This window comes from Mesonia aquimarina (assembly GCF_003667275.1).
Lineage (GTDB): Bacteria > Bacteroidota > Bacteroidia > Flavobacteriales > Flavobacteriaceae > Mesonia > Mesonia aquimarina.
On the sequence record NZ_RCNV01000010.1, the window covers coordinates 57,672 to 115,342 of the forward strand.

The 57,671-nt window shown below is 34.7% G+C and carries 55 protein-coding genes and 1 pseudogene (2 of these 56 cut by a window edge); 16 read left to right on the forward strand and 40 right to left on the reverse strand.

Going from position 1 to position 57,671, the window contains the following annotated elements; genetic code table 11:
* Window positions 1-1,469 carry the 5' portion of a tetratricopeptide repeat-containing sensor histidine kinase gene (locus tag D9R05_RS12420; protein ID WP_162984983.1) on the reverse strand. 469 nt of this gene lie to the left of the window's left edge, so 1,469 of the gene's 1,938 nt are visible here — the first part of the coding sequence; its start codon is at window positions 1,467-1,469; its stop codon lies off the left edge, out of view.
* Window positions 1,470-1,692: 223 nt separating this feature from the next.
* Entirely contained in the window at window positions 1,693-1,893 is a 201-nt protein-coding gene (locus D9R05_RS12425; protein WP_121667552.1) for a hypothetical protein, read from the reverse strand.
* 706 nt (window positions 1,894-2,599) lie between these two features.
* On the opposite strand from D9R05_RS12425, the gene D9R05_RS12430 reads away from it, so the two are divergent.
* Window positions 2,600-2,833, forward strand: coding sequence for a hypothetical protein (locus tag D9R05_RS12430; protein WP_121667553.1), 234 nt, complete (start codon window positions 2,600-2,602; stop codon window positions 2,831-2,833).
* Window positions 2,834-3,464: 631 nt separating this feature from the next.
* Here the strand turns inward: D9R05_RS12430 and D9R05_RS12440 are convergent.
* Entirely contained in the window at window positions 3,465-4,166 is a 702-nt protein-coding gene (locus D9R05_RS12440; protein WP_121667554.1) for a LytR/AlgR family response regulator transcription factor, read from the reverse strand.
* Between the two features lie 141 nt (window positions 4,167-4,307).
* Between D9R05_RS12440 and D9R05_RS12445 the strand changes: the two genes are divergently transcribed.
* The 13 genes from D9R05_RS12445 to D9R05_RS12500 all read left to right on the forward strand — a co-directional run bounded on the left by D9R05_RS12445 (window position 4,308) and on the right by D9R05_RS12500 (window position 13,165).
* Window positions 4,308-5,150, forward strand: a complete 843-nt coding sequence (locus tag D9R05_RS12445; protein ID WP_240463054.1) for an RteC domain-containing protein — start codon at window positions 4,308-4,310, stop codon at window positions 5,148-5,150.
* 1,773 nt (window positions 5,151-6,923) lie between these two features.
* On the forward strand, window positions 6,924-7,679 hold the full coding sequence (locus D9R05_RS12450) for a hypothetical protein (protein ID WP_121667555.1): 756 nt from the start codon (window positions 6,924-6,926) through the stop codon (window positions 7,677-7,679).
* Window position 7,680: 1 nt separating this feature from the next.
* Window positions 7,681-8,076: a DUF5675 family protein gene (locus D9R05_RS15645; RefSeq protein WP_121667629.1), complete on the forward strand. Its 396-nt coding sequence runs from the start codon at window positions 7,681-7,683 to the stop codon at window positions 8,074-8,076.
* A gap of 10 nt (window positions 8,077-8,086) precedes the next feature.
* Window positions 8,087-8,320 carry a hypothetical protein gene (locus D9R05_RS12460; RefSeq protein ID WP_121667556.1) on the forward strand — a complete coding sequence of 78 codons (234 nt, stop codon included), beginning with the start codon at window positions 8,087-8,089 and terminating at the stop codon, window positions 8,318-8,320.
* Complete coding sequence (locus D9R05_RS15525; protein WP_162984984.1) at window positions 8,310-8,480, forward strand: hypothetical protein; 171 nt, start codon at window positions 8,310-8,312, stop codon at window positions 8,478-8,480. Before D9R05_RS12460 ends, D9R05_RS15525 begins: the two co-directional genes overlap by 11 nt.
* A gap of 345 nt (window positions 8,481-8,825) precedes the next feature.
* Complete coding sequence (locus tag D9R05_RS12465) at window positions 8,826-10,142, forward strand: AAA family ATPase (RefSeq protein ID WP_121667557.1); 1,317 nt, start codon at window positions 8,826-8,828, stop codon at window positions 10,140-10,142.
* A complete protein-coding gene (locus D9R05_RS12470) occupies window positions 10,142-10,828 on the forward strand; it encodes an RloB family protein (RefSeq protein WP_121667558.1) in 687 nt (228 codons plus the stop codon). Before D9R05_RS12465 ends, D9R05_RS12470 begins: the two co-directional genes overlap by 1 nt.
* 89 nt (window positions 10,829-10,917) lie before the next feature.
* A complete protein-coding gene (locus tag D9R05_RS12475) occupies window positions 10,918-11,136 on the forward strand; it encodes a hypothetical protein (RefSeq protein WP_121667559.1) in 219 nt (72 codons plus the stop codon).
* Window positions 11,136-11,441, forward strand: a complete 306-nt coding sequence (locus D9R05_RS12480; protein WP_121667560.1) for a type II toxin-antitoxin system RelE/ParE family toxin — start codon at window positions 11,136-11,138, stop codon at window positions 11,439-11,441. The genes D9R05_RS12475 and D9R05_RS12480 overlap by 1 nt, the downstream gene beginning before the upstream one ends.
* Window positions 11,442-11,552: 111 nt before the next feature.
* Window positions 11,553-11,774, forward strand: coding sequence for a hypothetical protein (locus D9R05_RS12485; RefSeq protein ID WP_121667561.1), 222 nt, complete (start codon window positions 11,553-11,555; stop codon window positions 11,772-11,774).
* Between the two features lie 13 nt (window positions 11,775-11,787).
* Window positions 11,788-12,078: a type II toxin-antitoxin system RelE/ParE family toxin gene (locus tag D9R05_RS12490; protein ID WP_240463056.1), complete on the forward strand. Its 291-nt coding sequence runs from the start codon at window positions 11,788-11,790 to the stop codon at window positions 12,076-12,078.
* 431 nt (window positions 12,079-12,509) lie between these two features.
* Window positions 12,510-12,755 carry a DUF6364 family protein gene (locus D9R05_RS12495; protein WP_121667563.1) on the forward strand — a complete coding sequence of 82 codons (246 nt, stop codon included), beginning with the start codon at window positions 12,510-12,512 and terminating at the stop codon, window positions 12,753-12,755.
* Window positions 12,752-13,165 carry a type II toxin-antitoxin system VapC family toxin gene (locus D9R05_RS12500; RefSeq protein WP_121667564.1) on the forward strand — a complete coding sequence of 138 codons (414 nt, stop codon included), beginning with the start codon at window positions 12,752-12,754 and terminating at the stop codon, window positions 13,163-13,165. The genes D9R05_RS12495 and D9R05_RS12500 overlap by 4 nt, the downstream gene beginning before the upstream one ends.
* Before the next feature lie 46 nt (window positions 13,166-13,211).
* Here D9R05_RS12500 and D9R05_RS15795 read toward each other — a convergent pair.
* Window positions 13,212-13,325: pseudogene (locus tag D9R05_RS15795) on the reverse strand (IS110 family transposase); the annotation flags it as partial.
* 1,530 nt (window positions 13,326-14,855) lie between these two features.
* Between D9R05_RS15795 and D9R05_RS12515 the strand changes: the two are divergent.
* Complete coding sequence (locus D9R05_RS12515) at window positions 14,856-15,161, forward strand: GIY-YIG nuclease family protein (RefSeq protein WP_121667566.1); 306 nt, start codon at window positions 14,856-14,858, stop codon at window positions 15,159-15,161.
* A gap of 309 nt (window positions 15,162-15,470) precedes the next feature.
* Here D9R05_RS12515 and D9R05_RS12520 read toward each other — a convergent pair whose 3' ends face one another.
* The 34 genes from D9R05_RS12520 to D9R05_RS12690 all read right to left on the reverse strand — a co-directional run bounded on the left by D9R05_RS12520 (window position 15,471) and on the right by D9R05_RS12690 (window position 55,069).
* Complete coding sequence (locus D9R05_RS12520; RefSeq protein WP_121667567.1) at window positions 15,471-16,082, reverse strand: acetyltransferase; 612 nt, start codon at window positions 16,080-16,082, stop codon at window positions 15,471-15,473.
* Between the two features lie 389 nt (window positions 16,083-16,471).
* Window positions 16,472-17,077 (reverse strand): sugar transferase, encoded by a 606-nt coding sequence (locus D9R05_RS12525; protein ID WP_121667568.1) that lies wholly within the window; start codon window positions 17,075-17,077, stop codon window positions 16,472-16,474.
* Between the two features lie 43 nt (window positions 17,078-17,120).
* Window positions 17,121-17,483 carry a four helix bundle protein gene (locus tag D9R05_RS12530; protein ID WP_317124601.1) on the reverse strand — a complete coding sequence of 121 codons (363 nt, stop codon included), beginning with the start codon at window positions 17,481-17,483 and terminating at the stop codon, window positions 17,121-17,123.
* A 79-nt stretch (window positions 17,484-17,562) separates the two neighbouring features.
* Window positions 17,563-18,810 carry a glycosyltransferase family 4 protein gene (locus D9R05_RS12535; protein ID WP_121667569.1) on the reverse strand — a complete coding sequence of 416 codons (1,248 nt, stop codon included), beginning with the start codon at window positions 18,808-18,810 and terminating at the stop codon, window positions 17,563-17,565.
* Between the two features lie 217 nt (window positions 18,811-19,027).
* Complete coding sequence (locus D9R05_RS12540; RefSeq protein WP_121667570.1) at window positions 19,028-20,902, reverse strand: alginate lyase family protein; 1,875 nt, start codon at window positions 20,900-20,902, stop codon at window positions 19,028-19,030.
* Window positions 20,903-20,905: 3 nt separating this feature from the next.
* A complete protein-coding gene (locus D9R05_RS12545; protein WP_121667571.1) occupies window positions 20,906-22,624 on the reverse strand; it encodes a hypothetical protein in 1,719 nt (572 codons plus the stop codon).
* Complete coding sequence (locus D9R05_RS12550; RefSeq protein ID WP_121667572.1) at window positions 22,612-23,748, reverse strand: hypothetical protein; 1,137 nt, start codon at window positions 23,746-23,748, stop codon at window positions 22,612-22,614. Before D9R05_RS12550 ends, D9R05_RS12545 begins: the two co-directional genes overlap by 13 nt.
* Window positions 23,741-24,985: a polysaccharide biosynthesis protein gene (locus tag D9R05_RS12555; protein ID WP_121667573.1), complete on the reverse strand. Its 1,245-nt coding sequence runs from the start codon at window positions 24,983-24,985 to the stop codon at window positions 23,741-23,743. Before D9R05_RS12555 ends, D9R05_RS12550 begins: the two co-directional genes overlap by 8 nt.
* 12 nt (window positions 24,986-24,997) lie before the next feature.
* Window positions 24,998-26,014, reverse strand: coding sequence for a pseudaminic acid synthase (pseI, locus tag D9R05_RS12560; RefSeq protein ID WP_121667574.1), 1,017 nt, complete (start codon window positions 26,012-26,014; stop codon window positions 24,998-25,000).
* The gene (locus D9R05_RS12565) at window positions 26,011-26,868 is read right to left on the reverse strand and encodes a methionyl-tRNA formyltransferase (protein WP_121667575.1); all 858 of its coding nucleotides are present in this window, start codon (window positions 26,866-26,868) and stop codon (window positions 26,011-26,013) included. The genes pseI and D9R05_RS12565 overlap by 4 nt, the downstream gene beginning before the upstream one ends.
* Window positions 26,865-27,425 (reverse strand): GNAT family N-acetyltransferase, encoded by a 561-nt coding sequence (locus D9R05_RS12570; protein ID WP_121667576.1) that lies wholly within the window; start codon window positions 27,423-27,425, stop codon window positions 26,865-26,867. The genes D9R05_RS12565 and D9R05_RS12570 overlap by 4 nt, the downstream gene beginning before the upstream one ends.
* Window positions 27,426-28,262 carry a cytidylyltransferase domain-containing protein gene (locus tag D9R05_RS12575; protein WP_121667577.1) on the reverse strand — a complete coding sequence of 279 codons (837 nt, stop codon included), beginning with the start codon at window positions 28,260-28,262 and terminating at the stop codon, window positions 27,426-27,428.
* The gene (locus D9R05_RS12580) at window positions 28,247-29,041 is read right to left on the reverse strand and encodes an SDR family oxidoreductase (protein ID WP_240463059.1); all 795 of its coding nucleotides are present in this window, start codon (window positions 29,039-29,041) and stop codon (window positions 28,247-28,249) included. Before D9R05_RS12580 ends, D9R05_RS12575 begins: the two co-directional genes overlap by 16 nt.
* Window positions 29,023-29,868 (reverse strand): aldo/keto reductase, encoded by an 846-nt coding sequence (locus D9R05_RS12585; RefSeq protein WP_121667578.1) that lies wholly within the window; start codon window positions 29,866-29,868, stop codon window positions 29,023-29,025. Before D9R05_RS12585 ends, D9R05_RS12580 begins: the two co-directional genes overlap by 19 nt.
* The gene (pseC, locus tag D9R05_RS12590) at window positions 29,849-31,036 is read right to left on the reverse strand and encodes a UDP-4-amino-4,6-dideoxy-N-acetyl-beta-L-altrosamine transaminase (protein WP_121667579.1); all 1,188 of its coding nucleotides are present in this window, start codon (window positions 31,034-31,036) and stop codon (window positions 29,849-29,851) included. Before pseC ends, D9R05_RS12585 begins: the two co-directional genes overlap by 20 nt.
* 7 nt (window positions 31,037-31,043) lie before the next feature.
* The gene (gene pseB, locus D9R05_RS12595; protein WP_121667580.1) at window positions 31,044-32,054 is read right to left on the reverse strand and encodes a UDP-N-acetylglucosamine 4,6-dehydratase (inverting); all 1,011 of its coding nucleotides are present in this window, start codon (window positions 32,052-32,054) and stop codon (window positions 31,044-31,046) included.
* 1 nt (window position 32,055) lies between these two features.
* Window positions 32,056-33,267 (reverse strand): UDP-N-acetyl-D-mannosamine dehydrogenase, encoded by a 1,212-nt coding sequence (wecC, locus tag D9R05_RS12600; RefSeq protein WP_121667581.1) that lies wholly within the window; start codon window positions 33,265-33,267, stop codon window positions 32,056-32,058.
* Between the two features lie 371 nt (window positions 33,268-33,638).
* Window positions 33,639-34,763 carry a non-hydrolyzing UDP-N-acetylglucosamine 2-epimerase gene (gene wecB, locus D9R05_RS12605; RefSeq protein ID WP_121667582.1) on the reverse strand — a complete coding sequence of 375 codons (1,125 nt, stop codon included), beginning with the start codon at window positions 34,761-34,763 and terminating at the stop codon, window positions 33,639-33,641.
* 158 nt (window positions 34,764-34,921) lie between these two features.
* On the reverse strand, window positions 34,922-36,253 hold the full coding sequence (locus tag D9R05_RS12610; protein WP_121667583.1) for a nucleotide sugar dehydrogenase: 1,332 nt from the start codon (window positions 36,251-36,253) through the stop codon (window positions 34,922-34,924).
* A gap of 593 nt (window positions 36,254-36,846) precedes the next feature.
* The gene (locus D9R05_RS12615; RefSeq protein ID WP_121667584.1) at window positions 36,847-37,833 is read right to left on the reverse strand and encodes an SDR family oxidoreductase; all 987 of its coding nucleotides are present in this window, start codon (window positions 37,831-37,833) and stop codon (window positions 36,847-36,849) included.
* 675 nt (window positions 37,834-38,508) lie between these two features.
* Entirely contained in the window at window positions 38,509-39,381 is an 873-nt protein-coding gene (gene rfbA / locus D9R05_RS12620) for a glucose-1-phosphate thymidylyltransferase RfbA (protein ID WP_121667585.1), read from the reverse strand.
* A 1,156-nt stretch (window positions 39,382-40,537) separates the two neighbouring features.
* Window positions 40,538-41,413: a dTDP-4-dehydrorhamnose reductase gene (gene rfbD / locus D9R05_RS12625; protein WP_121667586.1), complete on the reverse strand. Its 876-nt coding sequence runs from the start codon at window positions 41,411-41,413 to the stop codon at window positions 40,538-40,540.
* The gene (rfbC, locus tag D9R05_RS12630) at window positions 41,401-41,937 is read right to left on the reverse strand and encodes a dTDP-4-dehydrorhamnose 3,5-epimerase (RefSeq protein WP_121667587.1); all 537 of its coding nucleotides are present in this window, start codon (window positions 41,935-41,937) and stop codon (window positions 41,401-41,403) included. The genes rfbD and rfbC overlap by 13 nt, the downstream gene beginning before the upstream one ends.
* A 205-nt stretch (window positions 41,938-42,142) precedes the next feature.
* On the reverse strand, window positions 42,143-42,499 hold the full coding sequence (locus D9R05_RS12635; protein ID WP_205589293.1) for a four helix bundle protein: 357 nt from the start codon (window positions 42,497-42,499) through the stop codon (window positions 42,143-42,145).
* Window positions 42,500-42,943: 444 nt separating this feature from the next.
* Entirely contained in the window at window positions 42,944-44,044 is a 1,101-nt protein-coding gene (gene rfbB, locus D9R05_RS12640) for a dTDP-glucose 4,6-dehydratase (protein WP_121667588.1), read from the reverse strand.
* 1,291 nt (window positions 44,045-45,335) lie between these two features.
* On the reverse strand, window positions 45,336-45,872 hold the full coding sequence (locus D9R05_RS12645) for an ArsR family transcriptional regulator (RefSeq protein WP_121667589.1): 537 nt from the start codon (window positions 45,870-45,872) through the stop codon (window positions 45,336-45,338).
* 588 nt (window positions 45,873-46,460) lie between these two features.
* Window positions 46,461-46,769: a GIY-YIG nuclease family protein gene (locus tag D9R05_RS12650; RefSeq protein WP_121667590.1), complete on the reverse strand. Its 309-nt coding sequence runs from the start codon at window positions 46,767-46,769 to the stop codon at window positions 46,461-46,463.
* A 257-nt stretch (window positions 46,770-47,026) separates the two neighbouring features.
* On the reverse strand, window positions 47,027-47,512 hold the full coding sequence (locus D9R05_RS12655; RefSeq protein WP_121667591.1) for a UpxY family transcription antiterminator: 486 nt from the start codon (window positions 47,510-47,512) through the stop codon (window positions 47,027-47,029).
* Between the two features lie 1,206 nt (window positions 47,513-48,718).
* Window positions 48,719-49,975, reverse strand: coding sequence for a sulfate adenylyltransferase subunit 1 (locus D9R05_RS12660; RefSeq protein ID WP_121667592.1), 1,257 nt, complete (start codon window positions 49,973-49,975; stop codon window positions 48,719-48,721).
* 75 nt (window positions 49,976-50,050) lie between these two features.
* Window positions 50,051-50,404: a four helix bundle protein gene (locus tag D9R05_RS12665; protein WP_121667593.1), complete on the reverse strand. Its 354-nt coding sequence runs from the start codon at window positions 50,402-50,404 to the stop codon at window positions 50,051-50,053.
* A gap of 65 nt (window positions 50,405-50,469) precedes the next feature.
* The gene (gene cysD / locus D9R05_RS12670; RefSeq protein WP_317124603.1) at window positions 50,470-51,378 is read right to left on the reverse strand and encodes a sulfate adenylyltransferase subunit CysD; all 909 of its coding nucleotides are present in this window, start codon (window positions 51,376-51,378) and stop codon (window positions 50,470-50,472) included.
* Window positions 51,379-52,204: 826 nt separating this feature from the next.
* Window positions 52,205-52,786, reverse strand: coding sequence for an adenylyl-sulfate kinase (cysC, locus tag D9R05_RS12680; protein ID WP_121667633.1), 582 nt, complete (start codon window positions 52,784-52,786; stop codon window positions 52,205-52,207).
* Window positions 52,779-53,225, reverse strand: a complete 447-nt coding sequence (locus D9R05_RS12685) for a DUF2061 domain-containing protein (RefSeq protein WP_262696580.1) — start codon at window positions 53,223-53,225, stop codon at window positions 52,779-52,781. The genes cysC and D9R05_RS12685 overlap by 8 nt, the downstream gene beginning before the upstream one ends.
* A 1,340-nt stretch (window positions 53,226-54,565) precedes the next feature.
* Entirely contained in the window at window positions 54,566-55,069 is a 504-nt protein-coding gene (locus tag D9R05_RS12690) for an RrF2 family transcriptional regulator (protein WP_394340565.1), read from the reverse strand.
* Window positions 55,070-55,218: 149 nt separating this feature from the next.
* Between D9R05_RS12690 and D9R05_RS12695 the strand changes: the two genes are divergently transcribed.
* Window positions 55,219-56,364, forward strand: a complete 1,146-nt coding sequence (locus tag D9R05_RS12695) for a geranylgeranyl reductase family protein (RefSeq protein WP_121667597.1) — start codon at window positions 55,219-55,221, stop codon at window positions 56,362-56,364.
* 179 nt (window positions 56,365-56,543) lie between these two features.
* On the opposite strand, the gene D9R05_RS12700 is transcribed toward D9R05_RS12695, so the two are convergent.
* A complete protein-coding gene (locus D9R05_RS12700; RefSeq protein WP_121667598.1) occupies window positions 56,544-56,987 on the reverse strand; it encodes a ferritin-like domain-containing protein in 444 nt (147 codons plus the stop codon).
* 105 nt (window positions 56,988-57,092) lie between these two features.
* Window positions 57,093-57,671, reverse strand: partial view of a mechanosensitive ion channel family protein gene (locus tag D9R05_RS12705; RefSeq protein ID WP_121667635.1) — the 3' portion only. The gene runs 261 nt beyond the window's last position; only the last 579 of its 840 coding nucleotides appear in the window; the start codon falls outside the window, past its right edge; it ends in the stop codon at window positions 57,093-57,095.

Genomic DNA, 57,671 nt, shown 5'->3' on the forward strand with positions numbered 1-57,671 from the left:
ATTAAATATTTCTTATGCTGCTGTATTTCTGAAGTCGCCCCCTTTAAGGGTAACATCGCCCAGTTCATCCGTAAACCAAAGAGTTTACTTAATACCCCATCATGTAAATCTTCTGCAATACGATAGCGTTCCTCCTCCCGTTCTTCTTCAAGTTGTTTTTGTTGTGCTCTTTGTATTGCTAAGCGTTTTAATTTAGTGCGCTGTTTAAAAAAGAAGAAAAGCATTCCGATAAGTAGTAAGAGCACTCCTAAACTTATGAATAAGTAGGTTTGTTGATTTTTTAAGCGAATACTTTGTTTTTTAAATTTCTGTGTTTCATACTGTATTTTAGCTACTTTATTTCGTTGTTCTCTAAGCTGTTGTTCGTGTTGATGCTGTACTTTATACCATTTGTTAATATATAGAGCTGCATTGGCAGGATCTATAGTAGCCAACAATTCTAAGGCCTTTAACTCATCTCGCTTAAGCTGAATACTATGCGCAAGCTGATAGGCCTGTTGGGCTTGTTTAATAGCTTTTAGCGTATCTTGTGCAGCCCAATAAAATTCTGCCAAATGAATACGGTTGATTACAATACCTTCTTTATTTTGTAGGCTATCGCGAATACTCAGTGCTTGTTTAAACTCTTTTTGTAACCCAGGTGTACCAAAACAACGAAATTTTGCATAAGCACGATTATCTAGTAAACGAGCATAAAGTGCAGGGCTGTCATGCTCTATAGCAGTATTCTCTAAAGCTTTATTATAGTAAGCAATCGCGCTGGGATAACCTCCTCTTTTAAGCGCCAATAATCCCAAATTATTATAAGTCGCTTGTTGTAAGAACTGCTGTTCTTCCGGCAGGTAATTCAGCGCTTTCCTATGATATTTCTCGGCCACTGCAAAGCCTTCGAGTTCCTCATAAATTAACCCAAGTTGGGTATAACATAAGTAGATTTGTTTGTTTCTTTTTTTCTTTAAAAAAACGGGAAGTGCTTTATATAATAATGCTTCACTAGCCTCATATTCTTTTAGTCGCGCTTTTATAAAAGCCAAATTATAATTCATCTTTGCTTCATAATACCTGTGTTTAACCTTAGCAAATCCTTGGCGAGCTTTTGCATAATGAAAGTAAGCTTTATCAAAATCTCCCTTTTGTAAGGCAAAGGCTCCAAAATTCCAATGAGCATCGGCTATCGCAAAAACATCTTCTTGTACTTGCGCTTCTTTTAATGCCAAACGGTTATTGTTATAAAAATTAGTAGAGTCACGCAAACGGTAAGCGAGATACGCAAGCTCACTTAACTTTTTTTGTCTTTCTGAGGAAGAGGGAAGTCCTTGAATATAGCTTGTGGCTTGCGAGAGTGCTTTCTTTCGTTGCGAGAGTGGCAGGCCTACTCGTTGTGCCGTTTTTATATACCGATCTATGGGTGAAAATTGTGAAGAATCAGGTTGATAAAAAATAAAATATCCACCTAGTATAACCCCCATACTTATTACTATAAAGTAGTAATAATATTTCTTTTTTAAAGACATATCATAGAAAACTGGTGCTACTAAAATAAAAAAAAGCTTTTGAGTTTCCTCAAAAACTTTCTCTTTTGTATATAATCATTTTCTGAGAAATAAATAATTATACGCTCTAATACGCTTATTTGCTCACCTATTTAAGACCGTGTTTTATTTACTTCACCCAAAAATGATTTTCTTTTTCTCACCCATCTTTATCATTGTCGGGTTCTATACTTTGATCATCCCCGGTGTCTGGTGTAGTATTTTGAATAGGGTTTGTTTCTTCTAATGGCTCTCCAATAGAATCTTCGGCTTGCCTGTTTTCGCTTATATGCTCGGGGGTGCAAGCTCCTATAAGTCCAATGAATACTACTCCGATAAATAATTTTTGACTGTTTATCATGTCCGTTGTGTTTAAGAATTAATAATTACTATGGCACAGCCCTAGAAGGCTGCTCATTCTTAATTGTGCGCACAATCTGTTTATAAAAAGCCTAGGTTTCGGTTAACTAAATTAGTGTAGCAATGGCTTAGCACCATTAAAAAATAAAAGGACTTAGTGAGTGTTCTTGTACTGGAAGTGAATGGACTCTTTTTAAGGGTGAAGTGATTTTTGAAAAAGCAAAATCATATGCTCTAGGACTTGCATATGCTATGCTCGTTAACTTGTTGATCAATTTCTGCAAGTTAGTGCAATTGATATTTGTGTAACCAGATCGACGAAGAAGATTCATAAACACTTAAACAATCATAAAACAGATGAAAAGTCATCATTGAAGAAATAAACATTCAAAAGCTGTAATTTCTAAGCATGTTTCTAAAAAATATTCCACAGTACGAATGTCATGCTGAGCCTGTCGAAGCATTTGTTAAGCTGTAGGCTGTTATGTTGCTATGCTGTTATGGTGTTATGCTATTTGCTGTAAGCGAGTTTTTATAGAAACACGAAACAAGACTTTTTTTCTGTAGCAAGTAAAAGAGTTAAACAGTTAGAAAAGCGCCCCAGTGTCAGTTCGAGTTTTTTAAGCGGAATACAATGAAATTAGGCAACAGTTAAAATCCACGTTAAAAAAATAGAATGTTTAGATTATATTTGTAGCTTTGATATTATGGGTTTAAGTTTAGAAAATAAAAAAATTGAATTAATTCAATGGTTATCAACATTGAACGATACTTCACTGATTGATAAACTGATGAAATTAAGAGAAAAAGAAAAAAACGATTGGTGGAGTGAAATTTCTGCAAGTGAAAAAGAGTCCATTGAAAAAGGAATTCAAGATGCTGATAACGGAAAATTGACTTCTCACTCAAGCGTGAAAGGAATTTATGAAAAGTGGTTATAAAGTACTGTGGACTGACCACGCCAAATCTGAACTTAGACAAACTATTGAATATCTTGAAAATAAATGGACTTAAAGAGAATTAAGAACTTTCTCTACTAAATTAGATCATAAAATAGAACTGATTTCAAAATCCCCCGAAATTTTCCCGGTATCATACGATAAAAAAAACATTCGAAAGGCTGTAGTCGAAAAACATAATAATCTTTATTACCGAATTAATAAAAGTTCAATTGAGATTGTTTCTTTGTTTTCAAATAGAAAGAACCCGAAGAATAAAAAATTATAAACGCCATTGTATAAAAGCGCATCACAGTTTATGTCGGAATTGATGCCGAATCAAAGGTTTTTGTATTTTTAAAAAAATAAAACCTTAACTTAAATTTTGCGCATCTTTGCTTGCCACAAAATAAAGCCCCTTCGTTTTCAAATTGACCCATTACTGCATCAATCCCTTGCAATATCCAGCTTCCAACTTTATATTACTAAGTACTTATGAACATGATCTGTATGATATTTCAATTCAACATTCAACATTATTCATTTAACAATTCAAAACACTTCGACAGGCTCAGTGTGACAGTTCAATTCAAAACTCAAAACTATCACATCAACAAATTAATCTCTAAACATCCTAATAAGCCTTTTTCATCAAAGTTTCATTAAGTTGGTTGAGCTCTTCTGTAAAACTTTTTGAAAACGGAATGGGTTGTTGGCAGCCAGTAAGTTCACAATTCCTTTTTCCGAAATCTATTCGTCTTATTTTATTCGTATTAATCAAATAGCTTTTATGAATACGTAAAAACCCCGAAGGTAGGCGAGACTGATAGGATTTTAGGGTTTTAAACCCATGAACTCTTTTCATATTATTTATATAAAAATCCGTTGTATTGTTATCAGCTTTTAGAAATAAAATATCATTAATTTTTATGTATTGGTAATCACGATAGGAACGAATACATAACGTATTCTTCTTTACAATACAATGCCGTTTAACTTTTTGAACACACTTCACTACCTCCGGCTCAACAAAAGGAAAAATTAAAAAATGGAGGAGATTATATTTAAAAACCGAGTAGGCTAATGATTTACAAGAAGAAATTACAATGATATGTGCTTTCGGATAGACTATTTTACATTGGAGTAAGTCTTGATTATCTTCTTGATTTCCTTGTACATACATATAAATGACGTCAGGTATAATTTGTTCATGCAACCATGCTTCTTCACTAATTGATTGATAAAAGAACCTGCTGAACGGATCAAAAGCTTCCAATTGATTTCTCAACAATTGAAGTTTATCACTGTGCTTAGCAATTACCAGACAAGTTAACATATATCAAAATCAAAACCCCAAACATATATTAGGGTAACGGATAAAGGATATGGTTTTTAAACATTAAATTGAGGGTTTTCACATACTCTGCTCTCTCCTATTCTATTTACATTGCATCTCTTCATCTCTAAATTTTATGCTATGTTGATCTATAAAAATCTTCTTTTAGAATTAGAAGAAGCCTTGGAAGTAATTGAATCTGATATTGATGATAGTTTAACCCGCGCCGAAAAAGGCATGGAGATTAGCAAGCACTATATTAACAGTATGCGTCGCCTAGTAGTAGAACACGACTTCTCTTCTGAAGAAAATGAATGTTTATTCTTTAAAAAAATAAAACCCCAAGCACTTAGCAAACTGATTTATTACATTAAACTGTTTACCATTGAAAGTAAACGTCCAAGGAGCAGTCCTAAAGCACAAAAAAGGTATTTTCAAACTGAGATAGATAAGTTACAGGCTTACTTTAATGAAAACTTGGAGTTTTATCACTATTATCGGCGCGGTTCTGTCCGTTTAGATTATCAATTTTTTCTTCGAAAAAAAGCAAGCCTCCGACTCCATCCCGATAGCATTCACTTTGTGATCGACGCGCAATTTTCTACCAGTCATGATAGCTCGGTGGCTACTATTATTGCTTACGATATGCTAATTGTATATTTACAACAGGAAATAGAAAATATCATTTACAAAAAGAATGCTATTTATAAACAGCCCAAAAAATCACTTCCCTCTGTTAAATGGTCGCACAACAAAGTAGATCTAATTGAGCTTATCTACGCGCTACATACTACCGGTGCTATTAATAGTGGTACTGCCAGCATCAATGAAATCGCGCTACTCTTTGAGCGAGTTTTTGACATTGAATTAGGTGATTATTACCGTACGTATTTAGAATTACGTTCTCGTAAAATAAACCAACTTAAATTTTTAGATTTACTGAAAACTTCCCTTCATCAACGCATGCAAGATGCGGATGCTTAGTTATACGCTTTAGGCTGTAGGCTGTAGGCTGTAGGCTGTAGGCTTAGGTTGTTATGGTGTTATGCTATTCGCTGTAAGCTCTAAGCGCTAAGCGCTAAGCAAGTTTCTAAAAAAACTTCAACTGTACGAATGTCATGCTGAGCCTGTCGAAGCATTAGTTAAGCTTACAGTATTGTTCGGAATAACAATTTTATTATCAATTTTTAAATTCTTATCGTTTACATTGTAAAATATGGACTATTACTTTCATTCCTTTACTTTTTTACTCACCCACTTTATTATTGTTTAAGTGTTCGTGAATCGTTGATTTCCATTGCTGTAAAAATGCATTCCTCTTCCGTTGGTCGTCGGATGCACTAAAAGTCTAGGCTTAAGAAACTAGCTCTAAATTTTTTGTTTGGCTCCTAAATTTTAGGAACTCGCCCGATAGCTATCGGGACCATCGCGGCTCAAACAGCCTAAAATTGCCAACGCGACAGGCTGGCTCTCTCACTAAAATAGTCCACAGGACTATTTTTTAACGTTCAGCCCTTCTTCAAATTTTACGAGCTATTTTCTGTAGGCCGGGGTTATTTGAAATAGAAATTCATAACTTTCAAATTAACACATCAACTCATTAACACATCTATCTCTTCCACCTTCAAACATCCAGCTTCCGTCTTCACTCATTCACTCATTCATAACTCAAAACTCAAAACTCATAACTTGATAACTAAATTATATAAGCTGTAAGCTATAGGCTGTAGGCTGTAAGCGAGTTTATAAAAAATCTTCACCTTCAAAACACTTCGACAGGCTCAGTGTGACATTTTAAAAGCTATATGCTTTAGGCTGTAAGCTTGTTTTTTTTGAAAAATGAATCACGAAACACGAAACAGGACTTTTTTCGTTTTTAAATTGAGACTTCCAACTTCAAACCTTTAACCTTTAACAACACGAATGTCATGCTGAGCCTGTTGAAGCATTCGTTAAGCTGTATGCTGTTATGTTGCTATGTTGTTATGTTGTTATGCAATTTGTTGTTATGCTGTTATGCTGTTATGCTATTTGCTGTAAGCGAGTTTTTATAGAAACACGAAGCAAGAAACAGGAGGCAGGACTTTACTTCATATTTAATTTGAGCCATTATTCTATTAACCTCTTCAAGCGTCCAACAACAAGCTTCCAACTTTAAACATTAAACATTATTCATTTAACAATTAAAAAACTTCGACAAGCTCAGTGTGACAGATCATTTTCAAATTTTCAAATTGACTCATTACTTCATCAATCGCTTCCAACTTCCAACTTTATACTACTAAGTACTCATGGACATAATCCATATGACATTTCAATTAAACATTATTCATTTAACGATTAAAAACACTTCGACAAGCTCAGTATGACAAAGCGTATTCTCAATAATATTATGTTCTTCATATCCAAATTAACCCATCAACACATCATCACATTAACTTCTTCCAGCTTCAAATTCACAACCCTCTTTTATCTTAAGCCTATACTTCTCTTTTTATAAAAGCATCACAAAGTATTTACCACTGCTAATAGGCTAATCATAATCATACTTCCGGCAATATTGATACAGAACACAAAACGTTAAACTTATCTTAAATCAACACCCCACTTGGGTATAGCTTGTGGAAGAGAAGCTTTGATATTTCACAGTTTTGTGGTGTAAACATTTTTAACGATGCATCAAAAAAAGTTTGCCGTGCCAAAAGAATGAGCCGCTAATAATCATTCTTCAACAGTAAATTTCTAAAACAATTAGTTATGGCTAAACAAACAGGAATTATCAAATTAAATGGAACAATTGGAGGAATCTCTTTCTACAAAACCGGCGACGGGTATTTAGCGCGCGAAAAAGGAGGTGTAAGCGCACAACGTATTGCTACCGATCCTGCTTTTCAGAGAACTAGGGAAAACAATGCAGAATTTGCTACCGCCGGAAGAGCCGGGAAGTTAGTCCGTAATGCCATACAGGTATTATTGCAAAACGCCAAAGATAAGCGCTGTGTAGGACGTTTAACACGAGCATTATTAGGTGTTGTTAAAACCGATGCACTTAATGTTCGTGGTGAGCGAAGCATTCAAGACGGGAACATGCAACTGATCAATGGGTTTGAGTTTAACCAAAACGGAAAGTTAGGCTCTACATTTTTTACGCCCTTTGTAGCTGCATTAGACCGCACCACGGGAGAACTTAGTGTAGCTATAGACGCTTATCAGCCGGCTGTAAGAATTGCGGCACCCGGAGGAACCACCCACTATCGTTTGAGTTTGGCGGGAGTAGAATTGGATTTTGAACAAGGCAGCTTCAATTTTGGAATGGAGCAGACCGCTATTTTTACGCATTCAACAACTGAACAAGCGACGAGTACTTTAACGGCAGCGTTAACAGCTGACAGTGTTTTACCGGTAATGGGTGTCTTGGGTGTTGAGTTTTTTCAGGAAGTCAACGGCGAAATGTACCCTCTTAAAAATGGGGCATTCAATACCTTGGCTGTCATCTTAGTTGATCAGGTTTAAGATGGAACTGGTTCTAAAACGAAGCTACTTTAAAGAAGGCTGCAACAGCAGCCTTTTTATACAAGGAAAGCTGATTTGCCATTGCATTGAACTGCCATGGAAGAAGAATATACGATCACAATCGTGTATACCCGAAGGAAAGTATCGCTTGAAGATGCGCTATAGTCCGAAGTTTAAGTGGCACTTGCACGTGCTCGATGTACCGGGAAGAGAATTCATCTTGTTTCATCCGGCGAATCATGCCTTACGGGAGTTACGCGGATGCATAGCACCGGTTCAGCGCTTAAGTGGCCCCGGAAGGGGTCTCCAGTCACGCATTGCGTTTCACCAGGTAAAGCAGCTGCTGTACCCGGTACTTAAACGGAGAGAGTCCGTATTTCTAATTATTAATTCTTAACATTTAATTTATGAAACTAGCAGAAAGAACAAAGAAGCCAACTCCGAAGTTTTTTAAAACCTTACGGACCATTGGCTTAAGCTTAGCCGGAATCGGTGGTACAATTGTAGCAGCCCCCGTCGCTTTGCCGAGTATCATAACCACCATAGCCGGTTATTTTACGGTTGCCGGAGGGGTACTCAGCGGGGTGAGTCAACTAACGGTTGATGATAAAGCTAAAAAACCGAAGAAGCATGAAGAATAATCTTTTTATATCAGGAACTGCGGGAGGAACGCTTTGCAGCATTTTGCCGGTCTTGAGTTCTGAGGATATTCTGAAAACCATCATTCTTGCTGCAATTGGCGCAGTAGTGAGTTGTATGGTCAGCTTTCTTATCAAAACCTATTGGAAGAAAGACGAGTAAGTCGATTATAGACTGAAGTTAGTAAAAGGATCGTTTCTTAGAGGCGATCCTTTTTTTTCTAAATGCTATTAAATCTATTAAAACACAAATTGAAGCGAAAAGGGAGTTGTTGAAAAATGCTTAGGTGTTTCATCACTATAATTTATCTACGGCATATAGTGCAAAACGCCTGTTAAACACTGGCTGGCTTCTAAGAGGATAAAATTTTTATTAGGTTTAGCTTGCACGTGCGAAGGTATTTTTATGTAAGTTGACATTAGATATTGAAGGTTTTACTTAAAATAAGATCTAATTCAGTTCTTATTCTTAAATTTGAATTATATTTACAAATAATTATTTAAGAAAATGAAACTGCAAGAATTTAGCTTTGGTAATTTTAGGTCATTTAAAGATATTAACACCTTAAATTTATCAGCAGCAAAAATAAAATCAAAGTTCGAAAACATTGATAATGATAATGTTATTCAAGGGAAGAATATCGAAAAGATTTCTTTTTTAAAATCGAAAGCTATTTATGGGGCTAATGCAAGTGGAAAAAGTAATGTAATCAAAGCTTTTGTTAGTTTTTTTAGGATTATTAGAAATTCGGTAAAAGATGACAAAGTTCTAAGTATGATTGATTCATTTAGACTTTCTACTGAAACCGAAAATGAACCTAGTTTTTTTCAGATTATTTTTTGGGATAATAATGTGAAATATAGATATGGGTTTGAATTAGACAATGAGAGCATTTACTCAGAGTGGTTGTATGGAAAACCAGGCGAAAGAGAACTCTGTTATTTTATTAGAGATGGTAAAGAAATAATAGAGCTTGATAAAACTAATTTTTCTGAAGGAGATAAATTAAAAACGCTATTATTTGATGAGAGTACTGAAGAAAATGAAATTTTTAGACACAATTCTTTATTCTTATCTACGCTTGCTACGTTTGGCTTTGCTAAACTTTCTAAACAATTAATAGAGAGCATGACTTCAACCTATATCATTAGTGGTTTAGGGCATCAAGGGATGTATCAATATGCCGGAGAGTCTTTAAAGGATGATAATAAGAAAAAATATATTTTAGATTTCCTCAAATATGGAGATATTGGTATAGAAGATTTAAATGCTATTGAAATTTCATCTGATGATTTACCAGACGATTTAGAGCATGACATAAAAAAAGACTTCGATAAATCAAAAAAAAGAAAACTTCTAATTTCATCAAGAAAAAAATTTGATAAAAACAAAAAGTTTGTAGAGGATGAACAGTTCTCTTTTGGTTTACATGAATCTGAAGGTACTCAGAAACTTTTTGAGTTAAGTCCATTTATTTATCAAGCTTTAAAAGAACAAAAAACTATTATTATTGATGAGTTTGATGCTAGATTTCATCCGTTATTGACGAAAAAGATACTTGAACTTTTTAATTCAAAAGATAATATAGGAGCACAATTAATTTTTACAACGCACGACACTAACCTTTTATCATCTGATTTATTGAGAAGAGATCAAATTGAGTTTACTGAAAAAGATAAATATGGAGCAAGTCATCTATATTCTCTTGTTCAGTTTAAAGGGATTAGAAATAACGCAACATTTGAAAAAGATTATATTCAAGGGAAATATGGGGCTATTCCTTTTTTGGGTAATTTCAAAAAAATCTTAAATTTCGCTGAATAATGCCAAAAAAAACCAAAGCAATAAAGAAAACCGATAGAAAAAAGGCCTGGTTAAAAAAGGTTAAGCCCTCAATTTATGAAATTGAAACCAAAGATGTAAATAAAACAATTCTTATTGTTGCTGAAGGTCAAACAGAAACGCTTTATTTTGAATCATTTCCCGTATTATCCTTAACAGTAAAAACTGTAAATGTAGGAGGTCAAAGCAAATTAAAATTAATAGAAGCTACCGAAAACATTGTAAACAACGCTACTGTTAAATTTGATAGTATTTGGTGTGTATTCGATATGGACGTCAGGCAAGAAGAAAAAGAGTTTGCCGACTTTGATAATGCAATAGAAAGTGGTAATTCAAAAAGTTATAAGTTAGCTTATTCGAATGACTGTTTTGAACTTTGGTTCTATTTGCACTATAACTTTACAGACCAAAAAAATCATAGAATATTTTACTATAGGCAATTAGGGAATATGTGGGATTGTAATTATGAAAAAGAAGGAAAAAAGTATGACTTCTGCCTAAAATCCTACTCTCGTTTAGAGTCTGATGAAAATGCTTCTCAAGAAAAGGCAATTGAAAGAGCAAAAAAACTATATGAGAATCAAAAAGGGCTAAGCTTTCATGAACAAAATCCAATAACACTGGTTTATGAATTAGTAGAGTTTTTAAATAAAAACTGTAGACCATAAAAGTACCTTGGTTAAAGGTTACCTTTATGCTTGAAGAAAATTAAACTGAACAAAATTTTTCGTAAATTTGAATTTAAAGAAAATTAACGATGGATATTCAAACAACAAAACTTGAACTCTTAAAAACTATTATGGATAATGAAAATGCGGATTTTATCCAAAGAGTTGCGGATTTTGTAAAAAAGGAAAAAATTGACTTTTGGAACGAATTAAGTCTATCTGAACAAAAAGAAATTAAACAAGGAATTAATGAATTGGATAATGGAAAAAGAGTATCGTATGAGTCCTTTTTAAAGAAAATTTCTTAATGAAAGTATTTTTATCTGAACTTGCCGAATCAAAACTCATTAAATTATCCGAATATTTGTTAGAAAATTGGAACCTAAAAACCCGTGATAGGTTTATTTCCAAACTGACTGAAAAAATAAAACAAATATCTTACCAGCCAAATAGTTGTCCACAATCAACTGAATTTAATGGACTTTATAAATGTGTAGTGACAAAACAAACTACTTTTTACTACAGAATAGTAAGCCAAGAGGGTGAAGTAGAAATTGTTACAATATTTGATACAAGGCAAAATCTCGATAAATTAAAAAAGGACATTGAATAAAAGTCCCTTGGTTAAATGTTATATCATACTGTTGGTCTTCATTTAAAAGATTCGTTTTCAGAACAAAATTTCGGGCTTTAATTCTTATTTTTAAAATAAATATGAATTGTGATGAATATTCAAGCCGAGAAAATACATTTAGCCAAACTTCTTTTGGAAACTGAAAATCCTAAAATAATTGAATCTATAAAAAAGATTTTCAAAAAGGATAAAACAGCGGATTTTTGGGATGATTTACCTGTTGAACAAAAAGAGGAAATCGATAAGGCCTTGTTGGAAATTAAAAATGGAGAAGTAACAGACTATGAATCATTTATGGAAAAACACCGATAAGTGAATAGAAAAGTTGCTATTTCAAAAAACAGTCCAAAAGAAACTGGATAAACTTTTCGATTATCTTATCGAAAAATGGTCTGTGGATGTAAAGAATGAATTTATCTCAAAATTAGACGATTGTATTGATATTATAAAACATCAACCTGAAGCTTTTCCCGAATCCAATAAAAGAAAAGGATTAAGAAGATGCGTTGTAACTAAACAAACCACTTTATATTATCGGTTTAACTCAAAACGAATTAACGTGGTTACCATAGTTGACACACGACAAAAACCAAAAATGTTAAACAAGGAAATATAACCGAAAAAAACGTAACACAATAACTAGCGTTCGTGTGGTCGGTACGACCTAACATGAACACCTTGTTAACTGAACCGGTTGTCGGTCGGTTAGCCTACTATGGGGATTAGTCTGTTTTAGGAAAGAATGTTTATGTGCAGAGCTAAGCGCTAGGCAAAAACTAGCACTCGACTCAAGGAGCTTCTACAAGGAATCTTAAAAGAAACCATAAGTGAACTTTTAGCGCATATAGATCTAAAAAAACAGGTTTGGGGATGTTGGTATTAAAAAACCGGGTAACATCGGTTTTTGGTTTGAAACTAAATTGTAAGTATTTTCAACCACTAATTAGGTAGTTTTGAGACAGACTGCCGTTAGCCACAAGCAAAAAATTCATCAAAACGCAAAATTTACGTAACAAATTAATATATTTGCACGTAAAACATTTTGTTATGGATAAAAAACTCACATTAAGTTTGAATGAGAAAATCATTGAAACTGCTAAACATTATGCTAAGTCTAATAATATCAGTTTATCTAAATTGATAGAGTCTTATTTAGGTACTTTGACTAAAAAAGAAAAAAAGGAAAGTGAGATTACACCTTTAGTGAAAAGTCTGAGCGGTGTCATCTCAATCGAGAATGATATAGATATTAAGGATGAATATACTGAATACTTAATGGAGAAATATAAATGAGAAAAATATTAATTGATACAAATATCGTAATTGATTTACTTTCTAAAAGAAAGGATTTTTATGATGACGCAGCTAATTTATTTTCCCAAGCAGATAAAAAGCAGTTGAAGCTTACGATTTCATCACTCACTTTTGCTAATACAAATTATATTTTGACAAAATTAAAATCTGCAAAAGAAGCTAGAGAAATTTTGAGAAAATTTAAAGTACTTGTCGAGTTATTAAGTTTAGATGATAAAATAACTGAGCTTGCTTTGAGTGATGAAACCTTTCCGGATTTCGAGGATGGGCTTCAATATTATTCCGCTATTGAAAATGATGTTGATATTATCATTACAAGAAATAAAAAGGGTTTTAAAAATTCTAAATTACCCGTTTTAACAGCAAGAGAATTTTTAGCAAGAAAATAATGCCAGTGGCTAACAAAGTACTGTGGAAAAAACAAGTAAAAACTCATTAATTTTTTATTAAAACACTTTTATGAGAATCGTCATAAGTTAGTCTTGATTTCGCTATGGCAAAAGCTTGCTTTAATAGTTTGTTGGATACGGTAATTAAAGTCATTAGCTTATAATTAAAAAGAATTTTTTTTGATGCTAAGTCGACTAGTTGTGTGTATGCGAAACGTATATAAAGAGTAATCCCCAATTCAAAAAATACGTTTTCAATTGCTATTCATAGATAAATGATTATACCTTTGATAGTATCAAATGATACCACCTTATAGTATTACTCCTACTATATTAAAAGGAACAACCTATATATGTAAATAAAATTAGAGGGGCTATATGATGGGAGAGTGTCTCATACGGTGCTGTTAGCGACTCGTGATGAAACCCTCTTATCTACTCGACCCGTATTCGTAAAACCTAAGAAAATGAATGTCAAACTATTCTCTTACGCCAGACTAATAGAACAAATTAAGACCTACATAAGCCGAATTGAATCAATTTCGATCTACATTTCGGAAGAGGATGATAAAGCAAAGCGAAGAATTTTACTATATCAGTTCCAAAAAAACAGCATCATTTTACAAATGTTAATTACCGAGAAAAAAAACAGGAAGCTTAACGCCAAAAATAACCTTAATTAGTCTATTTTTTAAAAACTTCTTCTACTTAGATTAATTTGAGCATAATCAAAATGCTATAACACCTCTAAAATTAAGTTCTGTTAATTCAGTTATAAAAGTACATATAGGTGTAAAAATCAAAACCCGATAGTTTGATAAATCAGGGACTATCGGGAATAAGGTATCACAAAGATAAGATTTAATTTTTTTATGTTTAAAGTGTTGATTGTTCAGATAAGACGCTTTAGGCTATACGCCGTAAGTCTGCTTCTAAAAATATTTTTCAACTTCAAAACACTTCGACAAGCTCAGTGTGACAGCTTCATTTTCAAATTAACACATTAAACTCTTCCAGCTTCTAGCTTCCAACAATCAACATTCATAACTCATAACTATCACATCACCCCACTACCGTTTTCCAAAGAATCCCCCTAGCCCCCTCCTCGATAGCTATCGGGAGGGGGAATACTTGATTACTGTCATATTGAGCGACGGAACGGAGTCGAAATATCTTTTTGTTATGAAGCTACAGACTCTTCGGCTTTATTACATTTCGCTCAGAGTGACACTTGCTTACTGTCATTCAGAACGAAGTAAAACGGAGTGAAGAATCTTTTGTAACGGAATAAGCAGATTCCTCGCAAACTCGGAAACCTAACGAAGTAGTTCGGCCTAGCCAATGACACTTGAATACTGTCATATTGAGCGACGGAACGGAGTCGAAATATCTCTTTGTTGTGAAGCTACAGACTCTTCGGCTTTATTACATTTCGCTCAGAGTGACACTTGAATACTGTCATTCAGAACGAAGTAAAACGGAGTGAAGAATCTTTTGTAACGGAATAAGCAGATTCCTCGCAAACTCGGAAACCTAACGAAGTAGTTCGGCCTAGCCAATGACACTTGATTACTGTCATATTGAGCGACGGAACGGAGTCGAAATATCTTTTTGTAAAGAAAGAAGAAGATTTCTCGGCTTCACTGCGCTTCGCTCGAAATGACATACAAGAATTTAGTATATTTAAACTATGAAAACTTTAGGTACACATAATTACTATGTCTATATCCTAACAAATAAGAATAAAACTGTTCTTTATATTGGTGTCACTCAAAATTTAGAAAAGCGTATATATCTACATCGTAATCCTGAAACATCCTCTAACGCGTTTACTAAGCGCTATAATTGTTATTATTTAATCTATTATGAACATTTTGATCAAATCGAAAGTGCTATTCTTCGAGAGAAACAATTAAAAGGCTGGTCAAGAACTAAAAAAGAAAAGTTAATTACAGAGTTTAATAAAGACTGGAAGTTTTTAAATGAGGCTATATAAATGTCATTAAGCATCTTTCTGTTTTAAAAGAGACAGATTTTTCGGCTTCATTGCATTGCGCTCAAAATGACACTCGACTACTGTCATTCAGAGTGAAGCGCAGCGAAACGAAGAATCTTTTGGTTAAAGAATAAGCAGATTCCTCGCAAACTCGGAAACCTAACAAAGTGGTTCGGCCTAGCCAATGACACTTGAATACTGTCATTCAGAACGAAGTAAAACGGAGTGAAGAATCTTTCTTATAAAGACGGAGTCGAACTATCTTTTTGTTATGAAGAGAAAGTTACAGATTGTTTGACTCCCTTACTGTTACTTAATTACTCTACCCGGATTCCCTACAACTGTAGCGCCATCGGGAATATCTTTTATAATCACTGCGCCGGCGCCGATTGTACACCATTTTCCTATACGTATTCCTTGGATAACTTGTGCTCCAATACCAATTTGAGTACCCTCCCCTACACTTACATTACCTGCTAAAGCGGCATTGGGTGATATATGGGCATAATCTCCAATCTTACAATCGTGTTCTATAATCGCCCCGGTATTGATAATTGCATGTTTTCCAATCTTAGCATCAGCATTGATAATAGCTCCCGGCATCACAACACTTCCTTGGTTAATTTTACAGGATGGAGAAGTAATCGCATTATGGTGAACTACAGCACCGGCAATTGGAGATGTTAGCTTTTCAGCAATTTTTTTTCGTATTTTATTTTTTCCAATCCCAATAAGTATTGGATACTCTCGCAACCTTTCAGGTGTTGCTATGCTTATTGTTTTAGCCTGTAAGTTTTCTAAACTAATATCATCATCAAATAAATAGGCGAGTTCACAACTGGGATTCGATTGAATACAATCGATTATTACTTTGGTGTGACCACTGGCTCCGTATATGCTTATTTTATTTTTTTTAGTCATCACAACCTTATTTAAAATATTACTACTTATTCAACTAATCTAACTATGGTTTAGGTGTTCTCTAAGTGAAGATTCATTCATAAAATAATATATTTCTTCAGGTCAGTTAGCTACAAAAGAAACTACATTAAAAATCATTACTTTTTGCTATTGCCGCAAAAACTAAGAAAAAAGTCTAGGCTTACGAAAAAAATATAAAAAAATACTACGGAACCCACCGCCACGAATGAAAATAACTCAACCTCCCTATCGATCGGTCTCAAACAGATTTTCATCCCATAACCGTGCTGCTTCCTTGATTTTCAATTCTTTTTTCGATAGGCCAAATGGCTACAATACATCCGTAAACCCTAGTATTTTTCACAAAAAGATTTATTTAATTTACTTTATCAATTATCCCCATTAAACGCAGTAGTTGTGGCTTGTCCTGCTGTATTAATTCCTTCGGATATAAATACCTTTTTTATCGTCTTGAATAGTATTTTTACATCCAATAGAAAACTAAGGTGCTCTACGTACCATACGTCATATTCGAATTTCTTTGTCCACGAAATTGCATTTCGTCCGTTGACTTGCGCCCAACCTGTAATCCCCGGGCGTACTTGGTGGCGTTTTTTTTGTTCTTTATTATATAAAGGCAGATACTGCGGTAATAAAGGGCGTGGGCCGATTAAGCTCATATCCCCTTTTAGGACGTTGATTAATTGCGGAATTTCATCTAGCGATGTCTTTCTAACAAATTTACCGATATTCGTTAAACGTTCAGCATCGGGCAATAAATTCCCTTTAGCATCCTTTTTATCATTCATCGTCTTAAACTTGATGATGCTAAAAATACGTTCATTTTTCCCCGGACGGCGTTGAAAGAAAAAAGGCTTCCCGTTATTGGCAATCAACAATCCCACCCAAACGAAAATAAAAATTGGGCTTAAAATGAGTAAGCCTAATAGTGCTGCAATGAAATCGATAAGGGGTTTGAGGAAGTTTTTGTACATTTTTAAGTGTTAGATACTAGGAACTAGGGACTAGAAATTAGGACTAGGATTTTGATTTTCTATAAGAAATAAGACCGCTCAGCATTTTTCCGATTTCATCAACTTGTTTATTGCAGTTTTCATAATCATTATTACTTATATAATTTAAGTTATGGGCAATTAACAACTGTGTTTCTAATTCTGAATTACTTCCTAAAGCAATATACAAAAACTGAATAAATTCTTTATTTGTTTGTCGAGCAGCTCCTTCAGATATATTTGATGACACAGAAACTGCAGCTCTTCGTATTTGATTTGTTAAACCATATATTTCTTCCTTAGGGAAAGATTGTGTGGATGAATAAATTTGAGTAACTAAGCTTATTGACTTCTTCCAAACCTTTAAATCTTTATGTGTTCTAATCATTCGATTTTATTCACTTCTATTTACTAACTCCTAATTTCTAATCCCTAGTTCCTAATCACCATTACCAAGTTCCTAGTCACTATCTTCTTCCCACTACTTTTTCTAATTCTGTGAGGTACTTATTCGCCAAGAAAGAGCGATCAAAATGTTTTTTGGCATAGGTATATCCATTTTGGCCCATTAGATGTAATTGTTCGTGGGGTGTATTGTATAATTTTCTGACCTTTTCAGCGATGTCTGTGGGATTTTCCGGTTCGACATAGACTCCGCAATCGGCTTCTTCCACCAGTGTTCTTGACACGCCATCTATAGCCAATAAAATTGGTTTTTTACAGGACATATAATCAAACGTCTTATTTGAGTAAATGGTTTTAAACGTATCTACTTTTTTTAATACGGATGTACCCATATCTGACGCTAAAATATATTTAAACACTTCAGCTTTTGCTACCGGATCTCGAAAAATCACATTAGAAAGTTTCCTTTGTTCAACTTCTTGTTGCAACATTTCTTTTTGCATTCCACTTCCGATGAATTGAAATACTACGGGAATATCTTTCAATAATTCTGCAGCTTCAATCAATTGAATTAAATGGTTGGCTACCCCGTGAGCTCCTACATAGGTAATCACAAATTTGTTTTCTAAACCTAATTCTTTTTTAAAATTTTGAGGGTCAAAATTTTCTTGTACCTTTTCGGCTAAGCTAAAATCGGCTGCATTCGGTATAAAACATATCTTTTCTTTCGGTACGCCTTTTTGAATCAGTTTTTCCCGAAAAGCCGGGGTTAATACATTTATGCGCTTTGCTCTTTTATACATAAAGTTTTCAAATGCATAGGCCATTTTAATGATCCATTTATTTGTTAACACACCGGTATCAATAGCCGATTCAGGCCAAAGGTCGCGCACTTCAAAAACAAAGGGAATACGTTTTAATCGAGAAAGCACGTAGGCTGATGCTCCCACAAATAAAGGAGGGGAAGTCACTAAGATAATATCAAATTTCTTTTCCGTATTAAAGAGACCTGCCCATATAGCAGAAAACATAAAGGAGAAATACCCCCAAAGCCTGCCTAGAAAATTCACATTGTAACTTTCGGACACATGGCAACGAATCACATCTAATTTCTCATAAAAGTTTAGATCTTTATAAAAGTATTTTCCTTGATAACGTTTAGGTTTTTTCCCTGTTGTATAATTTACCATCCCGGCTAGAACTGTAATTTCATGACCTTGTTCTTGCCATAAGCGGGTCATTTCATTAAACCGTGAACCTCCACCTTCGTCCTTTTCTAAAAAATATTGATGTATAAGTAGTATGCGCATTTATTTTGCTATTCTTTATAAAATTAACTTCTCTGTAATCCGAGGGTTAAACTTGTATTTAATGTGCTTTCTTTTTAAGAATGTCATTCCGAGGTAGGAGAAATCTTTTATTTCCGAAACGAAGAGATTCTTCATTACACTTCTTTACATTCAGAATGACATGTTTCCAAAATAAGATTCTTCACTGCGCTTTGACTTCGTTCAGAATGACAGGTAATTAATCTTTTATTTTGATTCTTGTTATAAAGCCCTTTGTGCTTTTAGCACTCCAATACATTGCCTGTTCTTTTACTCCATAATACCCCGAATACCAACCTTCATTTTCTATTAAAGCTATTTTTTTTCCCTCTAAGTCCGTTACCTCAATATGCAGGTTATCTAATTGGGAAGGATTAGGATGCCAAAAAATTTCCTTTTGCAAATTCCCCTCTCCTTCAAAAGTGTCAATTATCTCCCAAGATAAACTTGAATGATCCTTTATTACTTCGCGGTGATGCCAAAGCTCTTTTTTGATTTGTTTAAAACCTTCAAAAGATCCCCGTAGCACGGTATATTTATCAGTTTGTTTAGTTTTTAATAAAGCATTTTTAATCCAATGATACCAAATAAAACGCCCTCCTTTTTCCATTTGATTTTCACCACTCAACTTTACAGTATTATGTCCTTTTGTTCCCATAAAATAATCCAGTTCGTCAAGGCCTGTATTATATTTATACGAACCGGCATCTCTTAGGTAATTGATTCCCTCATGCCAAATATCCAAATGATTATTATCTGCTTGAGCAGGTCGGTCTTTGTATTGCCCACAGCGTAAAAATGTTCTTGTAGTATTTTCTTGTAAAACTGCATAACCTCCATCCTTAAATAATCTTACTTCTCGTCTAGGTTGTTGGTTTTGATGTATTTCAATTTCTTGTTTCGAAAAACCATACCAAAACTGACTCTCACTTAAATTAGAAATCGGACTTCTTAGTACTTGTTTTAAATCATCGAGTTGCGAGCGGTATACTTGATAATCATCATCATTCAATTTAATAAACAGCGCTCCGTCGTTACTCCCATAATTTGGCATTTTTCCACTTATCGGATCCATACAGCTTTCTAAATAATATAAAGAAGACTTTGCCCGTTTATACACCACTTCAGAAAAGCCATCTTTATTCAATTCGCTTAAACGAATACCCCAGGTTAACAACTGTATCACAACCCGATGGTAATTCATACTGAATTGCAGAAACGTGCCGTCCGGATATATTTGATAAGCAACCTCTTCTTCAAACCATTTTTTTCCTTTCTTACTCCAGTTTTCTCCCTCCGGAAAAAAAGGGAATAATTTCCCGGAAAGGTATAACATTAATGTTTCCGTAATGGCATGATTATTTCGAACCGCAATACGAGAAAAATTAATATTGTGATAGACGTGATGCACTTGCCAGTATATGCTGTGCATTATTTTCTGAAAAAGCCTTTCCGTTAAGTATTCATCATCTTTATAATAATAGAGCGCATAGGTCCAATTTAAGACTCGTAAACTGATCTCCTGACTACATTTGTATTGAGGGCCCTGATTAATAGGGTTTTGATCAATAAAATCTTCCAGTTGATCAAAGACAAATTTTGCTTGATTTTCTTTACTATGATAATCATAACGAATAACATCATACAACCAAGAAAAGCGTGCTTTTTCCCATACAAATTTGATATCACCTGCTTCCTTGGAGTAATCTTGCACTTGTGTCCAATGGACATCTTTAGCATAATGATAGCCTGAATCCGGATTGGTATGCCAAGGATTTGTTGAATCCAATCTTTTCCAAGATCTACTAAAAAAACAAACTTCTCCTTGTTTAATTTTAGCAACACGTCGTTCAAGTTCTTTTGTTAAATTGACCGGAGCTTGTATTTCTTCTTTCCCTCGAAAGAAAAAAGGAGGCGTATTTTTTCGCCAGCCCTGGAGATCAATATATTTCGTAAACGAAGGATCTACCGGGAACTTTTTTTTATGCACACCGAACTTTTGTGCTAAGGCATATTGTACACGGAAGCTTACATAACGTAGCCCCATGTTATTTAATAAATCAAAATATTTCATATTCTACCTTAAATCAAGCTTATTTAACAATGCACTTACATTTACTTTTTTAGAATTTAAGTAAGGATGAGAATAAAAGTTAAATTCTAAATTTTCAATAAATAAATCTAACTCTTGAATTGATGGTTCGTGTCGAAAATCACCACTATAGCCTCTCGGTATGTAAGGTATATTATTAGACTTTAAAGAACCATAAGTAAGAAAAATGACAGGTACAGATAACATCCACGCATCTAAGCCTATAGTTGAATTTCTAGTTATAACAATGTCGGCATTATTAATTGCATCAGTTGATGATTTATCTAATTCTTCAAAATCTACACCTAGTTTGAGATAATCATTCTTCTTTGATCGAGGATGAAGTTTTAATTTCAAATCAAAATTATAATTTTCCGTCCATTTTTTCACAAGTTTTATCATCTCAACTTCTTCTTTAATAAAGATTGGTTGAGTAAAAAACATAACTTTCTTAATACTTTTCACCTTTATTTTTCTTTGTAAAGTTGCGTATTTTATATTGTTCAATAAGTCAAACTTACTGCTATAAGGCTTATTTACTTTTAAATGCTGATTGTATGTTTCCTCTTCTGTAAAAAAAAACTTATCTCCAAATACGAAATTACACTGTTCTATACCTTCCATTAGGGTAGTTTGTATTTGAACTGTTTCAATATTATTATATAATTTAACATAATACGGCTGAGGGGTTAGCATGTCAAAACAAAATATTTTTTTTGGTTTATTGCTAGATAAATCATTAAGAGTTTTTCGTAAAGTAAGACCTTGAGTTTCACTATAATATTGAAATACATAGACCTCTGGAAGAAGGTCATTTATAAAAACAGGTACCCCACAAAAAAAAGCTTTATTATTATTATTACTAAAAACTCTTTTATAAATATTAAAACTTACATCGCAAAATCTATTTATGATAGTAGCTAATTTTAAATTACCTTCAATAAAATTATAATCTCCAATTGTTTTTTTATAATATTTAAGATTTCTAAATGGGAAAATAGATGATTCATTTACTAAAACAGAATAGTCCTTAACATTTAATATACCTCTAAAAGTTTCGAAAAATTGTGATTGAATTACACCTCTTGATAGAATCAAATTATGATTTAAAGATGTTATTTTCTTTACAAATAAAAAGTTATTAATTTTATATATTAACTGCTGAAAAAATTTGGATGATAAAAAAATAATTATTCTTAAATAAAATGAAAACTTAGCCTTTAAACTGTCATCTTTTTGAATTTTAATATTATTACAGCCTATACATCCTTCAAGATACTTTTTCAAATAAAAGGATAAGAAATATGAAGATTTATACAAAACATTTGTTTGACTTTCACCCTCTGCCTCTAATATTGAAATCTTTTTATTTTCGCAATATGAGACAAACAGTATGTCTATATTTTTTTCAATTTTTCTTTCGTCAAATATTAGATCAATTAAAGTAATCCACTTAAAAAGTGGAATAAAAAAAGAACGAAAGATAACAGGTTTATGAGCTTTTATATGTTCAAAACCAATAGAGTGTAAATCCTCAAAATAAGCATTAAACAAACGTAACGCTTTTGAGCGATCATAAAAAATATCATTTACATAATAAATATGTTTTTGAGGAATATTTTTTTCTAAAAAAACTACTTTTCCTTTAATATTCTTTTTATCTGTACCGTAAGTACCGTTAATATCTATTATTAATCTTTCCATTTGTTTAATCTAAAATAGTATAAATAACCTAATGAAATTGGTAATATAGACGTTACAAAGATTGCATAAGAAAAAAAAGATTCAAGAAAAACAAAAAATAGCGTTCCATAAGCAACTATATAATACTTACTTACACCCTTTTTATTAAACTTCAAAATCTCTCGAACCATAAAATAATAAAAAAACAATGTAAATATAATACCATATTTAAATATTAAACTTAATGGTGTAAAATGAATATTGGATACTTCTTTTTTCTCTCTACCTAAAAGAAGTTCAACTGAAACACCACAACCCTTACCCAATATATAATCCCAAAAACCCATATCCGCAATAATGGCTTCAACTTCTGCATCACGACCTGAACTTATATTTTCGACGCCTTCATAAGTGTTTTTTGAATTTGTAAAATTTTCTAAAGTGCTATTAATTCTACCAACAGCTAAATTATCCGAATAATTAGAAAAAATAAAATTAACACCCATTATAATTACTAATAAAACAAGTAAGTACTTAAAAATATTTTTTCTTTTATATTTATATATAAACCACACAAAAGTTATAATTGCGCTTAATAGCTGTGATCTTTTACCGTATAACAGTATGATAATAAAAGTCAAAATAAAAAACACACCTCCACTTTGCATATAAACGGAAAAAGGTAATTCTAAAGGCGGAAAAATAGCTATACGTCTTACACCTCCTGAATGAAAAATCAAATACACTATAGGTAACAAAATAAGACTGCCCCATAATGATATTTTTGAATAAAACTTAACATACTCTTTAAAGCTATTAACCTTCCAATATTGAGCGAAAATTAAAATTTTTGAAAAAAAGAAAAAGGGATTTGTAAAATCTGTTATATAGTGCCTAGATAATTCATTACCATTTAGTAGCCCAACCACAACACTACAAATTAGTAATATAAACACAAGCCCAATAAGTTTATTCAACAAGTATCTATATCCATATAATATTATTATTAAATCTAAAATAGCACCAATTACTAATAAAAAAAAAGTAGCTTGACTTGAATAAACTATCCTTAATGTACTTAAAATTATACCTAGTAAGCTGATAAATGGTATTAATTTGAGATAAATTTTTATAAATTTATTCATATGAACCAATCAAAGTTTTATTTACAAATAAAGTTTTCCTAATAACCTCTAATGTTAATAAAAAAGAAATACACATTGGTATATAAAATAATTCTATATCATTCATTAATATAATTGTAATTACGACGGCCAATATTATAACAGTTAAAGGAATTAAAGATTTTAAAAAATCTTTTTCTTTGTCTAATCCAATATATAACATGCCATAAGTAGAAAGTAAAATTACGAGTAATTTAATATAACAATTTAATGAAATATAAATTGCTAAATTCTCATAATCCTTAAAGATAAATAGTGTCACAAAACTAGAAACCAAATATACTAGACTTATAAAGGGTAATATTAGTAATAAAGCTAATTTTAATATTTTCCCCAAACGTTTTCTGAAATTTATATCATTTCTTATTCTTTCAATATATTGTGGGTAAAAATAAAAAACAACTGTTGTTATTCCTATATAAATTGCCATACCAACATAATCAGCCAGCTGATAACTACCCTTCAATTCTAAAGGAGCATCAATTCTGTTAATAACAAAACGGTCTGAAGTAAGTACTAAAGTTGTAAAACCACCTATTAATGCTAATTTAACCCCTTCACTAATACTAAACAAAAGGGTGTTTTTTTTTGGTTTTTTAAGAATATTTTTAATAATATTCTTAAAAAATGAAAAACTATCTACAAAATATAACATTACACAGAAACACATACTAAATGACCAAAAAACCATATAGGCAAACCAATTCTCAACAAAAAAGTAAACAAGAATCATCAGTATAAACGAGTAAATCAGATTATTTTTATTGAGAATCCTAATATTATTGATCACTCTAAAATAGGTAGCAAAAAAACTACGCAACAATATTGCACTTGAAACAAGAGCAGTAAAAAAAAAGAATCTAGAATCAATCACTAAAAAAGACAATAAAAAATTCAATAAACAGACAACTAATATATATTGAAAATTAATCGTTATAAATGATAATATATTGCCATTTTCCTTTAATCTACTATAATTTTTTATAATTACTTGATTTACGCCTAATGTAAGATAGTTTGCATATGTAACATATAAAAGTATTGGTATAGCTTTTCCCATCTCTGAAGGCCCCACCTTACTCGCTATCAAAAAAGTAGTGATAGTTGTAATAGCTACTTCTAGATACTTTAAGATGGTAAACCAGAAAGAGGGACTTGAAGTTAATAAATTTAATTTTTGCTTAAGAAATTGTGTCATATGCTATTTTTACTACTCTATCAATCCCCAAAAAAAAGCAAGCCCCTTATCAATGTTTTTATTAACTTTTTCTCCAATAATATCCTTCATATACTTAGGATGCAAACCAAAACCCGGTCGTACAGAACGTACATTTTTTTCGGTAATAACTTCTCCTTTTTTAATATCCTCTGCGACATATAAAGAACGGGAAAAGGCTTTTCCTGCTTTCTGTTTTTCAGTCAGCTTATAGGTTTCTTGGCCTAAGGCTTTTTCTGCCATTCTAACTGCACTTACCATCTCCGTGAATTCCTGTTCGTCTAAAGAGAAACTCGCATCGGGCCCACCAATTGATTTATCTAAGATAAAATGCTTTTCAATAACTTTAGCGCCTAAAGCTGTAGCGACTACAGTAACCGTGGTACCCAACGTATGGTCTGACAACCCTACTTTCACCCCGAAATCTTTTGCAAAGCGTTGCATCATTACTAAATTGGCTTCGTCAATAGGTGCCGGGTATGATGAAGTACACTTTAAGATGGTAATATCTTCGTTTCCTGCATTTCTACAGGTTTCTACGGCCAGTTTGATATCTTCATATTCCGCAATGCCGGTGGATATGATGATGGGTTTTCCTTTAGATGCCGCATATTCAATCAAGGGAATATCGGTGATTTCAAATGAAGCTATCTTATAAATCGGATTATCTAAGTCTTCCAAAAAATCAACAGCAGTTTTATCAAAAGGAGAAGAAAAACAAATCAAACCTTCTTCTTTAGCTACTTGAAAGAGCTCTGCTTGCCATTCCCAAGGCGTATAAGCTTTTTGATATAACTCATAGTATTTTTTACCATCCCAAATACTTCCAGAATTAATAATAAAATCCTCTTTATCAGAGTCTAAGGTAATCGTATCCGGGGTATAGGTTTGTAGTTTGATTGCATCCGCTCCGGTACGCTTAGCGGCTCTGATCGTTTTTTTCGCTATTTCTATATTTCCGCCGTGATTGGCAGATAATTCGGCTATAATAAATACAGAATCTTTTTTCATATTAATAATGCTCCTTTTTTTAATTTAATATTTCCTCTCATTGATATTACTTCTAGTACACCATTTGGTGTTTTGACCAATAAAGGGGTAGTAGATAGTATTCTTCCATTTTCCATCGAATAGTCAAAACCATAATTTGAAAGTGACACTTCATCAATAGTAAGCCTCATATCCCCATAAAAAGTATATGCCCCGGGATATGGATTTGCTTGCGCTCTAACCCAATTAAAAATTCTTTTTCGCTGCCAGTTCCAATTAATTTGACCATCCGAAGGAGTCCGTTTACCGAAATAAGTAGCTTCATCTTCTTTTTGACTCTTAAAGGTGATTGTTCCTTCTTTATATTTTGCAATTACTTTCTCTATTAGCGGAACATAGTGCTTATGGTATTTGACTAGCACATCATTTCCCGTATCCTTTATATCAATCGGTATAACAACTTGTTCTATTATACTTCCTGTATCACAGCCTTCATCTATTACATGCGCCGTAATACCTGTTTGTTTCTCATCATTAATAATAGCCCAAACGTGGGGGGTGCGTCCTCTATATTTTGGTAATAAAGAACCATGTATATTAAAGGTTAAATCAGTTCCCATATTAATAACATCCTGTTCTATAATGAACAAATAATTAATTGATATTAGAACGTTACAAGTATTTTCTTTTATAAATTTTTTTGCTTTACCTTTCCTTGGGTTACCAATAAATACGGGTATGCTATTATTTCTACATAATTCTATGATACTGATCGATTTTGAATCTGTAAAAACAAAATTGACTGGGTATTTATCCACCAACTTTACTAATGTAGAATAGCCTAAACCTCCACTACATAATATGCCTAATTTCATGGATTAATTTTACTGTGTATAATAACATCTATAAATTTCTCTTCAAATAAACAATGTTCTTTTAAAACGGCTTCTTTTTTATAGCTTTTTTTTTCAATTGCTTGGTATAGATGAGGTCTTAAATCAAATGCATAAACAAAAAGCTTATGCAGTTTTAGCTCTTTAAAAGCTACTTGTTCTAGTAAACTAAGATAGATCCCCCAATGTTTTTCAAATTCATTTTCCTCTAATTTGGTTTCCATAATAAAAGAGATCTCCGCATTTTTATCTATCCAGTTGATATGCACTAAACCGCCATACCCAATACATTCATTATATTTTAAGTAGGAAAACAAGAGTTGATCAGGTTGCTCTTTTTCAAAAAGTTTAGCAACCACATTTAAGAAATAGTTTTCCTGACCCTCTTCTGTTAAAGGTTTTGCTTGCCGTAAATGATATAACTGTTCATTACGCCATTGCATAATTTTAAAACGATCTTTATAACGAATGGGAACAATGGAATATTCTCTTTCAGTAAAAGTATTGTTATTTAAAGCCTTATACTTTGTCTCAAACATTTATGTTGATCTTGAAATTATATTTTTTATTAAATAATTCGCTGTTTGGTTGTACTCTAACTTCTGAAGCACCTTAATTGCCTCCTGTGTTTCTGAATAAATATCAATTTGTGCATTTTTCTGAAAGATATTTGTATTAGCTTTAAGTAACCAAGGAAAGTTAGCTTCAATGTATTTTACCAACTCCATACCCGAAATATTTTCATCATCTCCTATTTGTAATAAAGCACTTGCTAGTAAAAAATCTTGTGCGGTATCTACCGTCAATCTATATCTTTCGTAATCAACATCAGTATTATAGCTGCCGGTCTTAAAACAATTTTCTCTTTTAAGAGGTAAAGTTACATGTTCTTTATCTGATTCTGATTGTATATACTTTTCAGATTCTACTAAAGTATCCCCTTTTATCACTTCAACATTCATTCCTAAGGGTAAACCCTTAGTATACACATAGTCTAATTGGTTACTAACCAAATAACTTATAGCTTTCTCAATATAATTAAGGTCTAGAAAAGGATTGTCAGCTGTTAACCTTACAATGACATCGTAACTACTATTCTTTTGAATAGCAAGAAATCTGCTTAAAACATTTTTTTCGTCTCCACGAAAGCACAAAATTTTCTTTTCTTTACAAAATGACTCTATTTGATCATTTTCAGGATTAACCGATGTAGCAACGATAATATCTCCATCAATATTTTTTAAGTTATCTACAATTCTTTCTAAAATTGAACGTCCCTTAACTAAAGGTATCGGCATTAAGACCTTTCCCGGTAATCGCTCAGACTTCATTCTGGCCTGGATGATATAGGCTATTTTAGTTACTTGCTTGTCCATCCGCCGTCAATTATGATATTCTGCCCTGTCATATAACTTGAAGCATTAGAGGCCAATAGCACAAATGCTCCTATTAAGTCTTCGGGTAATCCTACTCTATTTAAAAAAGTATTGTTGGCTAAGCGTTTCTCAAAATCAGAATCACTATTTTTTACATAAGTCGAAGGAAATGGACCGGGAGTGATTGCATTTACATTTATATTATACTTCCCTAAATAAGAAGCATAATATTTAGTCAATTGAAGCACTCCTGCTTTTGCAGCTCCATAATGCGGTGGGTTCAAAAAATCTGGTGATTCATCATACAATTTAAAATCTGGTGCAACTACTCCATACATTGAGGACACATTAATAATTTTTCCTCTTTTTTTATTTTTGAAATATGGTATAATTTCTCTTATACACCTGAACACTGAATTTAATGTTCCGTCTATACCATGCATAAAATCTTCATCGGTCATATGTTCTGGAGATTGACCTCTTGAATAAAATGCATTATTTATTAAAACATCTATTTTATTTTCTGTCTGATATATTTTCTTAAAAGCTTCCTTGATTGTTAAAGTTTGGCTTATATCACAATCAACAAAGAAAATATTTTTATGATTAAATTTAACTTCAAATTTTTCTTTATTTCGTGCCAATACATAAACTTTAGCCCCCAACTGAGCATAATATTTTACTGTTGCTTCCCCTAAATATCCATAACCGCCAGTAAATAAAATCACCTTATCCTTAATATCAAAAATATCTCCCATTTTTATTTTGATTTTAGCCAATTTGATGGCATTATTATTTTTTCATATAGTTTAGTTTCTAGCTTGGGTAACGTATTTACTTTACTTGCCTTTATACCTTCTACATTTTCTCTTAATTGTTTTACATCATTCACCCCTATATTTACTACATCAATAAACTGTTTTTCTAAAGCATAGTGTAATAATTGTTGTGCTAAATCATCTTGTTGCTGTAATCTACTTAGTAATGGTTTTATATCATTAAAGTAATCACTCAATGTATGCGGATTGCAAAAAAACAAGCCCTGTAAAAAAGCTGAACGGCTATGCACCTCTACATTTTCTTTTTTTAATTGTTTGAGTAACTTTTCAAACCTTGTGTCAAAATAATTATAAGGTACTTGTACTATATCTAAAGCTATATTGTTTTTTAATACCTGTTCTAATTCTTCAACGGTATTAAAAGAAGCTCCTATTTTTTTTACTTTACCTTCCTCTTTAAACTTTAATAAGGTTTTCCAGTTTTTTTTTTCATCAGCAATTAAATCTAAAGGTCTATGAGCAAGATATCCGTGAAAACTGGGTATATTTAGTCTAGTTAATGAGCTTAAAAATTGGTCCGATAAACTAGTTTTATTGGGAATGTACTTAGATATCACCTTAAATGAAGAAAGGTTAAACTTACCTAGAACCTCTTCTGCATCACCATACGCATACGCAGTATCTACATATTGTATTCTTGATATTTCTGCAAACTGAATAATTTTTTCAACCTCACTTAATGTGGTTTTTCCACTCGTATTTGAAATCCCGTAATTAGTACCAAACTGAACAGTTCCTAAACCTATTTTATTTATTAAAGTACTCATCCATTGTTGTTATGACAAATTGTTGTTCTTCTTTGGTTAAGGTAGGATACATCGGTAAACTGATGCAGTGCTTATAGTAGTTTTCGGCATGAGGCAAATCTCCTTCTTTCCACCCAAACTGTCGGTAATATGGCATTAAATGACAAGGGATGTAATGAATTTGTGCATAAATCTTATGCGCTCGCAAGTAATTATATAAGCCTAAACGGTCACTTACCTCCACTACATACAAGTGATGCGCATGTCCTTTTACGATTCCGGATTGTCCTTTTACATAATTTTTACCTTGAAAAGCCTGGGCGTAAACTTTAGCTATTTCTCGTCTTCGTTGTACACCTTCATCAGCACGTTGTAATTGACTGTTACCAAGTGCTGCTTGAAAATCTGTAATACGATAATTGTAACCTAATTCTTGCATCTCCATATACCATAAGGGGTAATTATCGTCTCCTCCGGCAAAATCTATACTATTGATATACTGTGTATCATCTTTTATAATACCATGGGTTCGTAATTTTAGAAGTTTATGGTATAAAGCTTCATCAGTGGTCGTAATCATACCTCCTTCTCCTGAAGCGATATGTTTTACCGGGTGGAATGAGAAAATAGCTAAATCAGCAAATTTTCCGTTACCACACCATTGTTCTTTTCCGTTTATATCGGTGAAAAAACCACCCGGTGCGTGGCAAGCATCTTCAATAATCCATAAATCATATTCATCTGCCAGCGCTCTAAATTCTTCTAAATTAACAGCTCTACCAGCAAAATCTACCGGAATAATTCCTTTATAGGTTCCTTTAGGAGATGTTTCTAATAGTTTTTTTACGGAATTGATATCGAGCAAATAAGTATCGGGATCAATATCTCCAAAAACCACTTCTCCACCACAATACCTTACACAATTGGCAGAGGCGGCAAAAGTAATGGGTGTTGTAATTACTTTATCGCCAGGGCTTACCTCTAATGCCATTGCACATAAATGTAATGCTGCCGTACCATTAGCCAATGCTACTGCATATTTTGCCCCCACATATTGAGCAAAATTATCTTCAAACTCTTTAATTTTAGGACCTTGAGTAAGGTAATCAGACTGGAGTGTCTCGATTACTACCTTGATGTCCTCTTCTGTAATGTGCTGTCTTCCGTAAGGTATTGCTTTATTTCCCATATCTTAATTATACTTCAAAACTAGGATCAACATGTTCTTTAATTAAGGCTCTTAAGCTTTCGACCGTTTCCCACTCTGTATTATCGCCGGAGTTATAGGCAAAGCCTTCTTTTACTTTTTCTGCCTCAAATTCTTGTTTAAACTGTTCTAAACTCCATTTAGGACGTGCGGGTAAAATAGTGAAATATTTACCTAAATCATAGGTATAAAAGGAATCTGAAGGCGTAATCATTTCTTCATGTACTTTTTCTCCCGGTCTGATTCCAATTACCGGATGTTCACACTCCGGACCAATCGCCTCAGCAACTTTGGTTATTTTATACGAAGGTATTTTAGGTACAAATATTTCTCCTCCCCATGCGTGTTCTAAGGCATGCATCACCATATCTACTCCCCCTTGCAAAGAAATATTAAAACGGGTCATTTCAGGATCAGTTATCGGCAATACCCCTTCTTTCTTCTTGTTAATAAAAAATGGGATAACCGAACCATTTGAGCCCATTACATTCCCGTAACGTACTACTGAAAACCGAATAGGATTCCACCCCGTAATATTGTTTGCTGCTACAAATAATTTATCTGAGGCTAATTTTGTAGCTCCATATAAGTTAATAGGCGCACAAGCTTTATCGGTTGACAACGCTACGACTCGTTCTACCCCGGTTTCTAAACAAGCATTAATTACATTTTGGGCTCCGTGAATATTTGTTTTCACACATTCATCGGGATTGTATTCCGCGATAGGCACATGCTTCATCGCTGCCGCATGTATTACAAAATCAATATCTTTCATTGCCCGTGTTAAACGATCTCGGTCTCGAATATCCCCAATAAAAAAACGAATTTGCGGAAAATCTTTAACCGGATATTCCTGCGCCATCTGAAACTGCTTTTGCTCATCTCTAGAATAGATAACAATTTTTTTAATCTCCGGATATTCCTTTAAAATATGTGCGGTTAAGGCTTTTCCTAAGGAACCAGTTCCTCCTGTAATTAATAATGACTTGTCTTTTAACATCTTATTTATTTTTTACTCCACAAAAATCTAAAATTATTTTATCTTGGTCTAATTTAAGCGTACTAAACTCCTTATGCCCTACTAAAAAAGCTACAATATCCGCTTTTTCTAATGCTTCTTTATAATCTGTTATTTTAAATACCTGATGGGTTTTAATATTTGGTTCTACAATATAATAGACTTCATCTTGGGCATCTTGCAATACTTTTTGAACGATATATTTGGCGGGTGATTCGCGTAAATCGTCTATATTCGGTTTAAAGGCTAAGCCCATTAACGCAATAGCCGGGGTTATCCCGTGTTTTAACTGAAACTCGTGCTTTGCTTTTTTTATTTGCTCTGCACACCAAAAGCTCTTGTAGTTATTAATCTCCCGCGCCTTTCCGATAATCTGTGATTCCATCGGGAATTCTGAAGTAATAAAATAAGGGTCTACCGCAATGCAATGTCCTCCGACGCCACAACCGGGTTGTAAGATATTCACCCGCGGATGTTTATTGGCTAACTTAATTAATTCCCATACATTAATCCCTGCTTTATCACAAATCAAGGATAATTCATTAGCAAAAGCAATCTGCACGTCACGACTTGAGTTCTCTGTTAACTTGCACATCTCTGCCGTACGGGCATTGGTGGCATGTAACTCACCTTTTACAAACTGACGGTAAAAATCAAGTGCTTTTAGCGTGCTTTCTTCATTAACTCCTCCAATTACGCGGTCGTTATGTACCAATTCATACATCACATTCCCGGGTAATACGCGTTCCGGACAATAGGCTAAATAAAGTTTTCCTTCAAGTTCCGGACGTTCCCTATATATTAATTCCATCATCTTTTCGGTAGTCCCCACCGGAGAAGTCGACTCAATGATATAGGTATCTCCTTCTTTTAACAAGGGGATAACACCTTTGGTAGCCGCTTCTACATAGGAAATATCGGGTTCATTTTTATCTTTAAAAGGGGTAGGCACCACAATTAAGTACGTATCTGCCTCCTTTGCTTGTGTACCGGCTTCTAAAAAATTATGCTTAACCGCTTTAGCCACCACCGCATCTAACTCGGGTTCTACAATATGAATTTTCCCTTGGTTAATCGTTTCCACCACCGAAGGATTTACGTCTACCCCATATACCGGGATTTCGTTGTCAGCAATTAATGCAGAGGTGGGCAGACCGATATAGCCTAAACCAATGGTTGTTACTTTTGGATTCATATTCATCTTATTTTGAAAGGTGCAAAGGTACTTCTTTTTTTTAGGTGTTATGTAGTTATCTTGTTAAGCTGTTATGATTTAACTGTATGCATTAGACATTAGACTATAGATTAGTTCCACCTTGTCAGTTCATATATTCTAAGGTAGATTTCTCGACTTCACTGCGTTTCGCTCGAAATGACAAATTCAATTCAACATTAAACATTCAACATTATTCATTTAACAATTGAATACACTTCGACAAGCTCAGTGTAACACTCGATTTCTGTCATATTGAGCGGAGGAACGGAGTCGAAATATCTTTTCGTTGTGAAGAAGAAGACGCTTCGACTGCATTACATTTCGCTCAGCGTGATAAATAATATATCAAATTAACTCATCAACTCCCGAATATGTTCCACAATTCGCTGACAAGCTTTTCCGTCTCCATAGGGATTGTGTAAGCGGCTCATATCTTCGAATCGACTAGGGTTGTTTAGCAAATCTAAAGTTTCGTTTACAATTTTATCGGTATCGGTCCCTACTAAGATCACCGTGCCGGCTTCTACTGCTTCCGGGCGTTCCGTGGTGTCGCGCATCACCAATACCGGTTTTCCTAAACTAGGCGCTTCTTCTTGTACCCCTCCGCTATCGGTTATAATCAATTTTGACCGATTCATTAACCAAATAAAGTCTTGATAGGCTAGGGGATCAATTAAGATAATGTTCGAGATGTCTCCCAAGATACGATTGACCGGTTCTTTTACTTTGGGGTTTAAGTGTACCGGATAAACAATTAAGGTATTTGGCTTCTCTTCAGCTATCTGCTTTAAAGCCGCACAAATACGTTCAAAACCTTCACCATGATTCTCACGACGGTGTCCGGTAACTAGAATAACCTCTTGTTCTCCTAAAGTTTTCTGCAAGTTTTGGATAAGCTCACTCGGGTTTTCATTTACTTTCTCTACACTTTTTAATAACGCATCAATTACCGTATTTCCGGTCACTACAATACTTTTTTCAGGTGTATTCTCCTGTAATAAGTTATTCTTTGATGTTATAGTCGGTGCAAAATGCACATCGGCTATTCTACCGGTTACTTGACGGTTAATTTCTTCCGGAAAAGGAGAGCGCTTATTAAAAGTACGCAAGCCTGCTTCTACATGACACACTTTTGCTCCACTATAAAAGCTAGCAATACTTCCTGCCATAGTTGTCGTAGTATCGCCGTGCACATATACATAATCCGGCTGAAACTCTTCTAACACCCCTTTTAGCTGCATAATAATTTCTGCGGTTAAGTTGTATAGGTTTTGCCCCGGTTTCATTAAATCTAAATCAAAGTCAGGCGTGATTTCAAAGAAATCCAAGACCTGATCTAACATTTCCCGATGTTGAGCCGTTACACACACTTTGGTTTCAAAATCGTCAGTATTCTGCTGAAATTTTTTAACCAAAGGTGCCATTTTAATGGCCTCCGGACGTGTTCCAAATAAAATGAGATTTTTTGTTTTCATAGGTTAGTTATTGTTGTTTTGTTATGCCTGTTATACTGTTACCCAGTTATGATGTTATCTTGTTATGGGGTTTCTTTAGTGTGGTATTCAACTTTCAACAATAAAAAACCCTTCGACAGTTCTCATTATACATTCAACTTTATACATTCAACAAAGCCCTACAACTTCGCTTCTGCTTTATCGCCTAAAATTCCTTTAACGTCATAGACTACCGCCTTTTTTGCCTTTAAAGCGTCTAAGTCGAGGCTAAGGAACTGGTTATGGGCTACAGCGAGTATGATGGCATCGTACGAGTTTTCGGGTATTCGGGTGTTCGAGTGTGCGGGGAGCTCGTTGTGACAATCGATGCCGTATTCGTGCATAACCTCTTCGGGGTTTGCCCAAGGATCGTAAACGGTCACGTTGGTTTCGTATTCTTTTAGATCTCGAATCACATCGATTACACGCGTATTACGAACGTCCGGACAGTTTTCTTTAAATGTAAAGCCCAACACTAACACCTTGCTCCCTTTTACCTTAATATCTTTTTTTAGCATGAGCTTGACCACTTCACTAGAAATATATTGTCCCATGGAATCGTTCATGCGACGACCGGCTAGAATAATCTCGGGATGGTAGCCAATCTCTTGTGCTTTTTGCGCTAAATAATATGGGTCTACTCCTATACAATGTCCGCCGACTAAGCCTGGTCTAAAAGGCAGGAAATTCCATTTGGTACCTGCTGCTTCCAACACCGCTAACGTATCAATGTCCATTTTATTGAAAATCTTAGCGAGTTCATTTACGAAAGCAATGTTGATATCGCGTTGTGAATTTTCAATCACCTTAGCCGCTTCTGCCACTTTTATGCTGGGTGCTAAATGCGTGCCTGCGGTTATAATAGACGCGTATAACTCGTTGACTTGTTTACCGATTTCCGGGGTACTTCCCGAAGTTACTTTTAATATCTTTTCTACCGTATGCTCTTTATCTCCCGGGTTGATGCGTTCCGGAGAATAGCCTACGTAAAAATCTTGGTTAAAGGTTAAGCCGGAACTTTGCTCCAAAATCGGAATGCATTCCTCTTCCGTAGCTCCCGGATATACTGTACTTTCATAAACCACTACATCACCTTTCTTTAAAGTCCTCCCTACGGTTTCACTCGCTTTCACTAGCGGGGTAAGTACCGGACGGTTATTTTTATCAACCGGGGTCGGCACCGTGATGATGTAATAATTGCAATTCTTGATGTCGTCTAGGTTTGAAGAACAATATAATCCGTTCTCGACTGCGCTCGAACTGACATTGGTTGTTGGGTTTTCTTGTTTGAGAACTGACTGTAATATATCGTCTTCTACTTCAAGGGTATCGTCGTGTCCTGCTTGTAATTTCTCTACGCGTTTGGTATTGATATCAAAGCCGACTACCGGGTATTTTGTAGCGAACAATCGTGCTAAGGGAAGCCCGACATAGCCTAAACCAATTATTGCAATTTTTGGATTCATATTCATCTTATTTTGAAAGGTGCAAAATGTACTCCTTTTTTTCCTCCCCTAGCCCCTCCGATGGAAGGGAATTTTTGGGGGTTATGGGGTTACAAGTTATCTTGTTATCTTGTTATGTTGTTATATTCTTAGCTCTATGCTTTAGGCTTTAGGCTTTAGACTTTAGACTTTAGACTTTAGACTTTAGACTTTAGACTTTAAGCTATACGTTCCTAAATTAAGACCCTTTATTTTTAAATTAACGTATTAATTTATTCTAGCTTCCAGCTTTTAGCTTCTAATTTCTAGTTTCTAATTTCCAGCTTCAAACATTTAAAACACTTCGACAGGTTGAATGTGACACTCGACTACTGTCATATTGAGCGGAGGAACGGAGTCGAAATATCTTTTCATTATAAAAGAAAAAGACCCTTCGACTTCACTTCGTTTCGCTCAGTGTGACAAGTCAGAACCGGCTTAAAGCTTACTGCATAAAGCTTATCGCTACAAACCTACTTCTCGATCCCGATCCCGATAATCATCGGGACTATCTGGACTATCGGAACAGTATGACAATTCATTTTCAAATTGACCCATCAACACATCATCAAATTCTTTACTTACAAATTCTCCCAATACCACTGTACGGCTTCTTTTAAGCCTTCTTCAAAACGGTGTGTCGGTTGGTACCCCATATTCTTTTTTGCTTTTTCTACGGAAGCTAAGGAATGCGGTACGTCTCCTTGACGATTAGGACCGTAATTGATATCGACTTCTGCAATCTTCGGATCCAGCTCACTTAAAAAAGCGCGTAAGTTTTCGGCCATGGATTTGATGGTCGTCCGATCGCCTACTGCTGTGTTATATACCTCATTCAATGCCGTTGCATTATCGGTGGTTATCGCCAACATATTCATTTGTACGACATTATCGATATAAGTAAAATCTCTGGAATAAGTCCCGTCTCCGTTAATCTTGGGCGCTTCATGGTTCATAAATTGCATAACGAATTTTGGAATCACCGCGGCATAGGCTCCGTTAGGATCTTGCTTTCTTCCGAAAACATTAAAATAACGTAATCCGATAGTATCTAAATTATAGGTGCGCTTAAAATTATCGGCATACAACTCATTTACATACTTCGTAATCGCATAGGGCGACAAAGGCTTCCCGATCTTATCTTCGATTTTCGGCAAACTTTCTGAATCGCCATAGGTAGAAGAACTCGCTGCATATACAAAACGTTTTACTTCTTGATCGCGCGCGGCAACCAACATATTTAAGAACCCGCCGACATTTACTTCATTACTGGTAATCGGATCTGCAATAGAACGCGGAACCGACCCTAAAGCTGCTTCATGCAATACGAAATCTACACCCTCACAAGCTTGCTGACAAGTTTCTAAGTTACGGATATCCCCTTCGATTAAGGTAAACTCTTCCTTGTCTAACAAATGTTCAATATTATGTCGGTGCCCGGTTGCAAAATTATCTAAGCAACGAACATTAGCTCCTTGTGATAACAAGTATTCACATAGGTTGGAACCAATGAATCCCGCACCTCCGGTTACTAATATTGTTTTATTTTTTAATTTTTCTTTAAACATATATATTATTTTTAAGCTGTAAGTATTAGGCTTTAAGCTATAGTTTTGTTATGGGGTTATGTTTGTTACGATGTTATGGAGTTATCGTGTTATGGTGTTACATGGGTATGATGTTATCTGGTGCTGTATCACGATTTAAGCTTTAAGCCGTGGGCATACTTTAAATAAAGCCCTTCATTTTCAAATTAACATATTAATTTATTCCAGCTTCAAACATTAAACATTTAACATTATTCATTTAACAAATGAAAACACTTCGACAATTCCGATAGTCCCGATGGTTATCGGGATCGGAACAGTGTGACACTCGACTACTGTCATATTGAGCGAAGGAACGGAGTCGAAATATCTTTCAGTTGTGAAGAAGAAGATTTCTCGATTTCACTGCGTTTCGCTCGAAATGACAACATTCTTCAAAATCCTTCATTTTCAAATTTTCAAATTAACATATTAATTTATTCCAGCTTCCGCTTTCGACTTCAAAACACTTCGACAAGCTCAGTGTGACAGATCATTTTCAAATTTTCAAATTATTCCATTACCACATCAATCCCTTCCAGCTTCAAGCTTCCAACTTCATCTAAAATACACTTCGACAGGCTCAGTGTGACATTTCAGTTCAACATTTTACATTACACATTAAACCTTCAACCTTATTCATTTAACTTTCCACAACTAGCCTTTTATCACTTGTTTTAAATACTCAAAGTAATCGCCTTTCATGCCTTTTAGTTGTTGAGTTACTTGATTTTTGTTAACCCATTTATTACGTAAGGCTATTTCTTCTACACAGGCTATTTTTAAGCCGGTGCGCTTCTCAACAGCTTTTACAAATTCCGTAGCTTCGGTTAAGGCTTCATGTGTTCCTGTATCTAACCAAGCGAAGCCTCTGCCTAATAATTCTAATTTTAAATTGTTTGCCGCTAAATAAGCTCCGTTTACGGAGGTGATTTCTAATTCTCCTCGTGCTGAAGGGCTTACCGCTTTTGCTTTCTGAATTACCGAATTGGGATAGTAATACAAACCGATTACCGCATAATTGGATTTTGGTGCTTTTGGTTTTTCTTGAATGCTCAGTACATTTCCTTCTTCATCAAACTCCGCCACCCCATAACGCTCCGGATCGTTTACATTATACCCGAAAATAACCGCTTTTTCATCTTCTTGTACCGTTTTAACCGCCTGTTGTAACTTCTGACTCAAGCCTGCTCCGTAAAATATATTATCGCCCAAGACCAAACACACATCATCTCCCCCAATAAATTCCTCTCCGATAAGAAAGGCTTGTGCCAAGCCATCGGGACTCGGTTGTTCTTTATACGATAGATTTAAGCCCAACTGACTCCCATCGCCTAATAATTTTTGAAAATTAGGTAAATCGTGTGGCGTACTGATGATTAGGATCTCCCGTATGCCCGATAACATTAAAACGGATAAGGGATAATAAATCATCGGTTTATCATATACCGGCAGTAATTGCTTACTCACCGCTACCGTTAATGGATGCAATCGCGTCCCTGCACCCCCGGCTAAGATTATTCCTTTCATGGTTGTTTTGTTATCTAGTTATGGTGTTATGGTTTATCAAGCGGTAAGCTTTAAGCATTTTGCTTTAGGCTGTAGTTTTTTTTGTTGTCTTGCTTTATGTTATATGCTTTAAACTGTAGGCATATTTTAAATAAAGTCCCTTCTTTTTTAATTAACGTATTAATTTATTCCCGCTTTCAACTTCCAGCTTCCGTTTTCGACTTCAAAACACTTCGACAGGTTTAAAGTGATAACAGGAATGTCATGCTGAGCTTGTCGAAGCATTTGTGAATACTAACAGTTTTCAATATTGTAACAATTGCATTATCAATCTTTAAGCTCTTATCGTTAACATTGTAAAATATGGACTATTAAATTTATTATTCATTTTTTACTCACCCACTTAATTATTGTTAAAGTGTTCGTGAATCGTTGATTTCCATTGATGAAAAAATGCATTCCTCTCCCGTTGGTCGTCGGATGCACTAAAAATCTAGGCTTAAGAAACTAGCTCTAAATTTATTGATTGGCTCCTAAATTTTAGGAACTCTCCCGATAGCTATCGGGACCATCGGGGCTCAAACAGCCTAAAATTGCCAACGCGACAGGCTGGCTCTCTCACTAAAATAGTCCACAGGACTATTTTTTAACGTTCAGCCCTTCTTCAAATTTTACGAGCCATTTTCTGTAGGCCGGTTTATTTTAAACTATAAATGATTTCTTAAAAAAGAATTTCTAGCTTCTAACTTCCAGCTTCAACATTCAACATTCAACATTATTTAACAATTAAAAACACTTCGACAGTTCCGATAGTCCCGATGGTTATCGGGATCGGAACAGTGTGACAGATCATTTTCAAATTTTCAAATTATTCCATTATCACATCAACCCCTTCCAGCTTCCGCCTTCAAACTTCAATCATTCAAAATTCAAAACTCAAAACTCAAAACTCATAACTGCATAACAACATCACTCGATAACTCGATAACTGCATAACTTCAAAACACTTCGACAGGCTCAGTGTGACATTTTCATTTTCATATTAACTCATTATCCCATCAACACATCAACACATCAACCTCTTCCAACTTCTAATTTCTAGTTTCTAGTTTCTAGTTTCTAGTTTCAAACATTCAACATTATTCATTCAACAATTGAAAACTTTCAACAAACAACACTACTTCGTTGCTTTTAGTTTTTCCAGACATTTCTGTACACTTTCTTTCCAATGCGGTATAGCTATTTCTATAGATTGTTTCAATTTCTGTTTATTCAACACTGTAAAGGCCGGTCGTTTTGCGGCAGTGGGATATTCCGTCGCGGGTATGGGATGTAAACTATCTTGCTTTCCATAAAACTTAAATACCTCATAAGCAAAATCGTACCACGAGGCGACGCCTTCATTGCTAAAATGATAAATTCCGAAAGGAATAGGCTCCGTAATCATTTTATCGATTAAAATTGCTAAATCTCCCGCATAAGTCGGAGTCCCGATTTGATCATTCACTACGTTAATGGCTTTTTCTTGCTGTGCGAGTTTAGCCATGGTTTTTAAGAAATTAGTTTCGTATTCACTAAACAACCAACTTGTTCTGATGATGATGTGCTTTTTCCAATTTTCTTTTAAAGCTTCTTCTCCGGCAAGCTTCGAGGCTCCATACACATTTATCGGTTGTACCTCATCTTCTTCACCTAACGGTCTTTCCCGATTTCCCTGAAACACAAAATCGGTTGAAATATGAATGCAAATGCTCTTATGCTTTTTGCAACTTTCAGCTATGTTGGCAAGGCCTTGTTTATTGACCGCATAGGCTTGTTCTTTTTCCTCTTCCGCTTTGTCTACCGCAGTATAAGCGGCAGCATTGATGCAATAAACAGGTTGATATATTGCGAAACAAGCTTCTACAGCTGCTTTATCGGTGATATCTACTTCTCTTGACGTTTTAAAAATATAATCAAACCTAGTAGTCTCCTTCAGTACATCCTGTAAGCAACGCCCCAATTGTCCGCCACTCCCTAATACCAACACGCTTTGCTTCTCTATTGTTCCCATAATGGCAAGGCACTGTCTTTTGGTGAAATGATGTGTTCCTCTTCCGGAACCTGCCAGTCGATGTTAAAAAACGGATCGTCAAAACGATAGCCGAATTCCGCTGCTTGATGATAAAAATTATCGCATTTATAGAAAAAGGTCGCTTCTTCACTCAAGACCGAAAAACCATGTAAACAACCTCTGGGCACAAAAAGTTGTTGCTTATTGCTTGCATTTAGCCTTATTACTACTTTTTTTAAATACGTGGGGGAGTCTTTACGCAAATCTACAGCCACATCCAAGACTTCTCCCGCCAAGACCCGTACTAACTTTGCCTGCGCATATTCTCCCTCTTGCGCGTGCAAACCCCTAATGACTCCATACACCGAATGCGATTCATTGTCCTGTACAAAATTTGTTTGTAAACCGGTTTGTTCTTGAAAGCTCTTTTCGTTAAAACTTTCCATAAAGTACCCGCGTTCATCTGTAAACACCTTGGGGGTGATGACAAAGCAATCTTTTATGGCGGTTTGTTCTATGTTCATTGGGGTTTGTTTTGTTATGAGGTTATGCTGATATGGGGTTATGTTGTAATGTTGTAATGCTGTTATGTTGTTATCTTGTTATATTATTATACTCATAACTACATCACTGGATATCTCCATAACTATTTTATTGTTATGGGGTTATGTTGTAATGCTGTTATGTTGTAATGCTGTTATGTTGTAATGCTGATATGTTGTTATGGGGTTATAGGGTTTTAATTAATTTTGAAATCATTCTTCGAATGTAAATGATTCGATCTGAAACCAAATCAACTTGAGTAACTTCCGCTAAATAATTCAATCGAATAGCAATTTCAAATTGGGTTTCTAACTCTGACAGAGAACCTAAAGCTATATATAAAAACCTACAAAATTCCTTTTTTCCTTTTCTTCCTGCTCCTTCTGCTATATTCGACGGAACCGAAACAGCCGATCTTCTTATTTGACTTGTCAACCCATATAATTCTTCATTAGGAAAAGCCTTAGATATTCTATAAACATCCTCTACTAAATCCATACTTTCCTTCCATAATGTTAAATCTTTATGTGAGTTGATGGTCATTATTTTATTGTTATGGCGTTATCTTGTTATCTTGTTATGTTGTTATGATGTTATGTTGTTATCTTGTTATCTTGTTATATTAGTATACTCATAACTACATCACTGGATATCTCCATAACTATTTTATTGTTATTTTATTGCTATGCTGCTATGTTGTTATCCTGTTATCCTGTTATGTTGTTATCCTGTTATGTTAGTATACCCATAACTACATCACTTGATATCTCCATAACTATTTGATTATTATTTTATTGCTATGCTGATATGTTGTTATCCTGTTATCCTGTTATGTTAGTATACTCATAACTACATCAATTGATATCTTCATAACTATTTGATTATTATTTTATTGCTATGCTGCTATGTTGTTATCTTGTTATGTTGTTATGTTAGTATACTCATAACTACCTCACAGCGTAACTTTGTAACAACTTTAATTTGCTACTATTCGCCTTCTTCGGATGTATACTGCTTCCTATAATACGTTTGATAAGTCCCACTGGTAACATGCTGCATCCATGCTTCATTTGCTAAGTACCAGTCGATTGTTTTGGATAAGCCTTCTTCAAACGTCACGCTGGGCTTCCAGTCCAATTCTTTATTGATCTTACCGGCATCGATAGCATAACGCAAATCGTGTCCGGGACGATCGTTTACAAAGGTGATTAATTGTTCACTTTCTCCTTTTTCTCTACCTAATTTTTTATCCATTTGCCGACAAAGCAGCTTTACTAAATCGATATTTTTCCATTCATTAAAGCCTCCTATATTATAGGTTTCCCCGAGTTTCCCTTTTTCAAATAACAGCTTGATCGCAATAGCATGATCAATAACATATAGCCAATCGCGGGTGTAATTACCATCCCCATAAACAGGCAAGTTTTTTTTATGGATAATATTATTGATGAACAGGGGAATTAACTTTTCCGGAAACTGATTCGGTCCGTAATTATTGGAGCAATTAGAGATCACATAGGGCAAAGCATAGGTTTCTCCATAAGCACGCACAAAATGATCGGAAGAGGCTTTTGACGCAGAATATGGGGAATTCGGATCGTAATTCGTTTCTTCTGTGAATAAGCCGGTTGCACCCAATGTACCATACACCTCATCGGTACTGATATGGTAAAATAATGCCCCCTGTCCCCCCGAAGGGTGAAGTTTACTTTTCCAAGTATTTTTAGCTGCTTGAAGCAAATTTAAGGTTCCCATAATATTTGTTTTGGCAAAAGCCAAGGGATCGGTAATCGAACGATCTACATGCGATTCGGCTGCTAAATGAATCACCGCATCAAATTGATATTCTGCAAATAAATCATTTATTTTATCTGCATCGGTGATATCAGCTTTTAGAAAAGTATAATTTTCTTTATTCTCAATATCCGTTAGATTCTCTAAATTCCCAGCATAAGTGAGTGCATCTAAATTAAAAATATGATGCTCCGAATACGAATTGACAAACAATCGTACGACGTGGCTACCGATAAATCCCGCACCTCCGGTAATTAATATGTTCTTTGTTTTTAATTTAGATGATTTTCCCATAATTAATACTACTCTTCTTGTCCTGTGAAATAAGATTTGAGCCATATGCTTTAGGCGAGTTTCTATAATAAGGCTTCGGATTCAAAACACTTCAACAGGCTCAGTGTGACACTCAACTACTGTCATATTGAGCGAAGGAACGGAGTCAAAATATCTTTCAGTTGTGAAGAAGAAGATTTCTCGATTTCATTTAGATTCATTTGCTGTTATGCTGTTACAAGTTATCTTGTTATGCGGTTATGCAGTTGTCTTGTTATGATGTTATCTGGTTATGGTGTTATCTTGTGTTGCAATATGCCATATGCTTTATGCTGTAAGCTATAGTTTTGTTATGGAGTTATGCTGTTATGGTGTTACACGCTGTAAGCTTTAAGCGGTATGCTTTAAGTTAGTTTCTGAAAAAGGTTTTTTGTTTGCATTTCATTCCTCTCGTTCGAAATCAAAAAGATTAATATACCTAGCTAACCGCTAATAACTAAAGGGTTATTGCTACAAACCTACTTCTCGATAAAATTACTCCTTTCGTCGTAATCACTCGAAGTGACAGCTCATATAAGCTAAAAAAGACCCTTCATTTTCAAATTAACATATTAATTTATTCTAACTTCAAACTTCCAGCTTATAACATTTAACATTTAACATTATTCATTTAACAATTGAAAACACTTCGACAAGCTCAGTGTGACACTCGACTACTGTCATATTGAGCGAAGGAACGGAGTCGAAATATCTTTCCGTCGTGAAGAAGAAGGTTTCTCGATTTCATTTAGATTCATTTCCTGTTATGCTGTTACAAGTTACCTTGTTATTGAGTTATCTTGTGATGCAATATGCCATATGCTTTATGCTGTAAGCTATAGTTTTGTTATGGGGTTATGCAGTTATCTTGTTATGATGTAGTTTAGTTTCGCCTTGTCCGTTCGAGTGTTTTTAAGCACAATTCAATACTTCTCGATAAAATTACTCCTTTCGTCGCAATCACTCGAAGTGACAGCTCATATAAGCTAAAAAAGACCCTTCATTTTCAAATTAATATATTAATTTATTCTAGCTTCAAACTTCCAGCTTAAAACATTAAACATTTAACATTATTCATTTAACAATTGAAAACACTTCGACAGGCTCAGTGTGACACTCGACTACTGTCATATTGAGCGGAGGAACGGAGTCGAAATATCATTCCGTCGTGAATAAGAAGACGCTTCGACTTCATTTCATTTCGCTCAGCGTGACAAATATTTTTCAAAATTCAGTATTAAACATTCAACATTATTCATTCAACATTAAACACCTAAAGCTCCTCACTCCAAATCAACAAGGGTTGTTCTTCGTTGGCTTGTAAATAAGCTTGTTCTGCTCCCGGCTCTAATAACACATAGCGAATCGGTTTATGAATGATGCCTTCTGCTTTACTGATTAAATGCGTTAAATACTGCCGATCGATCTCCTCTCCTACTAAGATTAAATCGATTACTTCTGCTTCCAACCCTCGCGCTAACTTCCCTTCTAAAAACACCCGTTCTAAGTTCCCGATTTTCGACAACACATGATTGATAATTTCATCGATCCCTACATATTTTCGTACAATGCCTTGCATTTCCTTAAATAAGGGATGACCTGTATCGGCTTTAAAGTATTTGCGATTACCTTCTTTTTCACTTTCCAGCATACCCGCTTCTTCAAAACGGTTCAATTCTAAACGTATGGCATTGGTACTTTCGCCAAACTCTGTTTCCAGGCTTCGCAAATACGAACGACTGCTGCTGTTCAAAAAGAATTTGAGCAGGAGTTTTATTCGTGTTTTAGAACTTATTAAGGTTTCTAACATGGTTTTATGATGGGGTTAGGTGTAGGCTGTTTGAATGTTATGTTGTTATGGTGTTACGCTGTTACGCTGTTATTTTGTTAGGCTGTAGGCGTTGGTATAGGTATATGCTTTAAGCCGTAAGCTTTAGGCTTTATGCTAGTTTTCTATAGAAGCACGAATCAGGAAACAAGAAATAGGACTTTTTTCGTTTTTAAGTTAAGACTTTCCGACTTCCGACTTCCGACTTCAAACATTATTCATTCAACAATTGAGGACACTTCGACAGTACTAGTTGTGAGTTCAGAATGTAGCGTTATGAGTTAGTATTAAAGTGGTGAACGTTCATTTTCAAATTAACCCATCACCAAATTAGTCCTTTCCAGCTTCCAACTTCTAGTTTCTAGTTTCTAGTTTCTAGTTTCAACATTAGACAACTAAAACATACTTCGACAAGCTCAGTATGACAATTTCAATTTTTATTTTCAAATTGATCCATCAACACATTAACTTCTTCCAGCTTCAAGCTTCAACAATCAAAAAACGCTACAACAGTACGAATGTCATGCTGAGCTTGTCGAAGCATTAGTAAAGTTTGTATTCGTTTAATAACTATCCGTTACCTTTTTGGTGTTGAGTATAGTTCTTTGCATATTCCTTTAGCCTTTCCCAATCTTTATTAATCAAGGCTTCCTTTTTCTTACGAGTCCAACCTTTTAATTGTTTCTCTTTTAAAATAGCTAAATTAACATCAGTAAACGCAGCATACCATTTAAGCTTAACAGGTCTTCTCAAATAAGTATAAGAATCTTTATCCATGCCTATATTATGTTCTTCAACTCTTTCGAATACGTTAGATGTTACTCCTATATAATAAGAGCTGTCTAAACATTCTACGATGTAAACATAATATAGTTTCATTATAGTTCATAAGCACACTTCGACAGGCTCAGTATGACAATTTCATTTTTCATTTTCAAATTTACCCATCATCACATTAACCCATCACCAAATTAGTCCTTTCCAACTTCCAACTTCTAGTTTCTAGTTTCTAGTTTCAACATTAAACAACTAAAACATACTTCGACAGGCTCAGTATGATAATTTCAATTCATCATTCCCATAGCTTCGCCTCCTCAGTCACAGACTAAGTCAGCCAACAATGGGTTTGTATTATATTAAACCGCCTCTACTTGGGCTTTTGAAAGCTCTACGCTTAGTGAGCAATTTAACTGCTCTAATTGCAAACAGACTCGGTTTTTTTGTTGTCGTATCACCACTCCGTTTTTCCCTTCAAACACCCCGTGTTTTACACGCAATTGTTGTCCGGGCTCATAGTGTGTTATAGCAATGGTTTCGGCAGCATAGTCATTAAAAAAGGCTTGCACCGATTGCATTTCTTTTTCTGAAATAACCGCCGGTTGTTGCAACCAATAGACAAAAGCCACCACACCCGGGGTTTTTAATACCTCCAAGCGATTTTTTGCTGTCGTTTTAACAAACACATACGAAGAAAAATAAGGAACCTGTACTTTTTTCTTGCGATCGCTCCATTGGCGAACTTCCGTTTTTAACGGGCAATACGCCTCGAAACCTTGTTGGTCTAAGCGATCGTTAACTTTCTTCTCCGCCCTGCTTTTTACATATACTGCATACCACTGCATAAACGAGTAGTTTTTTTACTCAAACTAACGACAAATATAGAATATTCGTTTTATTTTACAAACGCTTTTGTTAAACAAAGCATTAGGAGAATGTTAAGTTATGGAGTTATCTTGTTATGGGGTTATGTTGTTATGTCGTTATGTTGTTATGGGGTATCAGGCGGTAAGCTTTAAGCATTTTGCTTTAGGCGTATTTCAATAACATAGGTTGCTTTCAAAACACTTCGACAATTTCGATGGTTATCGGGATCGGAACCATCGGGGATCAAACAGCCTAAAATTTTATGCAGCCGGCTCTGCAAATTTTACGAGCTATTTTCTATAGGCCGGTTTTTCTCAACTATAAATAATTTTTTTTTGAAAGAATTTTTAGTTTCCTTTCATCTCTTCTCTATATTCTTTTTTCTTTTTATTAAAAGCAATACACTTTAAGCTATACGCTTGTTCCTAAACAATTATCCTTCATTTTCAAAAACACTTCGACAGGCTCAGTGTGACAGATCATTTTCAAATTTTCAAATTATTCCATTATCATATCAACCCCTTCCAGCTTCTAACTTCCAGCTTCAAACATTCAACATTAAACATTAATCATTTGACAATTAAAAACACTTCGACAGGCTCAGTGTGACAGCACGTATGTCATGCTGAGCTTGTCGAAGCATTAGTTAATGCTTGTAATAGCTAAATAACTATCAGTTGAGCAGAAGAAGATTTCTCGACTTCATTTGGATTCATTTCCTGTTATGCTGTTACAAGTTAGCTTGTTATGGTGTTTTATTTTTATGCTGTTTGCTGCATGATATATGCTTTAGACTGTAGGCGTATTTTAAATAAAACCCCTTCATTTTTAAATTAACGTATTAATTTATTCTAGCTTCTAACTTCCAGCTTCCGTTTTCGACTTCAAAACACTTCGACAGGCTCAGTGTGACATTTTAATTCAAAATTTTCAAATTGATCTATTACCACATTAATCCTTTTCAGCTTTAACCTTTAAACGTCAAACATTCATCATTCAACATTCATCATTCAACATTCAACATTCAACATTTAAAACTATCCCTCTATAAACAAAAAAATCCCAAGCTATGCTCGGGAATTTTATACTACTTAAATAAGTGCTCACTTATCACTTACAGCTTATTGCCTATTGCATATTGCTTAAGGCTTAAGGCTTAAGGCTTATTGCTTCATACCACAAAACTACACGATCATACCTGCCGCAACAGTTTCATTGGTACTTTCATCTATTAAGATCAGACTACCGGTATTGCGATTTTCGCGGTACGGATCTATCATTAAGCGACGCGAGGCACGAACCCTAACACGAGCAATATCATTCATCGCTAGGTGATCATCATCAGTAATGCGGTCATAGGTATTGATATCTATTTTATACACTACTTTTTTAATCATGGCACGTTGCTCATTAGCGGTATGCATTAAGGTGTATTTTGTACGGGGTTTTGCCGGCTCATTATTCAGCCAACATAACATTACATCAAATTCCTGCTCGGTTTCCGGTTGGTTGTTGGTTTTTACCAGCATATCGCCTCGACTGATATCGATATCATCTGTTAACGTAATCGCTATAGACATTGGTGCAAAGGCTTCTTGAACCTCTTCTTCTCCGGCATTGATACTTTTAATGGTTGAGGTAAAGCCTGATGGCAATACACTTACCTCATCGCCTACTCGGTATATTCCGCTGGCAAGACGCCCGGCATAACCACGGTAATCGATAAAGCCTTCTTTTTGCGGACGGATAACGGTTTGTACTGCAAAACGCCCGTCTACCTTATTGATATCACTACTGATATGCATATTTTCCAACTCATGTAATAGTGGAGCACCTTGATACCAGTCCATATGGGTAGAGCGGTTAACCACATTGTCGCCTAACAAAGCACTAATCGGAATAAAACGTACATCTTTAATCAAGAGTTTAGAGGCAAATTCTTCAAACTGACTCATAATATCTTCATAAACCTCCTCTTTAAAATCGACTAAATCCATTTTATTGATGCATACAATAATATGCGGAATCTGTAGCAACGAAGCGATAAAGGTATGCCTTTTGGTCTGCTCGATAACCCCATTACGCGCATCGATTAAGATGATGGCCGCATTGGCTGTTGAAGCACCGGTTACCATATTACGGGTATACTGAATGTGCCCCGGGGTATCGGCAATAATAAATTTTCGTTTCGGGGTGGTAAAATAACGGTAAGCGACATCGATGGTGATACCCTGCTCGCGCTCATCTTTTAAGCCGTCGGTAAACAAGGCTAAATCTACCCCTTCTTGTCCTTTTTTCTTACTGGTATTGCTAACCGATTCTAGTTGATCTTCAAAAATTGATTTTGAATCGTATAACAAACGTCCGATAAGTGTACTTTTTCCGTCATCTACACTTCCGGCCGTCGTAAATCGTAATAATTGATTTTTATTTATTTCCATGGTAATCGCTTTATACTTTAGGCTTTAAGCCGTAAGCTTAATCCCTATATTTTTAACAAATACGTTGTTTTATAATTAACTTTTCAGTTTCTGACTCAAACGATACAATTTACGCTTGACGTGATTCACCTTCTCATTTAACTCTTCAGAAGTCGTATAATCAATAAAATTTAAATCCTTACTTAATAGAATAAAATATTCTAATTCATGAGCAGAACCTAAGCTGATTTGAACAAACCGATTAAAATCTTTATCCGAATCCCTACCGCATCCTTCACTAAAATTAGATGGAATTGAATAGGCAGCTCTTCTCATTTGTGATATTAGTTGATACTTTTCATCTTGAGGGTAATTGCTTGTCAATTTATAAATATCAAGTGTCAATTTATGTGACAGTTTCCAAACCTCATATTTACTAAAATCCCTCATCAAAATTCTTTTAAGTGGTTAAAAAACAGCTAAAAGCTTAGTGCTAATAGCTTACTGCTTAGTAATTAGAAATACCCTTCCCGTTTACGGTCTTCCATAGCTGTTTCTGAACGCTTATCATCGGTTCGATTACCACGCTCTGTCTGCCGCATGGCCGATACCTCTAAGGCTATTTTCTCTAAGGTATCTGCATCACTCTCGATCCCGCCCGTAATGGTAATATCGCCTAAGGTTCTAAACCGAATTTTTTTGGTAAGAATTTCTTCATGATCTTCTAACTGCAGGTATTCGGAATTCGGAATCCACGAACCGTTTCGCAACACCACTTCTCGCTCATGTGCAAAATACAAGGAAGGAATCTCAATATTCTCTCGCTTGATATAATTCCACACATCCATTTCAGTCCAATTACTAATTGGAAAAGCTCTAAAATGCTCTCCTTCAAAATGCTTACCGTTGAGTAAGTTCCATAATTCCGGACGTTGGTTTTTAGGATCCCATTGTCCAAAATCATCTCGATGTGAAAAGAAACGTTCTTTGGCACGGGCCTTTTCTTCATCGCGTCGGCCTCCCCCAATGGCACAATCAACTTTATTAGATTCAATTGCATCTAACAAGGTGGTAATTTGCAAGGCATTTCGAGTAGCATTTTTCCCTTTTTCCTCTTGCACCCGTCCTTGATCAATCGATTCTTGAACCGAGCCCACGATAAGCCGCGCTCCTAGATTTTCGATTAAATCATCACGAAACTGAATAGTTTCCGGAAAATTATGTCCGGTATCCACGTGCATTAAGGCAAAGGGTATATTTGCCGGGTAAAAAGCTTTTTTAGCCAGGTGGGTGACTAAAATGGAGTCTTTTCCACCGGAAAATAAAATTACCGGATTCTGAAATTGCGCGTGTACCTCTCGTAAAATATAAATCGCTTCCGATTCTAATTCATCGAGGTAATTTAAATAGTATTTATTCATAATGCTGGCATTATCTAGGTTATTACTTTTTTATTGTTTTTGTATTTTAGGCTGTAGGCTGTACGCTAGTTTTTTTTTAGAAACAAGAGACACGAACCAAGAAACAGGACTCTTTTTCTATAGTAAACAAAAGAGTTAATTGTCATGCTGTTCCGATAGCTATCGGAATCGATTCAGCATCTCATCCTTTTTTATTCATCAGTTAATAGCTAACAGTTTTCAGTTACTAAATTAGTTTAGGTTTTCTTCATAAAGGAATTTAAAATTCTACATTTTTTAAAAGCGTTATGCTTTAAGCGCTAAGCTGTAAGCGAATTTCTAAAAAAGACACCTTAGCTTCAAAACACTTCAACATTTATCATTTTAAGACAATTAGTACTCTATTAAATTTCTTCATTTTCAAATTTTCAAATTGATCCATGATCACATAAACCTCTTCTAGCCTCCAGACTCAAGCTTCAAATCAACATTCTTTTCTACATATTCTTTACTCTTTTTTCTTATTATTGAAAGCTGTACGCAATATGCTTTAGGCTGTACGCTAGTTTTTTTTAGAAACAAGAGACACGAAACAAGAACCAGGACTCTTTTCATTTTCAAGTTAAGACTTCCCCGACTTCTAACTTCAAACATCCAGCTTCCAACATTCAACATTATTCATTATTCATTAAACAATTGAAAAACACTTCGACAGCTCCGTATGACAATTTCATTTTCAAATCAACACATCAGCACATCAACCCCTTCCAACTTTCAACTTCAAGCTTCAAGCTTCTAGCTTCTAGCTTCTAGTTTCTAGTTTCTAGTTTCTAGTTTCAACATTAATAATTCAAAATTTCAACTGTTTCACCAACTGCTCTAAGCCTTCCTCTAAACTCAATTTTTCGGTATCAATTACAACATCTGCATGCTTGGGTGCTTCATACGGAGCGGATATTCCCGTAAAATTAGCTATTTCTCCTGCTCGTGCTTTTTTATATAAGCCTTTAACATCCCGCTCTTCACATGTTTCAACACTCGCTTTTACATAGACTTCCATAAAATTATCGGCACCCACAATTTCTTTGATAGCCGTACGATCTTTAATCAACGGAGACACAAATGCTGCGATTGTTAGCATTCCGGCATCCACAAAGAGTTTTCCTATTTCCGCTATACGGCGTAAATTTTCCGCTCGTCCTTCCGGGGTGAAATCTAAGTCTTGATTGATTCCTCTTCTGATGTTATCACCATCCAACACATAAGTATGCAAGCCTTGTTGATGCCAGTAACTTTCTAAGGCATTTGCTAAGGTGGACTTTCCCGAACCCGACAAGCCCGTAAACCAAATCAACTTTCCAGGATGCTGATGCAGCTGTTCGCGTTCTTTACGCGTTACTTGATAATCTTGTTGAATGACATATTTATTCATAACCATGTTCTCTCTCTTTTGTTAATCCGTAAGACGATTTATACCATACCCGCTCATGGAGGTAATACAACAACATTTTGGTGATCACTTCAGCCAAACCAATCTGTAATCCGGCCATAGGATCTCCCGAAATGATCCACGCTAAGGTCATGGTATCCAGCGTTCCTACTAACCGCCAGGTAAGTGTTTTAGCGATATGCCGCTTCCGACTTTCGAGAATTTCACCTTCTTTGGACAAGTTTAAATTAAACCACACCCGTTCATGGAGGTAATACAACAGCATTTTAGTCACCACCTCTGCTACTCCGATACTCAAACCTAGCAATGGATCGCCGGTAATTAGCCAAGATAATAAAATGGTATCGATAGTCCCAACCATACGCCAGGTAATGGTTTTAGCGATATGTCGCTTTCGTGAACTATGGTGTTGATTTTTCAAGCTTTACTATTATATTAATTAAGCGATGATCAAATTTTTTACAAATAACTTAAAACCTACAATTCCCACCAAATTTATAGGAGTTAAAATTTAAATTTTTTTAAAAGCTGTAGCCAGTATGCTTTAGGCTGTACGCTAGTTTTTTTAGAAACAAGAGACACGAACCAAGAAACAGGACTCTTTTTCTATAGTAAACAAAAGAGCTAATTGTCATGCTGAACTCGATTCAGCATCTCATCCTTTTTTATTCATCAGTTAATAGCTAACAGTTTTCAGTTACTAAATTAGTTTAGGTTTTCTTCATAAAGGAATTTAAAATTCAACATTTTTTAAAAGCGTTATGCTTTAAGCGCTAAGCTGTAAGCTGTAAGCGAATTTCTAAAAAAGGACACCTTACCTTCAAAACACTTCAACATTTATCATTTTAAGTCAATTAGTACTCTATTAAATTTCTTCATTTTCAAATTTTCAAATTGATCCATGATCACATAAACCTCTTCTAACCTCTAGACTCAAGCTTCAAATCAACATTCTTTTCTACATATTCTTTGCTCTTTTTTCTCTGCTCTCCAAATTATTAAAAGCTGTACGCAATATGCTCTAAGCTATATTCTAATCTTTATAGAAAATGAAACAGGACTCTTTTCGTTTTCAAGTTAAAACTTCCCCGTCTTCTAACTTTAAACATCAAACATTAAACAAGCCTTTATTTTTCAAATTGATTCATTAAACATTCAACCTTAAACATTATTCATTCAACAATCATAAAACACTCTAACAGACCTGGGGTGACAATCGGCTACTGTCATATTGAGCGAAGAAACGGAGTCGAAATATCTTTCTGTTATGAAAAGAAGAAAATTTTCGGTTTCCTTGATTTCATTTCTTGTTATGTTGTTACAAGTTATCTTGATATGGTGTTGGGTTGTTAGCTTTAAGCTATAAGCTTTACGCTATAAGCAGCATTCATTATACAGCTTCTATTGATAGCTGGTTATTTTTTTGCGAGTGGAATTTAACATTTAACATTCAACCTTCAACAATCAAAATACACTTCGACAAGCTCAGTGTGACACTCGGCTTTTAATCTATTGAGCGAAGCAAAAGAGGCGAAATATCGTTTCGTTATTAAAGAAGAAGGCACTTGGGTTTCACAAATGTCATGCTGAACTTGTTTCAGCATCTCATTGCGGGTAGCTGTAAGCTATAGGCTTTACGATATAAGCAGCTTTTAGTATACAGTTTCTAATGACAGTTTGTTATTTCTTTGAGAGTGGAATTCAATCTTCAATAGTTAACCTTCGACAATTAAGGTTAAACATTATTCAAAACGTAAACGACTAGTCTAGCATTCCTTTTTGATTTTGTTCACGATCTACAATATCAGCTAAAGTAGCTTTCTTTAGACGTCGAACTGTTTCATTACGAATCTCCATAACAACTTGCCGAATACCGCAAGTTTCTTCATCAACACACTCTTCGCAAGGCTCATAATAGTCGTAGGTAACACATGGCAATAAAGCGATAGCGCCATCAAACAAACGGGTAACTGAGGCCATATGGATTGCTTCAGGTTCTTTATGAAGGGAATAGCCTCCATATTTTCCTTTCTTACTATCTACAATTCGAGCATTTTTAAGCTCCACCAAAATAGATTCTAAGAATTTTAAAGGAATATTTTGTGCTTGAGCAATTGTACTTACCGAAATTGGAGCTTGAGCACGATTTCGTGCCAGATAAACCAAAGCGTTGAGAGCGTATTTTGTTTTTTTTGAGAGCACTTTTTGTATTCTATGAATTGCCCAAAGATACATGTTCTTTAAAAAAACGCCTCCTTTCTCCATTTAATTTGACTATTTTTACAAGCAAAAGTTAGGGTCAACCAAACTTTTGCTTATAAAAATACAACAGTCTAGTTACACAGCCTAAAAATAACTTTAAATTTCTAAGGCTATTTTTTTATATTATTTAAGTCAGTGTTATAATTAAATCCTTGGAGAATTTATTTAATGGTGCAGTGATAGGAAGTGGTCGTTCTGGTGCAACTGCCGCCTATGAATTGGCAAAAAAAGGAATAAAAACCATACTTATCGAAAAAGAAACATTGCCACGCTACAAAACATGTGGAGGCGGTTTTGTGTATAGAGGACTAAGAAATATGCCTTTTTCGGTAGATGAAGCGATCGACATTAAGTTTAATGAAGTAGATATTCTCTTTGGCGCGAAAAATCTTTCGTTTAAAACGAAAAGAGAAAAGCCTATCATTAGCATGGTAATGCGTGATCAATTTGATCATCTCATCGTAAAGAAATCGCAAGCTGAAGGAGTTGAATTATTAGAAAATACTAAAGTTGAAAATTTAATATTCCATGAGGATTATACACAAATAGAAACTTCACAAGGAAAAATAAATACCAAATTTATCATTGCTGCCGATGGTGCACTAAGTCCAACAGCAAAATTAACCGGATGGGAAGAAACCCGGAGAATGTCTCCCGCATTAGAATATGAAATTACGGTAAGCGACGAAACTTTTAAAAAATTGGCTGAATCGGCTAGATTTGATATTGATGCTGCTCCCCAAGGTTATGGTTGGTGTTTTCCTAAAGCAAATCATTTATCTGTAGGCTTGGGTTGCACTATGAAATCTAGTAAAAAGATCAATTTAAAAAAAGCTTACCAGGAGTATCTTAAAATGTTAGGCATAAAAGAAGTTTTAAGTGAAGAAGCGCACGGATTTATCATCCCTACTTCTCCGCGGACTGATGGTTTTGTTAAAAAGAATGTATTTCTTACCGGTGATGCTGCAGGGTTTGCAGATCCTATTACTGCGGAAGGAATTTCTAATGCAATCGCTAGTGGTTTAATGGCTGCCCATGCTATTATTGAAAGTCAATTAAATGTAGAGAAAGCTGAAACTTTATACTTAGAAAAATTAAACAAAAAGTTACTCCCTGAACTAGAAACAGGCATAAAATTAGCTAAGATTTTCTATGGTCAAAAAAAATTACGCAACATTTTATTGAAGAAACACGGACAGAGAGCTGCAGAATATATGACCGATATTTTTATGGGCGATAGTACTTATCCTCAAAATTTCTATGCAAAGGTCAAGCAAAAATTTAAGATCCCTTTTTAAACATAAAAAAAGGCTGTCTAAAAAGTCTATTTTTGTCAACCTGAACTTGATTCAGGTTCTCATACTGATTTGTATTTCAGGATTATGAGATTCTGTTCCGAAAGCTATCGGAATAAATTCAGAATGACGCTTTTTTATTTTTTTAGACAGCCTCTTTCTATTCGAAATTAAAATGATGGTTATGATATAACCTCAAAGTTTTTTGCACTTTGTTGTGCTTGTTTAATTTCTTCGCGTTGCTTTACCAAAATATCTTTAGTTGTTGGTGGTAAATCTTCAGCAATTACTTCATCATATTCATTAATTGCAGACTGCTCTCCACGTTGAACTTCTTCCATAATATTTTCATGCTTATCTGAAGAAACCGCGGCTTTTAAATCCATCCACGCGCGATGAGCAGCTCCTTTTACACTCCCTCCTTTATCTGGAGATTTTCCGTAATTTTTGATTTCAGACTTTAATTGATGTCCAAAATCATAACGTTTCTGTGCTTGTTCAGATAAAAAATCTTTCATTTTTGGGTTTTCAACTCGTTCTGCAGCATCTTTATATCCTTTTTCTGCATCGTAGTTTTTTTCTAAAAGCTGATTTAATCTTTTTGATACTTTGTCTGTAAATTCCATAGCTAATTTTTTATTTAAATTTAGCATACAAACCGATTGCAAGTGAATTAATTAACTATGATTAACAACTGATTTAACGAAGATTAACGAATAAAAATAAAATGACTAATTATTAATTTGTTCAACGTTTTTTTCTTGATAAATAGCACGTTTAGGAATTGGAATTTTAATTCCGTTTTCATCAAGCGCCTTTTTTACCGCTTCAAGCTGCTCCCAATAAACCGGCCAATAATCTACCGATTCTACCCAACAACGTGCAACAACTTTCAATTCATATTCTCCTATTTCATCCAGCCATACATCCGGTGGTATTCGCTTTATTATTCTAGGATGTTTGTAAAGTGTGTTAATAATGATCTCGCGCACATGATCTATATCAGCTTCATAAGAAAATTTCAATTTTAAATCTATTCTGCGTTCATGCTCCATTGTTCGGTTATCTACATCACTATTGGAAACATTTCCATTAGGCATGGTAATTATCCTGCCGTCAAAAGTTTTAATTCGCGTATAAAGGATATCAATTTTTTGAACAAAGCCTAAATTATTATTGACATGAATTAAATCTCCGACTTTAAAAGGCTTAAAAACCAATATTAAAACTCCGCCTGCAAAATTCGCTAAACTTCCCTGTAGAGCTAAACCGATGGCAATTCCAGCAGCACCGAAAATTGCTAAAAAAGA

Excerpts from the sequence above, each read along its gene's own strand:
- D9R05_RS12655 (WP_121667591.1), bottom strand. The coding sequence starts at position 47,512 with ATGCAGTGGTATGCAGTATATGTAAAAAGCAGGGCGGAGAAGAAAGTT.
- D9R05_RS12430 (WP_121667553.1), top strand. The coding sequence starts at position 2,600 with ATGGGTTTAAGTTTAGAAAATAAAAAAATTGAATTAATTCAATGGTTA.
- D9R05_RS12425 (WP_121667552.1), bottom strand. The coding sequence starts at position 1,893 with ATGATAAACAGTCAAAAATTATTTATCGGAGTAGTATTCATTGGACTT.
- D9R05_RS12665 (WP_121667593.1), bottom strand. The coding sequence starts at position 50,404 with ATGAGGGATTTTAGTAAATATGAGGTTTGGAAACTGTCACATAAATTG.
- D9R05_RS15645 (WP_121667629.1), top strand. The coding sequence starts at position 7,681 with ATGGAACTGGTTCTAAAACGAAGCTACTTTAAAGAAGGCTGCAACAGC.
- D9R05_RS12545 (WP_121667571.1), bottom strand. The coding sequence starts at position 22,624 with ATGGAAAGATTAATAATAGATATTAACGGTACTTACGGTACAGATAAA.
- wecB (WP_121667582.1), bottom strand. The coding sequence starts at position 34,763 with ATGAAAACAAAAAATCTCATTTTATTTGGAACACGTCCGGAGGCCATT.
- D9R05_RS12610 (WP_121667583.1), bottom strand. The coding sequence starts at position 36,253 with ATGAATATGAATCCAAAAATTGCAATAATTGGTTTAGGCTATGTCGGG.
- D9R05_RS12575 (WP_121667577.1), bottom strand. The coding sequence starts at position 28,262 with ATGGACAAGCAAGTAACTAAAATAGCCTATATCATCCAGGCCAGAATG.
- pseI (WP_121667574.1), bottom strand. The coding sequence starts at position 26,014 with ATGAAAAAAGATTCTGTATTTATTATAGCCGAATTATCTGCCAATCAC.
- D9R05_RS12525 (WP_121667568.1), bottom strand. The coding sequence starts at position 17,077 with ATGTACAAAAACTTCCTCAAACCCCTTATCGATTTCATTGCAGCACTA.
- rfbC (WP_121667587.1), bottom strand. The coding sequence starts at position 41,937 with ATGAACATAGAACAAACCGCCATAAAAGATTGCTTTGTCATCACCCCC.
- D9R05_RS12550 (WP_121667572.1), bottom strand. The coding sequence starts at position 23,748 with ATGAATAAATTTATAAAAATTTATCTCAAATTAATACCATTTATCAGC.
- D9R05_RS12660 (WP_121667592.1), bottom strand. The coding sequence starts at position 49,975 with ATGGAAATAAATAAAAATCAATTATTACGATTTACGACGGCCGGAAGT.
- D9R05_RS12535 (WP_121667569.1), bottom strand. The coding sequence starts at position 18,810 with ATGCGCATACTACTTATACATCAATATTTTTTAGAAAAGGACGAAGGT.
- pseC (WP_121667579.1), bottom strand. The coding sequence starts at position 31,036 with ATGGGAAATAAAGCAATACCTTACGGAAGACAGCACATTACAGAAGAG.
- rfbA (WP_121667585.1), bottom strand. The coding sequence starts at position 39,381 with ATGAAAGGAATAATCTTAGCCGGGGGTGCAGGGACGCGATTGCATCCA.
- D9R05_RS12440 (WP_121667554.1), bottom strand. The coding sequence starts at position 4,166 with ATGTTAACTTGTCTGGTAATTGCTAAGCACAGTGATAAACTTCAATTG.
- D9R05_RS12445 (WP_240463054.1), top strand. The coding sequence starts at position 4,308 with ATGTTGATCTATAAAAATCTTCTTTTAGAATTAGAAGAAGCCTTGGAA.
- D9R05_RS12485 (WP_121667561.1), top strand. The coding sequence starts at position 11,553 with ATGAATATTCAAGCCGAGAAAATACATTTAGCCAAACTTCTTTTGGAA.
- D9R05_RS12475 (WP_121667559.1), top strand. The coding sequence starts at position 10,918 with ATGGATATTCAAACAACAAAACTTGAACTCTTAAAAACTATTATGGAT.
- pseB (WP_121667580.1), bottom strand. The coding sequence starts at position 32,054 with ATGTTAAAAGACAAGTCATTATTAATTACAGGAGGAACTGGTTCCTTA.
- D9R05_RS12570 (WP_121667576.1), bottom strand. The coding sequence starts at position 27,425 with ATGTTTGAGACAAAGTATAAGGCTTTAAATAACAATACTTTTACTGAA.
- D9R05_RS12585 (WP_121667578.1), bottom strand. The coding sequence starts at position 29,868 with ATGAGTACTTTAATAAATAAAATAGGTTTAGGAACTGTTCAGTTTGGT.
- D9R05_RS15525 (WP_162984984.1), top strand. The coding sequence starts at position 8,310 with ATGAAGAATAATCTTTTTATATCAGGAACTGCGGGAGGAACGCTTTGC.
- D9R05_RS12480 (WP_121667560.1), top strand. The coding sequence starts at position 11,136 with ATGAAAGTATTTTTATCTGAACTTGCCGAATCAAAACTCATTAAATTA.
- D9R05_RS12495 (WP_121667563.1), top strand. The coding sequence starts at position 12,510 with ATGGATAAAAAACTCACATTAAGTTTGAATGAGAAAATCATTGAAACT.
- D9R05_RS12700 (WP_121667598.1), bottom strand. The coding sequence starts at position 56,987 with ATGGAATTTACAGACAAAGTATCAAAAAGATTAAATCAGCTTTTAGAA.
- D9R05_RS12650 (WP_121667590.1), bottom strand. The coding sequence starts at position 46,769 with ATGAAACTATATTATGTTTACATCGTAGAATGTTTAGACAGCTCTTAT.
- D9R05_RS12515 (WP_121667566.1), top strand. The coding sequence starts at position 14,856 with ATGAAAACTTTAGGTACACATAATTACTATGTCTATATCCTAACAAAT.
- rfbD (WP_121667586.1), bottom strand. The coding sequence starts at position 41,413 with ATGGGAACAATAGAGAAGCAAAGCGTGTTGGTATTAGGGAGTGGCGGA.
- D9R05_RS12540 (WP_121667570.1), bottom strand. The coding sequence starts at position 20,902 with ATGAAATATTTTGATTTATTAAATAACATGGGGCTACGTTATGTAAGC.
- cysC (WP_121667633.1), bottom strand. The coding sequence starts at position 52,786 with ATGAATAAATATGTCATTCAACAAGATTATCAAGTAACGCGTAAAGAA.
- D9R05_RS12470 (WP_121667558.1), top strand. The coding sequence starts at position 10,142 with ATGCCAAAAAAAACCAAAGCAATAAAGAAAACCGATAGAAAAAAGGCC.
- D9R05_RS12615 (WP_121667584.1), bottom strand. The coding sequence starts at position 37,833 with ATGTTTAAAGAAAAATTAAAAAATAAAACAATATTAGTAACCGGAGGT.
- D9R05_RS12530 (WP_317124601.1), bottom strand. The coding sequence starts at position 17,483 with ATGATTAGAACACATAAAGATTTAAAGGTTTGGAAGAAGTCAATAAGC.
- wecC (WP_121667581.1), bottom strand. The coding sequence starts at position 33,267 with ATGAATCCAAAAGTAACAACCATTGGTTTAGGCTATATCGGTCTGCCC.
- D9R05_RS12645 (WP_121667589.1), bottom strand. The coding sequence starts at position 45,872 with ATGTTAGAAACCTTAATAAGTTCTAAAACACGAATAAAACTCCTGCTC.
- D9R05_RS12555 (WP_121667573.1), bottom strand. The coding sequence starts at position 24,985 with ATGACACAATTTCTTAAGCAAAAATTAAATTTATTAACTTCAAGTCCC.
- D9R05_RS12465 (WP_121667557.1), top strand. The coding sequence starts at position 8,826 with ATGAAACTGCAAGAATTTAGCTTTGGTAATTTTAGGTCATTTAAAGAT.
- D9R05_RS12690 (WP_394340565.1), bottom strand. The coding sequence starts at position 55,069 with ATGGAGAAAGGAGGCGTTTTTTTAAAGAACATGTATCTTTGGGCAATT.
- D9R05_RS12565 (WP_121667575.1), bottom strand. The coding sequence starts at position 26,868 with ATGAAATTAGGCATATTATGTAGTGGAGGTTTAGGCTATTCTACATTA.
- D9R05_RS12520 (WP_121667567.1), bottom strand. The coding sequence starts at position 16,082 with ATGACTAAAAAAAATAAAATAAGCATATACGGAGCCAGTGGTCACACC.
- D9R05_RS12460 (WP_121667556.1), top strand. The coding sequence starts at position 8,087 with ATGAAACTAGCAGAAAGAACAAAGAAGCCAACTCCGAAGTTTTTTAAA.
- rfbB (WP_121667588.1), bottom strand. The coding sequence starts at position 44,044 with ATGGGAAAATCATCTAAATTAAAAACAAAGAACATATTAATTACCGGA.
- D9R05_RS12500 (WP_121667564.1), top strand. The coding sequence starts at position 12,752 with ATGAGAAAAATATTAATTGATACAAATATCGTAATTGATTTACTTTCT.
- D9R05_RS12635 (WP_205589293.1), bottom strand. The coding sequence starts at position 42,499 with ATGACCATCAACTCACATAAAGATTTAACATTATGGAAGGAAAGTATG.
- D9R05_RS12450 (WP_121667555.1), top strand. The coding sequence starts at position 6,924 with ATGGCTAAACAAACAGGAATTATCAAATTAAATGGAACAATTGGAGGA.